58 protein-coding genes and 3 tRNA genes (1 of these 61 cut by a window edge) are annotated in these 56,509 nt (G+C 67.4%); 35 read left to right on the forward strand and 26 right to left on the reverse strand.

Annotation, left to right across the window (positions count from 1 at the left end):
- The first annotated feature begins 997 nt into the window (after positions 1-997).
- From ACIA6A_RS27520 to ACIA6A_RS27535, 4 genes are all read left to right on the forward strand, one after another.
- Positions 998-1,855 (forward strand): MEDS domain-containing protein, encoded by an 858-nt coding sequence (locus ACIA6A_RS27520; protein WP_396100770.1) that lies wholly within the window; start codon positions 998-1,000, stop codon positions 1,853-1,855.
- The gene (locus ACIA6A_RS27525) at positions 1,842-2,246 is read left to right on the forward strand and encodes an ATP-binding protein (RefSeq protein ID WP_396100772.1); all 405 of its coding nucleotides are present in this window, start codon (positions 1,842-1,844) and stop codon (positions 2,244-2,246) included. The genes ACIA6A_RS27520 and ACIA6A_RS27525 overlap by 14 nt, the downstream gene beginning before the upstream one ends.
- 9 nt (positions 2,247-2,255) lie before the next feature.
- Positions 2,256-3,341, forward strand: a complete 1,086-nt coding sequence (locus ACIA6A_RS27530) for a serine hydrolase domain-containing protein (RefSeq protein ID WP_396100773.1) — start codon at positions 2,256-2,258, stop codon at positions 3,339-3,341.
- Between the two features lie 87 nt (positions 3,342-3,428).
- Positions 3,429-4,262: a hypothetical protein gene (locus ACIA6A_RS27535; protein ID WP_396100774.1), complete on the forward strand. Its 834-nt coding sequence runs from the start codon at positions 3,429-3,431 to the stop codon at positions 4,260-4,262.
- A 105-nt stretch (positions 4,263-4,367) separates the two neighbouring features.
- Here ACIA6A_RS27535 and ACIA6A_RS27540 read toward each other — a convergent pair whose 3' ends face one another.
- Positions 4,368-5,702 carry a cryptochrome/photolyase family protein gene (locus ACIA6A_RS27540; RefSeq protein WP_396101146.1) on the reverse strand — a complete coding sequence of 445 codons (1,335 nt, stop codon included), beginning with the start codon at positions 5,700-5,702 and terminating at the stop codon, positions 4,368-4,370.
- A 1-nt stretch (position 5,703) separates the two neighbouring features.
- Positions 5,704-6,609 (reverse strand): phytoene/squalene synthase family protein, encoded by a 906-nt coding sequence (locus tag ACIA6A_RS27545; RefSeq protein ID WP_396100775.1) that lies wholly within the window; start codon positions 6,607-6,609, stop codon positions 5,704-5,706.
- 90 nt (positions 6,610-6,699) lie between these two features.
- Here ACIA6A_RS27545 and ACIA6A_RS27550 point away from each other — a divergent pair, with 90 nt between their 5' ends.
- From ACIA6A_RS27550 to ACIA6A_RS27600, 11 genes are all read left to right on the forward strand, one after another.
- Complete coding sequence (locus ACIA6A_RS27550; RefSeq protein WP_396100777.1) at positions 6,700-7,845, forward strand: polyprenyl synthetase family protein; 1,146 nt, start codon at positions 6,700-6,702, stop codon at positions 7,843-7,845.
- Positions 7,846-7,912: 67 nt separating this feature from the next.
- Positions 7,913-9,424: a phytoene desaturase family protein gene (crtI, locus tag ACIA6A_RS27555; protein ID WP_396100779.1), complete on the forward strand. Its 1,512-nt coding sequence runs from the start codon at positions 7,913-7,915 to the stop codon at positions 9,422-9,424.
- Positions 9,424-9,996, forward strand: a complete 573-nt coding sequence (idi, locus tag ACIA6A_RS27560) for an isopentenyl-diphosphate Delta-isomerase (RefSeq protein WP_396100780.1) — start codon at positions 9,424-9,426, stop codon at positions 9,994-9,996. The genes crtI and idi overlap by 1 nt, the downstream gene beginning before the upstream one ends.
- A complete protein-coding gene (locus tag ACIA6A_RS27565; protein WP_396100781.1) occupies positions 9,986-10,993 on the forward strand; it encodes a MerR family transcriptional regulator in 1,008 nt (335 codons plus the stop codon). The genes idi and ACIA6A_RS27565 overlap by 11 nt, the downstream gene beginning before the upstream one ends.
- Positions 10,994-11,274: 281 nt before the next feature.
- Positions 11,275-11,859, forward strand: a complete 585-nt coding sequence (locus ACIA6A_RS27570; RefSeq protein WP_396100782.1) for a DUF1062 domain-containing protein — start codon at positions 11,275-11,277, stop codon at positions 11,857-11,859.
- Positions 11,860-12,157: 298 nt separating this feature from the next.
- Positions 12,158-12,230, forward strand: a tRNA-Glu gene (locus tag ACIA6A_RS27575).
- Between the two features lie 68 nt (positions 12,231-12,298).
- Positions 12,299-12,375 (forward strand) — tRNA-Asp (locus ACIA6A_RS27580).
- A 31-nt stretch (positions 12,376-12,406) separates the two neighbouring features.
- A tRNA-Phe gene (locus ACIA6A_RS27585) sits at positions 12,407-12,480 on the forward strand.
- Positions 12,481-12,699: 219 nt separating this feature from the next.
- A complete protein-coding gene (locus ACIA6A_RS27590) occupies positions 12,700-13,143 on the forward strand; it encodes a hypothetical protein (protein ID WP_396100783.1) in 444 nt (147 codons plus the stop codon).
- 482 nt (positions 13,144-13,625) lie between these two features.
- A complete protein-coding gene (locus ACIA6A_RS27595) occupies positions 13,626-13,823 on the forward strand; it encodes a helix-turn-helix domain-containing protein (RefSeq protein WP_396100784.1) in 198 nt (65 codons plus the stop codon).
- A gap of 401 nt (positions 13,824-14,224) precedes the next feature.
- On the forward strand, positions 14,225-14,410 hold the full coding sequence (locus tag ACIA6A_RS27600; RefSeq protein ID WP_396100785.1) for a hypothetical protein: 186 nt from the start codon (positions 14,225-14,227) through the stop codon (positions 14,408-14,410).
- 234 nt (positions 14,411-14,644) lie between these two features.
- Here the strand turns inward: ACIA6A_RS27600 and ACIA6A_RS27605 are convergent, their stop codons facing one another.
- Together ACIA6A_RS27605 and ACIA6A_RS27610 are read right to left on the reverse strand one after the other, a co-directional pair.
- Positions 14,645-15,034 (reverse strand): hypothetical protein, encoded by a 390-nt coding sequence (locus tag ACIA6A_RS27605; RefSeq protein WP_396100786.1) that lies wholly within the window; start codon positions 15,032-15,034, stop codon positions 14,645-14,647.
- Between the two features lie 85 nt (positions 15,035-15,119).
- Positions 15,120-17,939 (reverse strand): hypothetical protein, encoded by a 2,820-nt coding sequence (locus tag ACIA6A_RS27610; protein WP_396100787.1) that lies wholly within the window; start codon positions 17,937-17,939, stop codon positions 15,120-15,122.
- Between the two features lie 695 nt (positions 17,940-18,634).
- On the opposite strand from ACIA6A_RS27610, the gene ACIA6A_RS27615 reads away from it, so the two are divergent.
- On the forward strand, positions 18,635-19,435 hold the full coding sequence (locus ACIA6A_RS27615) for a phosphotransferase family protein (protein WP_396100788.1): 801 nt from the start codon (positions 18,635-18,637) through the stop codon (positions 19,433-19,435).
- Here ACIA6A_RS27615 and ACIA6A_RS27620 read toward each other — a convergent pair.
- Positions 19,432-20,829 (reverse strand): hypothetical protein, encoded by a 1,398-nt coding sequence (locus tag ACIA6A_RS27620; RefSeq protein ID WP_396100790.1) that lies wholly within the window; start codon positions 20,827-20,829, stop codon positions 19,432-19,434. The genes ACIA6A_RS27615 and ACIA6A_RS27620 overlap by 4 nt on opposite strands.
- Positions 20,830-21,692: 863 nt before the next feature.
- On the opposite strand from ACIA6A_RS27620, the gene ACIA6A_RS27625 reads away from it, so the two are divergent.
- The 10 genes from ACIA6A_RS27625 to ACIA6A_RS27670 all read left to right on the forward strand — a co-directional run bounded on the left by ACIA6A_RS27625 (position 21,693) and on the right by ACIA6A_RS27670 (position 29,409).
- The gene (locus ACIA6A_RS27625; protein WP_396100791.1) at positions 21,693-22,166 is read left to right on the forward strand and encodes a hypothetical protein; all 474 of its coding nucleotides are present in this window, start codon (positions 21,693-21,695) and stop codon (positions 22,164-22,166) included.
- 116 nt (positions 22,167-22,282) lie between these two features.
- A complete protein-coding gene (locus ACIA6A_RS27630) occupies positions 22,283-23,011 on the forward strand; it encodes a GntR family transcriptional regulator (protein ID WP_396100792.1) in 729 nt (242 codons plus the stop codon).
- Between the two features lie 86 nt (positions 23,012-23,097).
- Positions 23,098-23,541 carry a hypothetical protein gene (locus ACIA6A_RS27635; RefSeq protein WP_396100793.1) on the forward strand — a complete coding sequence of 148 codons (444 nt, stop codon included), beginning with the start codon at positions 23,098-23,100 and terminating at the stop codon, positions 23,539-23,541.
- A 410-nt stretch (positions 23,542-23,951) separates the two neighbouring features.
- Positions 23,952-25,370, forward strand: a complete 1,419-nt coding sequence (locus ACIA6A_RS27640) for an FtsK/SpoIIIE domain-containing protein (protein WP_396100794.1) — start codon at positions 23,952-23,954, stop codon at positions 25,368-25,370.
- Positions 25,367-25,894 carry a DUF2637 domain-containing protein gene (locus ACIA6A_RS27645; protein WP_396100795.1) on the forward strand — a complete coding sequence of 176 codons (528 nt, stop codon included), beginning with the start codon at positions 25,367-25,369 and terminating at the stop codon, positions 25,892-25,894. The genes ACIA6A_RS27640 and ACIA6A_RS27645 overlap by 4 nt, the downstream gene beginning before the upstream one ends.
- Positions 25,891-27,654, forward strand: coding sequence for a replication initiator (locus ACIA6A_RS27650; protein WP_396100796.1), 1,764 nt, complete (start codon positions 25,891-25,893; stop codon positions 27,652-27,654). Before ACIA6A_RS27645 ends, ACIA6A_RS27650 begins: the two co-directional genes overlap by 4 nt.
- A complete protein-coding gene (locus tag ACIA6A_RS27655; protein WP_396100797.1) occupies positions 27,647-27,859 on the forward strand; it encodes a helix-turn-helix domain-containing protein in 213 nt (70 codons plus the stop codon). The genes ACIA6A_RS27650 and ACIA6A_RS27655 overlap by 8 nt, the downstream gene beginning before the upstream one ends.
- A complete protein-coding gene (locus ACIA6A_RS27660) occupies positions 27,832-28,989 on the forward strand; it encodes a tyrosine-type recombinase/integrase (RefSeq protein ID WP_396100798.1) in 1,158 nt (385 codons plus the stop codon). Before ACIA6A_RS27655 ends, ACIA6A_RS27660 begins: the two co-directional genes overlap by 28 nt.
- Before the next feature lie 4 nt (positions 28,990-28,993).
- Entirely contained in the window at positions 28,994-29,197 is a 204-nt protein-coding gene (locus ACIA6A_RS27665; RefSeq protein ID WP_396100799.1) for a type II toxin-antitoxin system HicA family toxin, read from the forward strand.
- Positions 29,194-29,409 (forward strand): type II toxin-antitoxin system HicB family antitoxin, encoded by a 216-nt coding sequence (locus ACIA6A_RS27670; RefSeq protein WP_396100800.1) that lies wholly within the window; start codon positions 29,194-29,196, stop codon positions 29,407-29,409. Before ACIA6A_RS27665 ends, ACIA6A_RS27670 begins: the two co-directional genes overlap by 4 nt.
- Positions 29,410-29,912: 503 nt before the next feature.
- On the opposite strand, the gene ACIA6A_RS27675 is transcribed toward ACIA6A_RS27670, so the two are convergent.
- Entirely contained in the window at positions 29,913-30,206 is a 294-nt protein-coding gene (locus ACIA6A_RS27675; protein WP_396100801.1) for a hypothetical protein, read from the reverse strand.
- A gap of 140 nt (positions 30,207-30,346) precedes the next feature.
- Between ACIA6A_RS27675 and ACIA6A_RS27680 the strand changes: the two genes are divergently transcribed.
- Positions 30,347-30,742: an ATP-binding protein gene (locus ACIA6A_RS27680; protein WP_396100802.1), complete on the forward strand. Its 396-nt coding sequence runs from the start codon at positions 30,347-30,349 to the stop codon at positions 30,740-30,742.
- A 32-nt stretch (positions 30,743-30,774) separates the two neighbouring features.
- A complete protein-coding gene (locus ACIA6A_RS27685) occupies positions 30,775-31,077 on the forward strand; it encodes an STAS domain-containing protein (protein ID WP_396100803.1) in 303 nt (100 codons plus the stop codon).
- A gap of 7 nt (positions 31,078-31,084) precedes the next feature.
- Here ACIA6A_RS27685 and ACIA6A_RS27690 read toward each other — a convergent pair whose 3' ends face one another.
- Both ACIA6A_RS27690 and ACIA6A_RS27695 read right to left on the reverse strand, forming a co-directional pair.
- Entirely contained in the window at positions 31,085-31,477 is a 393-nt protein-coding gene (locus ACIA6A_RS27690) for a hypothetical protein (RefSeq protein WP_396100805.1), read from the reverse strand.
- Positions 31,478-31,515: 38 nt separating this feature from the next.
- The gene (locus ACIA6A_RS27695; protein WP_396101148.1) at positions 31,516-31,866 is read right to left on the reverse strand and encodes a hotdog fold thioesterase; all 351 of its coding nucleotides are present in this window, start codon (positions 31,864-31,866) and stop codon (positions 31,516-31,518) included.
- A gap of 148 nt (positions 31,867-32,014) precedes the next feature.
- Here ACIA6A_RS27695 and ACIA6A_RS27700 point away from each other — a divergent pair, with 148 nt between their 5' ends.
- Positions 32,015-32,263 (forward strand): hypothetical protein, encoded by a 249-nt coding sequence (locus ACIA6A_RS27700; protein WP_396100807.1) that lies wholly within the window; start codon positions 32,015-32,017, stop codon positions 32,261-32,263.
- Positions 32,264-32,292: 29 nt separating this feature from the next.
- Here the strand turns inward: ACIA6A_RS27700 and ACIA6A_RS27705 are convergent, their stop codons facing one another.
- From ACIA6A_RS27705 to ACIA6A_RS27730, 6 genes are all read right to left on the reverse strand, one after another.
- Positions 32,293-33,588 (reverse strand): PrsW family intramembrane metalloprotease, encoded by a 1,296-nt coding sequence (locus tag ACIA6A_RS27705; RefSeq protein WP_396100808.1) that lies wholly within the window; start codon positions 33,586-33,588, stop codon positions 32,293-32,295.
- A complete protein-coding gene (locus tag ACIA6A_RS27710) occupies positions 33,585-34,154 on the reverse strand; it encodes a hypothetical protein (RefSeq protein WP_396100809.1) in 570 nt (189 codons plus the stop codon). The genes ACIA6A_RS27705 and ACIA6A_RS27710 overlap by 4 nt, the downstream gene beginning before the upstream one ends.
- Before the next feature lie 57 nt (positions 34,155-34,211).
- A complete protein-coding gene (locus tag ACIA6A_RS27715) occupies positions 34,212-34,730 on the reverse strand; it encodes an RNA 2'-phosphotransferase (RefSeq protein WP_396101149.1) in 519 nt (172 codons plus the stop codon).
- 14 nt (positions 34,731-34,744) lie between these two features.
- On the reverse strand, positions 34,745-35,524 hold the full coding sequence (locus ACIA6A_RS27720; RefSeq protein ID WP_396100810.1) for a class I SAM-dependent methyltransferase: 780 nt from the start codon (positions 35,522-35,524) through the stop codon (positions 34,745-34,747).
- Between the two features lie 125 nt (positions 35,525-35,649).
- On the reverse strand, positions 35,650-35,859 hold the full coding sequence (locus ACIA6A_RS27725; protein WP_067494190.1) for a BldC family transcriptional regulator: 210 nt from the start codon (positions 35,857-35,859) through the stop codon (positions 35,650-35,652).
- Between the two features lie 302 nt (positions 35,860-36,161).
- Positions 36,162-37,001, reverse strand: coding sequence for a hypothetical protein (locus ACIA6A_RS27730; RefSeq protein ID WP_396100811.1), 840 nt, complete (start codon positions 36,999-37,001; stop codon positions 36,162-36,164).
- 162 nt (positions 37,002-37,163) lie between these two features.
- Between ACIA6A_RS27730 and ACIA6A_RS27735 the strand changes: the two genes are divergently transcribed.
- Together ACIA6A_RS27735 and ACIA6A_RS27740 are read left to right on the forward strand one after the other, a co-directional pair.
- On the forward strand, positions 37,164-38,246 hold the full coding sequence (locus ACIA6A_RS27735; protein ID WP_396100812.1) for a Glu/Leu/Phe/Val dehydrogenase: 1,083 nt from the start codon (positions 37,164-37,166) through the stop codon (positions 38,244-38,246).
- Between the two features lie 179 nt (positions 38,247-38,425).
- Entirely contained in the window at positions 38,426-38,647 is a 222-nt protein-coding gene (locus ACIA6A_RS27740; RefSeq protein WP_396100813.1) for a DUF3073 domain-containing protein, read from the forward strand.
- 321 nt (positions 38,648-38,968) lie between these two features.
- On the opposite strand, the gene amcA is transcribed toward ACIA6A_RS27740, so the two are convergent.
- The 5 genes from amcA to ACIA6A_RS27765 form a co-directional block, all read right to left on the reverse strand.
- Positions 38,969-39,196: a multiple cyclophane-containing RiPP AmcA gene (gene amcA, locus ACIA6A_RS27745; protein ID WP_396100814.1), complete on the reverse strand. Its 228-nt coding sequence runs from the start codon at positions 39,194-39,196 to the stop codon at positions 38,969-38,971.
- Positions 39,150-40,268: a cyclophane-forming radical SAM peptide maturase AmcB gene (gene amcB, locus ACIA6A_RS27750; protein ID WP_396101150.1), complete on the reverse strand. Its 1,119-nt coding sequence runs from the start codon at positions 40,266-40,268 to the stop codon at positions 39,150-39,152. The genes amcA and amcB overlap by 47 nt, the downstream gene beginning before the upstream one ends.
- A gap of 228 nt (positions 40,269-40,496) precedes the next feature.
- Entirely contained in the window at positions 40,497-41,642 is a 1,146-nt protein-coding gene (purM, locus tag ACIA6A_RS27755; protein WP_396100815.1) for a phosphoribosylformylglycinamidine cyclo-ligase, read from the reverse strand.
- Between the two features lie 127 nt (positions 41,643-41,769).
- Positions 41,770-43,380, reverse strand: coding sequence for an amidophosphoribosyltransferase (gene purF, locus ACIA6A_RS27760; RefSeq protein WP_396100816.1), 1,611 nt, complete (start codon positions 43,378-43,380; stop codon positions 41,770-41,772).
- 78 nt (positions 43,381-43,458) lie between these two features.
- The gene (locus tag ACIA6A_RS27765) at positions 43,459-43,821 is read right to left on the reverse strand and encodes a sterol carrier family protein (RefSeq protein ID WP_396100817.1); all 363 of its coding nucleotides are present in this window, start codon (positions 43,819-43,821) and stop codon (positions 43,459-43,461) included.
- Between the two features lie 267 nt (positions 43,822-44,088).
- On the opposite strand from ACIA6A_RS27765, the gene ACIA6A_RS27770 reads away from it, so the two are divergent.
- Complete coding sequence (locus ACIA6A_RS27770; protein ID WP_396100818.1) at positions 44,089-46,119, forward strand: hypothetical protein; 2,031 nt, start codon at positions 44,089-44,091, stop codon at positions 46,117-46,119.
- Positions 46,120-46,341: 222 nt separating this feature from the next.
- Here the strand turns inward: ACIA6A_RS27770 and purL are convergent, their stop codons facing one another.
- The 3 genes from purL to purS are packed head-to-tail and all read right to left on the reverse strand — an operon-like array spanning position 46,342 to position 49,807.
- Positions 46,342-48,837, reverse strand: a complete 2,496-nt coding sequence (purL, locus tag ACIA6A_RS27775) for a phosphoribosylformylglycinamidine synthase subunit PurL (RefSeq protein WP_396100819.1) — start codon at positions 48,835-48,837, stop codon at positions 46,342-46,344.
- Positions 48,834-49,544 (reverse strand): phosphoribosylformylglycinamidine synthase subunit PurQ, encoded by a 711-nt coding sequence (gene purQ, locus ACIA6A_RS27780; RefSeq protein WP_396100820.1) that lies wholly within the window; start codon positions 49,542-49,544, stop codon positions 48,834-48,836. The genes purL and purQ overlap by 4 nt, the downstream gene beginning before the upstream one ends.
- Positions 49,541-49,807, reverse strand: a complete 267-nt coding sequence (purS, locus tag ACIA6A_RS27785; protein WP_396100821.1) for a phosphoribosylformylglycinamidine synthase subunit PurS — start codon at positions 49,805-49,807, stop codon at positions 49,541-49,543. Before purS ends, purQ begins: the two co-directional genes overlap by 4 nt.
- 321 nt (positions 49,808-50,128) lie before the next feature.
- On the opposite strand from purS, the gene ACIA6A_RS27790 reads away from it, so the two are divergent.
- Positions 50,129-50,812, forward strand: coding sequence for a S1 family peptidase (locus tag ACIA6A_RS27790; RefSeq protein ID WP_396100822.1), 684 nt, complete (start codon positions 50,129-50,131; stop codon positions 50,810-50,812).
- A 57-nt stretch (positions 50,813-50,869) separates the two neighbouring features.
- Here ACIA6A_RS27790 and purB read toward each other — a convergent pair whose 3' ends face one another.
- From purB to ACIA6A_RS27805, 3 genes are read right to left on the reverse strand one after another with little or no spacing between them, the layout of a single operon-like run.
- Positions 50,870-52,291: an adenylosuccinate lyase gene (gene purB, locus ACIA6A_RS27795; protein ID WP_396100823.1), complete on the reverse strand. Its 1,422-nt coding sequence runs from the start codon at positions 52,289-52,291 to the stop codon at positions 50,870-50,872.
- Entirely contained in the window at positions 52,288-53,508 is a 1,221-nt protein-coding gene (locus tag ACIA6A_RS27800) for an MFS transporter (protein ID WP_396100824.1), read from the reverse strand. The genes purB and ACIA6A_RS27800 overlap by 4 nt, the downstream gene beginning before the upstream one ends.
- Positions 53,505-54,035, reverse strand: coding sequence for an ArsR/SmtB family transcription factor (locus ACIA6A_RS27805; RefSeq protein ID WP_396100825.1), 531 nt, complete (start codon positions 54,033-54,035; stop codon positions 53,505-53,507). The genes ACIA6A_RS27800 and ACIA6A_RS27805 overlap by 4 nt, the downstream gene beginning before the upstream one ends.
- A 131-nt stretch (positions 54,036-54,166) precedes the next feature.
- On the opposite strand from ACIA6A_RS27805, the gene ACIA6A_RS27810 reads away from it, so the two are divergent.
- Complete coding sequence (locus tag ACIA6A_RS27810) at positions 54,167-54,619, forward strand: SCP2 sterol-binding domain-containing protein (protein WP_396100826.1); 453 nt, start codon at positions 54,167-54,169, stop codon at positions 54,617-54,619.
- Positions 54,620-54,656: 37 nt separating this feature from the next.
- Here ACIA6A_RS27810 and purD read toward each other — a convergent pair whose 3' ends face one another.
- Positions 54,657-55,898 (reverse strand): phosphoribosylamine--glycine ligase, encoded by a 1,242-nt coding sequence (gene purD / locus ACIA6A_RS27815; protein ID WP_396100827.1) that lies wholly within the window; start codon positions 55,896-55,898, stop codon positions 54,657-54,659.
- A 226-nt stretch (positions 55,899-56,124) separates the two neighbouring features.
- Here purD and ACIA6A_RS27820 point away from each other — a divergent pair, with 226 nt between their 5' ends.
- Positions 56,125-56,509: the beginning of an adenylosuccinate synthase gene (locus ACIA6A_RS27820; protein WP_396100828.1), read on the forward strand. Its footprint extends 908 nt past the window's final position; only the first 385 of its 1,293 coding nucleotides appear in the window; the start codon lies at positions 56,125-56,127; its stop codon lies off the right edge, out of view.

Genomic DNA, 56,509 nt, shown 5'->3' on the forward strand with positions numbered 1-56,509 from the left:
ACGCCGCCAGCGTTCGTCCTGAGCCAGGATCAAACTCTCCAATAAAATCCATGGAAAATCATCCTGGCAACAATACAAATTGTTGCCAAAGGAAACCAAACCAATCCGAAGACCAGCCTGGCTAAAACCAATTGGCACTGGCTTATCTAGCACCCTGTTGAGTTCTCAAAGAACAACCACACACCACCAAACTTACCGCCTCACTCGGCGGCCCGTCCGCGGGGCACTCGTTCAAATTTACTAGGTCTTCCAGGCCCTGTCAACCGGTATCTCCCGGTTCGTGCCGTTCGTACCTAGCGCACCCTTCGTTCCGGGCCCGGGGCGGCGCTGCACAGGGCAGCATCGCTACGATCCCGAAGTACGAAGGATTTAGCAGGACGGCCGGAAGCTGATCTCCCTGTTCCCGGTTACCCGTTCCCAGTTCGCTTCGCTTGCCTCGCCCGTTTCCCTGCTGGCTCGCAAAACATTACCCGGTGGTTTCCTGCGCTCCAAATCGGCCCCCCGTGTCGCGCGCCACAGGTTTCTGACCTGCAGAAACACTGATTTCAGGCTCGCAGGCCACCGCGCACCGTCCCGAATACAGGTACAGAGCGCTACGACTCCGCACGCCAGAGGGAGCCAGCAGGCCCAGTATCTCCGTCGCACCGGCCAGATCGGCGGCGCACGCCCGTGGTTGAGGGAAGACCCAGAACTGGACGGCAAGTATCTACGTAGGAGAGCGGGTCGTGCGTGCGAGCGGGGGTGCAGGGGATCTCGGGTCGACTCGAACGAGGAGAGCCGGCTCGGCTTGCAGAGCGGTTGGGCGAGGCAAGCGCCAGCCATGAACGCAATGCAGGACCAGAAGCGACCGCCAGCGCCGGCCGAGGAGGAGAGGAAAAGCCCAAGCCCAAGCCATGATGGGGGTGGGGACGGCACTCGGCTGGGGAGTTGGCTGGGGCTTCGTGCTTGCTTGAGGGGACGGACGGGTATTGATCAGGTTTCTTGACTGGGAGGACACATGGTCGCCGTGACACCGGTGGATCGGCTGGCGCCGGGGGACCATGCCTGCCTGACGTATTCGGATACTGAGGAGCGGCTCGACATCCTGGCCGCGTTTGTGGCTGCTGCTCGGTCGCGGGGTGACCGGGTGATCTGTTACACCGACGTCGCTGATGTTGATGATCTGCGGGCTGAGCTGCTGGGCCGTGGCGGTGCGGATGGGTCCGCGCCGACGATTCTGCCTATGGAGCGGTTGTGGGGCGGCAGTGTGGGGCCTGATGCCGAGACGATGGTGGAGCTGGTCGAGCGGGAGGTCCGTGCCGCTCTGCGTGACGGGCACAACGGGCTGAGCGTCACCATCGACATGTGCTGGGCTTCGCGGCCTCAGGCCAATGCTGAGCAGCTACTTGTCTTCGAGTCGGAGATCGGGCGCCTGTTCGAGGGCGGCCGTCTGACCGCTGTCTGCGAATACGACCGGGAGACCTTCGACCCGGTGACCCTGGGGTACGCGGCTCGGGTGCATCCGCGGACCGTGACGGCCACGGTCTATCACGAGGATCCGGTGCTCCGGATCTGCCGTCAGCATGTTCCTCCGGGAGTACGGGTCGCCGGCGAGCTCGACTACACCCGTGCGGAGGCGCTGAGCGACGCCCTGGCCGAGGCCGTCCGCCTCGATCGGGACATCCACCTGAATCTCAACCAGCTGGGTTTCATCGACGCCGGGGCTGCCGCGGTGATCCTGCGGACTGCCGCCGGGTTGCCTGATCAGCGGCGGATGGTGGTGGTCTGCCCGGAGCCGATCGAGCGGACGTTGATGATCGCCGGTGCCCGGGAGGTTCCGTCCTTGCGGATGCTGGTTCGTCATGGCGAACAGTGAGGTGACCGGGCAGAGCACCGGGATCGTCGACCTGGCTTTCGTGGGCGGTGACCTGTATTCGCTGCGTAGCACGGTCGCGGCTCATGTCACGGGGGCCGCTGACGACCGTACGGCGGAAAGTGTGGTGTTGGTCGTCCATGAGCTGTGCAGCAATGCGGTCCGGCATGGCGGTGGTGGGGGACGGCTGCGGATCTGGCTGGCCGGCGGCGCTCTGTATTGCGAGGTGAGCGACAGTGGACCGGGTCTGGCAGAGCCGGACCGTGCCGGGCGGACGCTGCCGGCACCGTCGTTGCCGGGTGGGCGCGGCCTGTGGATCGCGCGGCAGATGTCGGATCTGACCATCACCACGGGTGACACCGGCACGACGATCACGGCGGTTGTCGCACTGTAGAACTGGGACGTGACAGTGAGCGGCCGGGTGTCCCCCGGATACGAGCGGGTCAGGGATGCGTTCGACGCGCATCCGAGCGGCGGGTCGGCGTTGTGCGTGCTGCGGCACGGTGAGGTGGTCGTCGATCTGCGGGAGGGCTGGCGCGACGCCGCCCACTCCCGGCGGTGGGACGCGGAGACCCTGGTCAACGTCTATTCGGTCGGCAAGCCGTTGATCGCTCTGGCGGTGCTGCTGCTGGTGGAGCGCGGTCTGATCGCATTGGACGATCCGTTCGCACGGCACTGGCCGCGTTTCAGGACCGAGGTTTCGGTACGCCAGGTGCTGACGCATACCGCCGGCCTGGTGACTTTCCCCGTTGCACGCGACGCGGCGGCATGGGGCGACTGGGACCTGTTGTGCGCGGATCTGGCCGGGGCCGACCCCGAGTGGCCGCCGGGCACGGTCGCCGCCGAGCACGCGTTGACGTACGGGCATCTGCTCGGTGAACTTGTGCGACGTGTCACCGGGCGCGAGCCGGCCGAGTTCGTCGCCGCGGAGATCGCCGGGCCCTGGCGGCTCGACCTCGGTTTCGGGCTCGGGCCGGCGGCGTTGGATCGGTGCGCGGAGCTGGAGTTCGACCGTCCGGACCGCCCGGAGCTGATGCGTGGTGAGCCGGGTTCGGTGCGGGCCCGCGCGGTGGCCAATCCGCCCGGTGCTCGCGACCTGGCCGTGGTCAACAGCACCGGATGGCGTACGGCTGTGGTGCCCGCCGTCAATCTGCATGCGACCGCCGAGGCTGTGGCGCGGATGTATGCGGGCCTGCTCGCGGGTGGTGAGCTCGGGGGGCGTCGGCTGCTCGGGCCGGCCCTGGTCGAGGAGATGATGTCGGCGCAGTTCACCGGCATGGACCACTTCATCGGCGGCGAGACGACGTGGGGTCTCGGGGTGCAGCGCGACACCGACGGGACCTGGGGAATGGGGGGTCTGGGCGGCAATGCGGGCTGGGCGGATCCGGCCCGTGGACATGCCGTCGGATACGTGACCCGGGTGCTCGGCGATTTCACCCGCGTCGATGCGTTCGACGCCGCAATCTCCTCGGTGCGACTTCTCAGCTGACCCGCGCCCCGACCGATTCTGAACCCCCGCGGAAGAGGAACACCTAGAGGGGCGGTGGTCATGAGGGGGCGATGGCAGGCAGGGCTGGTGTCTGCCATCCTCATGGCCGCCGCCTTGGCGTTGCCCGGGGCTTCGTCCGCGGGAAGCGCCGGTCTCACCGCGGCGCCGGCACGCACCCGGGCGATGTGGCTGTGGGGTGATCAGCCCGCGTCCGAGGTCGTGGACTGGGCGGCCCGCAACAGGGTCTCGGAGATCTTCGTGCATGTCTCCCCCGCGGTGCTCACCAACGGTGACCTGGGGCGGATGCAGGAGATGAAGGAGCGGGCCGATCCGCTCAAGATCAAACTACGGGCGCTCGGCGGGGACCCGGCCTGGACCACCGATCACGCCGCGGCTCTCGCGTGGCAGCGCACGGTGGTGTCGACCGGACTCTTCTCGGGCATCCATCTCGACGTCGAGCCGTACCTCACCGACGGCTGGACGACGGACCTGGACGCAACGGTCACGTCCTATCTCCAGTTGCTGGAGAAGATGCGCGGCGCCAGCACTCTCGCTCTCGAGGCCGACGTCCCGTTCTGGCTCGGTGAGCACACGACCGGGCGCAAGAACGTTGCCGACGAGGTGCTGAAGCGGGTCAACGCGGTCACGATCATGAGTTACCGCGACACCGGGACCGGGCCGAACTCGATGCTGTCGATCAGTCAGGACTGGCTGGCCCGCGGTAAGGCGGCCGGCAAGCGGGTGCGACTGGGCGCGGAGACGGAGCGACTCGCCGACTGTCCGCATTGCACGTTTGCGGAGGAGGGCGCGACCCGCCTGCGTGACGAGCTCGCGAAGGTGGATGCGGCGACCCGCAAGACGGCGGCCTTCGCTGGGATCGCCGTGCACCGATACGGCACGTGGCGAGCCCTTCCGGCCTGACTTTCCCGAGCCGGACAAGGTTTTCGCAGGTCCTACCGGCCATCAACGGACGAACGCAACAGGCCGGTAGGACCCACTTTCCATCCGGCGAACCGGACGGAAACCTCATGGCCTCAGCCAGACCGCTTCGTCGCGATGCGATTCCAGCGGTCCCGGATAGTCGAGGCCTGACCGCACCGTATCCGCCAGGCGCCAGGGTTGGTGGACAGCCTTGCCCTGGATCGACGACAACTCCGGTACGTAGCGACGAACGTACTCGCCGTTGGGGTCGAAACGCTCCGCCTGACGGATCGGATTGAACCGGCGGTAGGGCTTCGTGTCGTTGCCGGTGCCCGCGACCCACTGCCAGTTGCCGGAGTTGTTCGCGACGTCGCCGTCGTTCAGCCAGCGGAAGAACCACTGCACGCCGTGGCGCCAGTCGATGCCGAGGTGTTTCGTCAGGAACGCGGCGGTGATCAGCCGGGCACGGTTGTGCATGTAGCCCTCGGCTCGCAGCTGCCGCATGCCGGCGTCCACCACCGGCACCCCGGTGAGACCGTCCTGCCAGTGCTTGAGCGCATCCGGGTCGTCGCGCCACTCGAGGTCGCCGGACTTGCGATAGGCCTCCGTCGAGATCTTCGGGAACGCGGACACGACCTGGTAGTAGAAGTCACGCCAGCAGAGCTGACGGACGAAAGCAGCCGGTCCGGGACCGTCCATCGCCCGCGCCGCATTCGCCACGACCAGCGGGGAGACACAACCGAAGCGGAGGTACGCGCTGAGCCGCGACGTTCCGTCGGCGGGCAGGTCATCGTGCAGGTCGTCGTAGGGCCCGACGTGTCCCAGCCAGGTCTTGAGCCGTCGGCGCCCCTCGGTCTCCCCGCCGTCGAGCGCGTCCGGCGATTCACCCTCGGGCAGGGCGGGCAGTTGTCCGACAGTGACGCCGGGCGGCAGGGTGATCGCCCGAGGGGTTGCCACCTCGTCGCGCCACTTGGCGGCATCCCAGGCCCGGTAGTAGGGGGAGAACACCTTGTAGGTGCCGCCGCCCCCGCCCGGGCGCACGTCACCGGGCGGCACGACGGCCGTGCCCGGGAAGAGACGCAACGAGATGCGCTGGGCATCACACTCCTCGCGGAGGCGCTGCTCGCGGCGACGGGCGTAGGCGCTGATGTCCTCGGTGAGGGCTATCCCGTCCGCCTCCACCTCGCCGGCGAGCCGCAGGGTCTCGGTGACCGGATCGCCCGTACGGATGACGAGGTCTCCGCCGCGCGAGCGCAAGCTCTCCCGCAGGTCGGCGAGGCACTGATGCAGGAAGCGGGCCCGGTTGGGCGAGAGTTTTCCCAGGTGTGGGTCGAGCACGAACAACGGCACGACCGACTCGGCGTTGGCGCACGCCGTCGCCAGCGCGGGATTGTCATGAACCCGCAGGTCACGCGTGAACAACACGATCGCGGTGCGCATGTCAGCCACGCACCAGCTCGGTCACCGGCGTCCCCGGCCTCGTCAGCAGGGAACGGGCCGCCACCCTAACCCGGGTCTGATGGGGAACCGTGGCGCGGCGCCGGAAGACGTCGTAGTCGGCGGCGACGACCTCGTCGAGGATCCCGGCGTAGAGCTGATAGGCCGTCCGCATGCAGGCCTGAGAACCGGGCAGCAGCAACGGGATGCCGGGCGCGGCAGCCGCGTAGTGCTGGTCGGCCCGCGCCACCTCGGCCTTGATCAGCTCTTTGATCGCCGGGGTCGAGCGGCCGGCGGCCCGGGCGGCCAGCAGGTCCGCGCGGGTCACCCCGAACTCGGCCAGGTGCTCGTCGGGCAGGTAGGTGCGGCCGCGGTCGAGATCCTCACCGACGTCACGGATGAAGTTGGTGAGCTGGAAGGCGATGCCGAGCTGGCGCGCGGGTTCACGGGCCGCGGCGGGATCGCTCGACCCGAGGATCGGCAGCATCATCGTGCCGATGACAGCGGCCGAACCCTCCATGTATTCGAGCAGGTCGTCGTAGGTGGCGTAGGACGTCACGGTGAGGTCCATCGCCATGCTGTGCAGGAACGAGTCGAAATCGCCGACGCTGAGACCGAAGACGGCGATCGTGTGCAGCACGGCGGGCAGCAGGGGGTCGTCACCGCGCTCGCCCCGCAGTCCGGCGACGAACCGGTCGGACCACTCGGTCAGGCGCGCGGCGCGCTCCTCGGCCGGCAGGTCCTCGGTGCGGTCGACGATCTCGTCGGCGTAGCGGGTGAATCCGTAGAGCGCGTGCACGTGCCGGCGCTTCCAGGCAGGCAGCAGACGGGTGGCCAGGTAGTAGGTGCGGCCGTGGGCTCGGTGCAGCTGCCGACACCGCTCGTAGGCGGCCTCAAGATCGGTCTCCACCTCAACCCCTCTCAATAATGCGATCTTGCCGACTCAAATAAATCGACTCACGAATCGACGCAACACGCAGCCTACGGTAATCTCCTCCACGTGGCCAACGACATGCTCGAGGGAAGATCCCGCTCCGGGGTCCCTCATCAGACGCGCCCGGCGGACGGGCTGGTGACCGCCGTCGAGGGGACGCTGGCCGACTTCCTGACCTGCCAGATCGCCGCCCTGGACGAGGTCGATCCGGCCCTCGGCGGGTTCGCTCGCACCACCCGCGACATCGTGCTGGCCGGCGGCAAACGACTCAGGCCGGCGTTCGCCTACTGGGGCTGGCGCGGCGTCGTCGGTTCCCGGGAGCCGGTCGGGCCGGTTCTGCCCGCCCTCGGCGCCCTCGAGCTCATGCATACGTTCGCGCTGGTGCACGACGACGTGATGGACCAGTCGGCGACCCGTCGCGGGCTCCCGACGGCGCACCGGCTGTTCGCGGCCCAGCACACCGGCGAGGGCCGGATCGGCGACGCGGACCACTTCGGTTCGACCTCGGCGATCCTCGTCGGCGACCTCTGCCTCGTCTGGGCCGACCAGCTCCTGGCCCAGACCGCACTGACCACCACGACCCTGTTCGCCGTCCGGAGCCGTTACGACCGGATGCGGATCGAGGCCGTCGCGGGGCAGTATCTCGACGTCCTGGGCGAGAGCCAGCCCGCGGAGTGGTCGCTCGAACGCGCGCTGCTGGTGGCGCGTCACAAGACGGCCAGTTACACGGTCCAGCGGCCTCTGCAGTTCGGGCTCGCGCTCGCCGGCACAGCGCACGACGAGTCGGACGCCATCGACGACGCCTACCACCGGTACGGCATCGCTGTCGGTGAGGCCTTCCAGCTCTGCGACGACCTGCTGGGGGTGTTCGGCGACCCCACGATCACCGGCAAGCCGGCCAGCGACGACCTGCGGACCGGGAAACCCACCGCCCTGCTGATGCTCGCGCGCCAGCTCGCGACCCCTACCCAGCGCGCCGAACTGGACATGGACCCCGCACTCGCGTCCGAGGACCCGGCCGCGCTCTCCCCCGCCCGGATCGCCCGTCTCGCCGAGGTGATCGCCGAGACCGGCGCTGTCGCCCAGGTCGAGTCCCTGATCATGCAGCGGGTCGAGCAGGGGCTCGCCGCACTCGCCGACGCACCCATCCATGACGAGGCCCGGGCGGCACTGACCGACCTGGCTGTCAGCACCACCCATCGGCCGTCATGATGAGAAAAAACGACCCATCGCCGCCGGCGACCCCCTGCCGGCACGGCATACCTCTGGAGCTGGTGACGTGCGAAAAGTAACCGGACCGACCGACCATGTCGTCGTGGTCGGCGCCGGGCTGGGCGGCCTCGCCTGTGCCCTGCACCTCGCCGGCGCCGGGCGGCAGGTGACCGTCGTCGAGCGGGAACAGGTCCCGGGCGGACGGGCCGGGCGGCTCTCCGTCGACGGCTACGAGTTCGACACCGGGCCGACCGTGCTGACCATGCCCGAGCTCATCGCCGAGCCGCTCGCGGCCGTCGGTGAGAACCTCTCGGACTGGCTCGAGCTGACCCCGGTCGACCCCGCCTACCGGGCCTACTACCCCGACGGTTCCACACTGGACGTGCTGACCGACACCGTGCGCATGGCGGCCGAGATCTCGCGGGTGTGCGGGCCCCGGGAGGCCGACGGCTACCTGCGCTTCGTCGAGTTCGCCCGGCGGCTGTGGAACCTCGAGCGCGACAACTTCATCGATCGCAATCTCGACACCCCGCTCGACCTGATCAATCTCAACCTGGTGAAGCTGCTGGGCATGGGAGCGTTCCGGCGCCTCCAGCCGAAGATCAACCAGTACTTCCGGGACCCCCGTACCCAGCGGATCTTCTCCTTCCAGGCCATGTATGCCGGGCTGGCGCCGCACGACGCTCTCGCGATCTACGCGGTGATCGCCTATCTCGACTCCGTCGCGGGCGTGTTCTTCCCGAAGGGCGGCATGCACGCCGTCCCGAAGGCACTGGCCGGCGCCGCGGAGAAGCACGGTGTGCAGTTCCGCTACGGCACGACCGTGACCAGCGTCGAGACGACCAACGGCCGGGCGACCGCGGTGATCACCGATTCGGGGGAGCGCATCGCGGCGGATGTCGTCGTGCTCAATCCGGACCTCCCGGTGGCCTACCGTGACCTGCTGCCCGAGTCGCGACGCCCACGGAAGCTGACCTACTCGCCGTCGTGCGTGGTGCTGCACATCGGCTCGGACCGCTCGTATTCCAAGATCGCGCACCACAACATCCACTTCGGGTCCCAGTGGAAGGGCACGTTCCAGGAGGTCATCCACCAGGGCCTGCTGATGAGCGACCCGTCCCTGCTGGTCACCAACCCGAGCCGCAGCGACCCGTCAGTGGCGCCGGAAGGCAAGCAGAGCTACTACGTCCTGGCGCCGACGCCCAACCTGGAAGCCGCGGACCTCGACTGGAACGGCGCTCTCGGCCGGCGGTACGCCGACGAGCTGCTGGGTGTGCTGGAGCAGCGCGGCTACATCGGCTTCCGGGACGGGATCGAGGTGGAGCGCATCATCACTCCGGCCGACTGGGCAGACCAGGGCATGGCAGCCGGCACCCCGTTCGCGTCGTCGCACACGTTCACCCAGACCGGCCCGTTCCGGCCCAGCAATCTGCACCCGACCCTGCCCAACGTCGTGTTCACCGGCTCAGGGACACAACCGGGCGTCGGCGTACCCATGGTGTTGATCTCCGGGAAGCTGGCGGCGACCCGCGTCACCGGGCCCACCGGCGGGGCCGGCATCCTGGTGGGGAAGGCCTGATGGGCGGGCGCGAGAAACACCTCGTCGAGCTCGTCGACCAGGACGGACTCGCGGTGGGCCAGACGACCGTCGACGAGGCGCATCAGGCCCCCGGGCAACTGCACCGGGCCTTCTCGGTGTTCCTGCGCGACCCCTCCGGCCGGGTGCTGCTGCAGCAGAGGGCAGCGGCCAAGACCCGGTTCCCGTTGCGGTGGGCCAACACCTGCTGCGGGCACCCTCTGCCCGGTGAGTCCCCCGAGGTCGCCGCTCAGCGCCGGCTCGAGGAGGAGATCGGCATCCGCGGCGTACAGTTGTCCGGCCTGGGCGTGTATTCCTATTACGCGGAGGATCCGTCGACCGGGCGCGTGGAATACGAGTACGACCATGTCCTGCTCGGACACGTGCCCGCCGCGCCGCCCCTGCTCCCGGACCCCGACGAGGTAGCCGACGTGCGCTGGACCTCCGTCGCGGACCTCACGACCGCGATAGCCCAGGACCCGCGGGCCCACGCTCCCTGGCTCGCCGGGGTCACCGAACGCCTCCAGCACTTTCTCTCCTCGACCGACACGCCGGAGTGGTCAGGTGGCCGATGAGGCCCTGACGGCCGGAGCGGTGGCGCGCCGACTGGGAGTTGCCGTCACCACGCTCAGAACCTGGCACCAGCGCTACGGCTTGGGCCCGAGCCACCACGTGCCCGGTCAGCACCGCAGGTACACCACCGAGGACCTCGACCGCCTTCAGGTGATGCGGCGGCTGACGGCACAAGGAGTGGCGCCCGCGGAAGCAGCGGCGTGGGCCCGGCGCGCTCCCATGCCGTTCGACGACCCGCTGCCCCGGGCGCTGTCCGAGATCCTTCCGCTCCCGGACGCCAAGGTGGGCGAGGACGACCCGCGTCCCACCATCGACATGGTCTGGATGGACGCCAACGACCCCCTGACCGCCGCGGTCCGGGACGGCGGCGGCCACGCCATCCGTACCGGACGGGCCGGACCCGCCGCCCGGGGCGTCGCCCGGGCCGCCATGCGTCTCGACGCCCCGGCACTGCGCGACATCCTGGAGATGACCGTGACCAGCCGCGGCGTCATCGCGACGTGGGACGAGGTGATCACGCCGGTCCTGATCGGTGTCGGCGAACGTTACGAGGCGACCAACCGCTACATCGAGGTCGAGCATCTGCTGTCCCGGACCGTCACCGAGGTCCTCGGGTCGGTGAGCCGGCCCACGATCCACCAGATCCCCCGGGTCATGCTGGCCGCCGCCGACGAGGAACACCACACCCTCCCCCTCGAGGCACTGGCAGCGGCCCTGGCCGAGGGGGGAGTGCCGAGCCGGATGCTGGGGGCCCGGGTACCCCCACGAGCTCTTGCCGATGCGGTCGCCCGTACCGGGCCCTCCGCGGTTGTCCTGTGGTCCCAGCTGCCCCAGACCGGCGATGTGTCCCAATGGGACACGTTGCTCGCCGGCAGACACGGCCTGCTCCTCGCCGCGGCAGCCGGTCCCGGCTGGCCCCATACGGGCCTCCCCGACGGCGTCCGGCGCCTCGGCAGCCTGGCCGAGGGAGTCCGGCTGGTCACCGCGGCCGCCACCTGAAAATCCGTTGCCCGCGGCCCGCTTCCCGAAGAAGATGATGGGCATGGGTCAGTAGGTAGACACGCACGCACGGATTGACGACGGGTCGAGTCACTCCCCGTCCTCTCCGGCGTGCCGTTCGAAGCCCGCACCGCGTGAGCCGTGCGGGCTTCCATCACGCGCGACGAGATAGCCGGCGTCGCGCCCGTCGGCGTGCTCCCTTCCGGACGCCGACCGTCTGCCATCGGACCCGGGAGGCGATTCGCGGTGCCTCCCCCGCCAATCCTGGATCAGCCCTGCCCATGAACAGTTACGGGAAAGCGCTGTGGGTGGTCAAAGAACTCGGCCTGCCCACCATCATCAAAGCCTGCGTGACCTGCAGAACCACCCGGCACCACCACCCCACCGGAAAATTCCGGATCAACGCGAACGGCAAACTCCTCGACGTCTGGATGCTGATCAGCTGCGACCACTGCGACCGTACGTCCAAGATCCCCGTCCACGAACGCATCAACGTGAAGGACCTCGATCACGAACGACTGCTGACGTTCGAGAACAACAGCCCGGCCCTGGTGCGTGATCTGACCATGGACGCGGCCCTGATGAGCAGAGCCGCCCACCGGCTCGACTGGACCGGCACGTGGGAGCTGGAAACCGACATGCCGTTCCACGACATCAGGTCCCAGGGCCGGGCGCCGCTCGAGGTCCTCGTCAGATTCGAGCTCCCGGTCCCCGTACGGGTCGAGAGACTGCTCATGGCCGGTTTCCGCCTCAGCCGCTCCGCGGTGCGGGACCTGGTCGGATCCGGGCGCATCCGCCTGCCCCGGCCCCTCGACGCGAAGGCGCACGAGGACTTCACCCTCTTCGTCACCAGCGACGGGTCGTGATCGACCGCCCTCAGATCCCGGCCCGGGATCTGAGGGCACTTCGCGTGACCTGCGCAAATACGGGTGGCGGCGGTTTTGTCCGGGCCTGGCGAGAAGAAGAAAACGTGTCGGGCACCACACCTGGCCCGCTCCAAGCCGGCGGGCAGACCTGTTTTCCCTGCTCAGAGGCCTCTCATGAGGCATCCGGATACCGGTTTGGATGACGGGCCCCGCATCACGTATGCTTTCCAAGCCTCAAGCGGGGCCCGGTTGGGGCCGACGCCGCAGGATTTGCAGAATGTGCAATGATAGCGGAGTTGCCCTCATCGTCTAGTGGCCTAGGACGCCGCCCTTTCAAGGCGGTAGCACGGGTTCGAATCCCGTTGGGGGTACGGACCGGACACGGTCAGAGCATGTGTAAAGTACGACCAGTTCGGCAAGCAAGGCAAGGTTTTAGCAAGGTCCTGTGGAGCAGTTGGAGTGCTCGCCGCCCTGTCAAGGCGGAGGTCGCGGGTTCAAGTCCCGTCAGGACCGCCATAAGCCAGTCGCAAGCATCATCTGCGGCAGGGGCCAGGTAGCTCAGTTGGTACGAGCGTCCGACTGAAAATCGGAAGGTCGGCGGTTCGACCCCGCCCCTGGCCACTCAAGCCTCTCGCCGGGCTTTGAGCATCGCCCACCAGCGGAAACGCCGGTGGGCGTTTTGCTGTCCGGGCCCAGATGCACGCGATAGTGCTACCCGCTGGTGACCCTCGATTTCCCTTGATCACCGTCGCGTGGGGCACGCCCGGTGCACGCCGTCCGGGACCTCTGCGCCTCCACGGACGGGTGATGCTCCTGGGGCTGGTTGACTAACCTGCCCGCATGAAAGCGCCGGCAATGAGTGCCCTCGCGGCCTGGGTCGCCCTGGTGATCGGACTCGTCAACCTCTGGTACAGCGTGGGCCGGGCCTACTTCCGCGAGAGGAAGGCGAGTCCCGCTGCCCAACTCGATCTGCTCGACTTCCAGACCAAGACGGGCTGGACGACCGACGTCCGCATCGTGATCACCAGCCACGGGCCGGCGGTGAAGCAGAAGGTCGACGTCCAAGCCTTCGACGGAGACGGCATGTCCCTTGAACTGACCGACCCCGACGTCAGCGCCCTGTGGCCGAGGATGCCTTTTAACCGCCTTCACAACGGCCAGTCGCCGTACCTGACGCTGAGCCGTGGCATCGAGACCCGAGACCCGTCAGCGCGCTCATTCGATGGCACGACGGGCGCACCCGACAGCAGACCCGCTCAGTCGACCTGTCGTACCGCCGCGTGACTTAGCTCCCAAAGCCATCCCGTCCGCCGTCGACCCACACACCGTGGAGCGGGGCTGCCCCAGGGCGTCCAGGTGGCGCGCCCAACCGGACGAACGACCTGGACGCCCTGGGGCAGGTCTGCTCGGCTCCGCCTGGGGCGACGGTGGGCGGGATGGCTTTCCCCATCCCAGAAGCCAGAGAGCCCCCGCCGGAGGCTGTGAATGAATCTGAGCGTCTCGCCCGAGGTACGGCCGGCGTGCCGGCCGATGCCGGCCGGAGGCCGCCAGCAGGCCGAGCGCGTCCGGCCGCGCCGCGCTTGCGCGGCGCCTTGATTCAGAAGAGACAAATTCGGCAATGCAGCCATGGAACAACCTGTCCCGTCACGGCTGATGCTTGACAGTCGCGTCCCACCTGATTGCTTGACATAATCACTTTTCGGTTTCTTGGTCTCGTGTAGTTGCGGTAGCTCGAGGTTGGGGGGCCGGGACTGGCACGGGTGGGGATGTCGATCGTTGAGCAGCGGTATCAGGCATTGATGGCGGTCCTGGCCGGCGACAGCGTGACTGAGGTGGCGGCGAAGGCCGGGGTGTCGCGGCAGAGCGTGCGTACCTGGCTGCGTCGCTATGGCGATGAGGGACTGGCCGGGTTGCAGGACCGTTCGCATCGTCCGGACGGGTGTGCTCATCAAGCATCACCGTAGGTCGAGGCGTTGGTATGTGAGCTGCGGCGGCAACATCCGAAGTGGGGTGCCCGCCGGATCGCATTCGGGCTCACCCGGCATAGCTGTCCTGAGGGTGAGGTGCCGTCGCGGATGACGGTCTATCGGATCCTGATCCGTCACGGGTTGATGAGTCCGGCCCGGCGGCGGCGGGGCCGTAAGGACTATGTGCGCTGGCAACGGGACCGTGATCGCCGCGGTGTTACGTCAAGCGATCGGCCGGGCGGTCTGTCTCGCCTTCGCCCAGGCTCTGACCGAGTTCGGGGTCGCTGACCTCGGCCGATATTAGCCGGCTACGGGGCGTCCGCCCCGCCGGACCGCCACCACAACCCACCAGCGGGCAGGTACAGGTCCAGCGCCGGGCGTCGAACTCCGGGGTGGTCATGGTCGTCGGCCAGAAAGTCGCTCTCGGCTGGGCCCACGCGGGCAAAACCGTCACGATTGAGGTCACCGACACCGACCTGACCATCCACACCGACACCGGACCACAAACCGTCCGACGCACCACCGACCAGAACCTCCGTAGCATCAAAGCCCACCGACCCCGCAAGGTCAGCAACAAAACCTAGACCAACCGTCAAGCAACACCTGGGACGCAAACGTCAAGCATCAGCTGGGACTAGCCACGCTACGGGAACTAAACGTCTTGACACGGTCGATGCTTGACATTTGCGTCCAAGCTATTTGCTTGCCATGATCTCCGTTCGCCCTATTGATGACACGTTGTCCCCTACGGATAGGGGCCTGAACTATCCACGGCGCCGACCATTTTGATCTTGGTAGGAGCAAATAAAAAGAAGCAGCTATTTGATATTCGGAACTATTATCTCGCAAGTGTAGATCCAGATAAAAATAACTGATCCAACAATAAAGACAACAATATAGGTTTCATACCAGCGAAAGAAGTTGTTTAAGCGTGGCCGGTGTCGAAATCCGCGGAAGACGATCTGATCTGTAAGGTCACATTCCTCGTGGCGATAGTCCAGCCAATTCAACAAACCTACAACTACCAACAGAACCGTGCATAGCGCAACAAAGGTAAGTAGCCATACTATTGCCAAAGTCGCCGACTTCGCCGCCGCCGGCGCAATTTCCCACTTTCGGTATCCAACAAACAGTGACAATCCGGCACCCACCAGAACTGTCGCTAGCGTTTGATAAATAGCCAAAAATTTGTAGACGTTATCGTTCACCGTGTGCAATTGTTGCAGAATGAATTTATATCGCTCAAGCTGCACTGCCTCGCGTCGAACGCTCGGACGCATGCGCACAGGACCATTACGTTGCGCGGATCGTCCCGAAGGCATCTTCCACCTCAAATCTCTCGCACCGTGCACCTTGAGGCCTATTTATCACCAAGGCCCGAGCCCGCCCACCAATATCGCCACTCTTAGTTCGCAATTCGAACTCGGCTTCGCCGGTTGCTCCGTAGCCACGCGTATGGGCATTATTCAAGACTTCGGCAATCGGCACGCCCCATGCTTTTGAGATAGCCTTGAAGATATACCGCGGCGTAGACATCACAGCCCATTTCGAATAGAAATACCAATGCTGCCCTTCCATCCATTGGAATAAAATAGTGGAATCAGGGTCGCTCGAGTAGTCGAATCTCGGCTGAATGGGAACATAAGATTCGATGTATTGCTCCGTGAGTAGGACATTGTTCGGAAGCTCGATTTCTTGCCCGTTCCAGTAACTGACAATTTTGCATTTCCCATCATCTTGCCCGAACACCATAGCGGCTGTCGAGTCGGCCAGCACAATCTGATCCAGATTCGACGCCCATTCCTCCATGTTTGCGAGGGCAAGCGAGCCAATCTGCAAGGTCCCACAACTCAAATGGTCGGCCGGATCGTTGAAGTACCGTGCAACGGAGGCCGCAGGAAGTGATCCCAAACTTTTTTCGTTGCAGAGCGCAATTAGTTCACGTTGAGTCCCGATCCATCGAGCAAGATCCGTGTGATTTGCGTATGGGTATGCCTCGGATCGATCTGCGCGGATCGGCTCGCCAGTCATCACACCGACAAGACCCCTTAAGTTGTTCGCCTCGAACCCGCCAACATACACGGAAGCACCTGAATAACGGACGTAATAGTTGTGCATTAAATCCGTTGATACATCCATCGGATCAGCGTCCACCATTGCACGTCCGATTGTCTCGCCGGAGGAGTCCAGAATGGGTTGGGCATACGTAGCGAAAAGGCTTCGGGTACGCTCTCGAGATGAACCCATTCGGTGGACTTGCTCGAATTCAGATGGGTGGAGACGGTCGTAGAGTTCTGTGTTGGAAAGAAACTTCCAATCATTAGCTCTGACCACACGCACAGGACTAGCGTCAGCAGGCCCCTGAACCGCAATGTCGACATCAGCCAGAGCACATAACCGCGCAATTCTTAGACGTAATACTTCGGACACAGTAAGTGTTTTTTCTAAGTCTCCAAGTTCGTAGTCCCAAAGGATGCCTTCTTCAACATCTAGTGGATTCTTTTTTAGCTTTGCCGAAATAACGGTGCCACCAAAACGCAGCTGTTCGTCCAGCTCCGCATTTCGCAGTACAGGCCTTGCTTGGAGGCCTTTGCGGAACTCAAGAACATAAGTTTGGTCTGGGGGATCAAAATACTTTAGGCTTCGAACAGTTACATCTTCGGCTGCCATGAACACAGCATAGAATCCGATACCAAAACGACCGGTCGATCGATAACCTTTAGCCAGCAGACCTGGATACTGGGCAACCATGTCTCCTGACTGCCAGAACGACCGACCGAAGTCGGTGAGTGCAGCAACTAATGTCCCAGAGTCCATGCCAATACCTTGGTCACGCACCTCCAAAGTAAAAGATTCTCCCTCAGCATCATCTTGCTGCAGAATGACATTAACGACCGCGTCGCTACCGCCATGCATGATTTGCCGTGCGCGAGTTGCATCAGCTGCGTTCGCAATTAACTCACGGAGAGGTGCAATATTTTCAGATCCGTACAGGGCTCTGCCACCCAAGGTCGCTACTAAACTTGGCACGTTCGAAACACGGAGACTGGCATCAATTGGCTCCCACTCGTCAGTAGGAACGTATTTCGCAAATCGAGCCGGCGAGTCAGCCCCTGCGACCGATCTGGCGGCGAAACGTGTTCGGCCAATGTCTGCACATAAAGCATCGACACGACGCAGTTCATTGTCAATCATTTTGATGGTTTCATATGCGAGCCACCATGCGCCGGCTTGTTCGCTCGTGAAGTGATCTGTGGAAGTATACTCAAGTCGATCACCAACGCGCCTTGGCCTCATTAATCGTTGCTGAAAGTCCCAATGTTCCCGCGAAGGGCCGACTGGATTGCGGAACGCATGCAGAAAAGTCGGTGCTCGGCGACTGTCTATATGTGCAGCATCGGCAAGCCGCAAGATGCAGGCAATCTTTAGGGGATCAACTTGCCACTCTGCAGGGTAATCAGCTAGCGAGCCTCTGATCTGTCCAAACTTGATCGGAAGTTGATCTGCGTCCCACCAATGACTATGCGCAATGCTTCCAATGAGTGGGCCATAGGCTTGTCTGAGCTGCGCATCTTGAAGGAGATAAAATCCTTGGCGATTCGGGAGCTGGAAAAGTTCACCTATGAGGCGTTCTGCACGCTTGGCATGACGCGATCTTAAAATAGCGACTAAAGCTTCCTCTTGAGCTTGTTCCTTAAGGGCATCGTCTATCTTTTCTTCCTCCTTTTCAAGCCTAGAAATAATTGTTAAGTAAGTATCCTCAAATGAGGGATCCTTTCTCAGTTCATCAATTCCTCCCGGATAGGCCACCAGACCCATTCCAATATCATGCATTAAAAAGCTCCCACCGAGGACAAATGACTCAGCAGGATTTAGTTCCACATCATCACCGCAAATAATCGACGCAACATCCCAAAGCGCGTCGATATGATTAATCGAATGGTCGGTGAACATCGGCATAGACTGGGAGATTTCGCCAGCTAGCGGCTCGACTGTCTCACGGAATTGCAAGTACGCATGCCGCAAGGCGGCCCTTTCGCGGCTTACTAAGTCGTTTTCACATTCGGCAAGTGTTCGCTGCCATAACCGTGTGCGTTCAAATGATTGCAGCATCCACACTCCATCAGGCACTCTACGAGTCAATCGTCTGATCCACTATATAACACAAAGGACGGTCTGAACGATCTACATATAAAACCTGCCGTTATTGACACTCTTCGATTAAATTACCTGATCACGGGAGGAATCTGGTGGTAGTAGGAGGCACTTGAGACATCGCACCCTCACATCGGTTGAACAGCACTCGTTCCGTGTCTCGGTCAGTGGCTACGTGCGTCTTCGGTCTTGATGCTAAGCGGCTCGTTACCGCTTAGCATCAAGAGGCGAGGCGTCCAGACCTATGTGTCGCGGCAGCAAGTTGATCCTCATGGCAACCACCATGGAAGATTGGAGGAGTGATCGCTAGCCCTAACGCCGAGTGGTGGACCACGTCTGACGTCGCCGCGTACCTTGGCGTTCAGGTAGCAACTGTAAGCGGGTACCGGAACCGGGGCCAGATGCCGGAGCCTGACATGAAGTTAGGGCGGACTCAGGCTTGGAGACCGTCTACGATCATCGAGTGGCAAGCTCGACGGCCTCGGCCGGGCGTCGGTGGCCGGCCTGCTGGTGGGGATGGGTCGCCTTAAGGTGTGACCATGCGTCGCTCTTCGGGTCGTCCGCCTGCACCGCCGTTGACTGCCCAGCGCGCCGCCGGCCTCCTCGCTGAGGCTTGTGAGGCTGTCGGTCTAGATCCGGGCGGCGCTCGGACCATGCGGCTCGGGGAGAACGCGCTCTTCCATCTTCCGGCGGCATCGGCTATCGTGCGGATCGCTCGCACGATGGAGTATTGGTCTGACGCAGTTAACGAGGTCAACGTCGCTCGCTGGCTTGGTGAGCTAGGCTTTCCGGCTGCCAGCGTGCTCGACCTGGCGCAACCGGTCGAGGTGGCTGGCCACCCGGTGACGTTCTGGCGTTTCATCGACGGACGCGACGGCGGCCGGAACGATATCGGCTCGCTGGGCGGCGTACTTAGAACCCTGCATGCGCTACCACGGCCGGCGTCCTTCGAGCTGCCTGACGAGAACATCCTGGGAAGAGTCGAGTCTCGGATCTCGACAGCGCCGATCTCGTCCGACGACCGCCGGTTTCTGCTTACGCTGTTCCAGGAGCTGAAAGACAGCCTCGACGCACTCGTTTTCCCGCTGGCTGCTGCACCGACTCATGGGGACGCGCACTCGGAGAACATCATGATCCGCGACGGCGAAGTAGTTCTGATCGACTTCGAGCGGTTCGCCTGGGGACAGCCTGAGTGGGATCTGGCCATGACTGCGACCGAGTACCGGTCAGCCGGCTGGTGGAGTGCCGAGGAGTATCAGGCGTTCGTTGACGCCTATGGCTACGACGTCACGTCCTGGACGGAAGGCTTCGAGGTCCTGCGGCGGGTGCACGAGCTCAAGATGACGACTTGGTTGATGCAGAACATCAACGAATCCTCGGAGGTCGCCGAGGAGTACCAGGTTCGGATGCGCACCATCCGGGATGGGATCTCGGCAGCCTGGCGGCCGTTCTAAGCGCGGAAGTGCGTCATCAGTGTCGGGGCTTTGGCTTGCAGGGTCTCGGTGAACTCGCGGACGCTGGGGTGGCCTAGGTACTTGCCGGCGGTTAGCGACTTGCCGAAGTCGGCGAGGTAGCGGAGTTGGCGGCTGGATTGCAGCGATCCCGCGAGGTCTACTGCTCGCGCGGCCATTGACACTGCTTCGTCGAGGTTGCCCGCCGCCAGGGCGCCATCGGCGTGCACGATGCTGATGAACGACTGCGTGCGTGCAGGGGTGAGTAGCCGGTCGACGGCCTGGGCGGCGAACAGTTGCGTCTTGGCGGCGTGGCCGAGGTCGCGGAAGCAGTGCGCTGTCTCGCCGGCCAGTTCCAGGGCGTCGAAGTAGTAGATCCAAGGTGGATCTTCTGCTCCTTGCCTGTTGGCGAACTCCCGCTCAGCCCGGTTCAGGGCTGTGGCACAGCCGGCGGCGTCGCCGAGGCTCGCCAGGGCGCGGGCTTCCATCGTGAGCAACATCGAGCTGACTGTCCTGGACGTCCTGCCGAGAGCGGCGTTCTGGGCGGCGCGGGCGTAGTGGACTGCTTCGTTGAAGTTGCCCAGGTAGTTCGCCTGGTGACTCAGGTTCGACAGGATCTGGCTGCCCATGAGCGGGTCGCCGGCATCGCGGGCCAGGCGCAGACCTTGGGTGAAGTAGCGCTGCGCGGCACCATGATGGCCTGCGTCGTACGCACTCCATCCGAGCACCTCCGCCGCGTCGGCCGCCGCCGCGAAGATGTCACGCTGGGCTGGCGTCGGTCTGCCGCGAGCACTCTTCAGAGCGGGGATGATCTCCGATCGCCAATAGGACAGGTGCATGTGCCGGGTATGCCCACCGCCGTACTGGAATTCGAGGGCGGTAAGGCTGCGGACGGTGGCCCGGATACGGTCCGCCCGCCCGTCGCTACCGCTTTCGAGATCCGGAGAGTCCTGCCAACTCGGCGTGGAGAATAGGTAGCCCGTAATGATGCTTGGCGCGGTAGCCGGGTCCCAAGGCGTCGAGAGCACGGCACTGTCGTCGCCGAGGTCAGCGGCGGTCATGCCGTCCAGGAGGTCGATCGCTCGCGAGGGTTCCGAGGGGTAGAGCGTGGCGTCCTGTACGAGGTCGAGACCGCTCCCCGTGGCCGCTGAGCCGAACCCAATTTCGTCGTAAGTGACTACTCGGCCGAGCTTGGCGCCCAGGGCGGCAGCGATGCAGCGGATCGTGTCGTCCTGTGGCTGGCTCCCGTCGAGCCAGCGTTTCACTGACGTGTGGTCCGGCGCGATGTTCACGCCGGCCCGGGTTGCTTCCGCCCTGACCCTGGCCGCAAGCCCTTTGTTCGTAACGGCGGCCTGCGTCATCGCGGCCTCCAGGAGCCGGTTCGGCACCTTCTTCACGGACACCCTTCCTCGCCACCTCCCGTAGCAGTAGCCGGCCGTCGCGGTGTGCGCCCTCTGGTGCACACGTGCACCCCCTGGTGCGCCCTCCCAAATGGAGTGAGGTGGCGCGAACCTTAAGTGGTACAGGCGATCGTACTCAAGGTGATCGAAACATCGCTCTCCCTAAATACAAAGTCAGCTTGCACAGTACACCTCGGGGCGCCCAGGGCGGCGCCCCCAACGGAGGGAGTTGGCCGGTCATGTTTCACGCCATCCCACCCACGGTTCATGTCCGCGACGGAGCGGCAGCATGAGTGCCGACCGAGTGCCGGCCACGTCTCCGGCCGACGGTTCAGCGGAGGGCCCTCGCCTCGGGGTGAGTTCGGGTGGGTGCACGTCGTGCGAGGGGCGGGGTTGGCGGCTGGCCGCGCCTCGGGGCTCGGCAAGGACTACTGAAGGCACGGTCCGTCTCGTTCGTCGAGTCTGCCCCGACTGCGCGCCGCTCACGACCAAGCCGCGGTAGGACGTCATAGCCTTGGACAGCCATGCGCTCCCCACTCCTACTGGGAGGACATGGTGAAGAAACGCCATAGGACCCTTTCGCCTCGGCAGCGTCGGTTCAGCGCACGGACCCGCAAGAGTCACGGTCAGAGCGGCCTGTGCGGTGGCTACCGAGTGCTCATCGGCTATCTGCCGGATGGTGAGGGCGGCTACATCACCTACGTAGCGGCCGATTTCCTTCCTCCGGTTGATCCCGACCTCGCCGTCCGGGATCTGCTGGCATCGATAGATCTTCCGTCCCGTATGCCCTGGACCTCGGTCCGCTGGCGGGATTCCGGCATGGCTGCACCTGGGCTGCGGTCGAAGTTGAGAGGTGTGCGGTGAACATTCAGATCGAGATCGACGGCAACGCGATCCACACGGCGGACGACCTGGTCGGAGGCAAGGTCTCCATCACAGTCATCGACTCGGACGACATTGACCCTGACGCGGACCTGGTCGAGCTTCATTCCGAGGACAGCAGCGGCGCGACATGCACGGTGCGGTTGTCCAGGTGTACGGCCCAGGTTCTTGCGCTCCTGCTCGGCAAGGTCGTCGACAGCGACCTTGGATTCCGACCCGCGTCGGTCGAGGAACTCGATCCGCGTAACGGGCACTCCCTCTCCCGGGACGCGCTACTGAAGGCGTTGCTGCCTCTCCCTCGCGAGGCAGAGATCGACGTCCAGATCGGGGCGGACTACCTCGCGATCACTGGACTCGGGCCAGGTCGCGGACCTGAGTCTGACTGGTTCGCCCTTCAGTGCAACCCGAACGATCTCACCAGCTTCAGGACCATCTCACCCGAAGGCGAGTAGAGATCGCGTGGCCGGGTTAGATGCCAGAAGGGATGCCTCGGCTTCCGACTGCGCAGGGCGTTGTTTAGGGTGTTGACAAGTCAAGTGGTCGTCCAACTGAGCAGACGGGAGGGGACGTGGCCATCAACGTTCGCCCACCGAAGTACGCGGTCATCGTCAACGCCGTCCAGCAGCGCATAGAGAACGGCACCTACCCGCCGGGCACGGGCATCCCCAGCGAAACCCAGCTCGTCGCCGAGTTCGAAGCGTCGCGGCCCATCGTTGTTCGGGCGCTCGGGATTCTCCAGCAGGACGGCTGGATCGAGTCCCAGCAGGGCAAGGGCCGGTTCGTCATCGGCCGGCCCACCGCTACTCCCCCGCGCCTCGACAGCCGGGCCACTGAGCTACTCAATCAGGGCGAATCAGCGAGTGTCAGCCTGCTGCGCGCCGGCACGATCATGGCACCTAACCGTGCCGCTTCCGCGTTGGAGCTGAATGCGGAGACACCGGTCATCGCGCGGCGGCGCCTGGTCATGGCTGAGATCGGGCCGGTGGAGTTGAACTCGCTCTACCTGCCGGTCGAGCTGGCCGCCGGTACGGATCTCCATAAGCCGGAGCCCATGACCGACGGCGTTCTTCAGCACCTGACTGATCGCAAGGGCCTCGAATTTGACCACGCGACCGAACGGATCTCGGCACGGCTCCCCACTGCGGAGGAAGCTGACCTCCTCGCCATCGGCAAGGACGATGCGGTGCTGACATTGCTGGTCACTGTGTTCGATCCGGCTGGCCGGCCGCAGCTTGCTGTCGATGCGGTAATCCCCGCCAACCGCCAGGAGATCGAAGCCTCGTTCCCGCTCCGCTGAGCTGTGCATAGATGGCCTTGACGAACGCTGCACGCGAGCTACACTCGCAATCATCTAACAAGTCAAGTTGTTAGGTTGCTAACTGAGTGGAGGCTTTGGTGATCCCCAGCTCGATCAAGATCCCGGTCCCGTGGGAGTACGTCGCGCCGCACGGTGCCCTGTGCCTCGGCGTTGAGCGGGCCACGGACTTCGACAAGCGTGGGCAGGACGACGACCAGCTCCGCGACAAGGACACAGGGCAGCGCGTGTGGCTCGTCAAGGTTCTCGACCTCGACCCGGAAGCCGGCAAGTTCGGCGCATCCAAGGAGTTAAAGGTCAAGGTCATCGCTGACCACCAGCCAATGCCGCCCACATCGGCGGTTCCCGGCTATCCACCGCTGGTGGAGTTCACCGACGTGACGCTCACGCCGTACGTGGATTCGCAGCGCTGTAAGGGCAACAGCCCGAAGTGCCGGGCGCGGCAGGCGTGGTCGATCCGTGCCGCCGCCATGACCGAACCGCAGAAGCTGGCCAAGCCGAAGGCGGCTTGAGCTGCTGGAACGCGTTGGGGGGCGGGATTCCTCCGGCAAGAGACTTCCCCGCCCCCGGCGCTCACCCCGCAACCTCGAACAGGAAGGGGCTGAGATGCCCACGGTAAACGATGCTGCCCGCATCACCACCTCCAGCCGCGCGGTATGGCGTACCTGCGGCGGCTGCGGCCTGGCTTCCCCGCTACCGCCCGGCGCCGACAAGTGCCCAGGCTGCGACCGACTTACCAGCCCGGACTCCCCGCCGTCGCTGGACGGCTGGGACCTCGCCAACCGCTACGCCGTGACCATGGGACGAATCCAGGCGTGGGCAGGTATGCCCTACGTGAACGACGCCGACCGTCTCGCCAACATCCGCAAGTTCCTCGCCGAGCTCGAAGCCTTCCACGCCCACAGCGGAAGGCGGCCGAAGGATGCCGCTGATCAACGTCATCCGGGGCGAGGCCATCCCCACCGCGCCCTTCACCGTACGAACGCCGGTGATGCGGCTGCCGATCTGGCTGCTCGTGCTGTGGCAGGCGGCCAAAGCGCTGTTCTGGCTGGCCGTGGCCTACGTCCGGTTCTGGTACGTGACCCTGCCGGCCACCTTGCTGACCTGGCTGTACGCCCAGTTCAGTTGGCAGGGACCGGTCTCGTTGACCGGCGGCACGGCAGTCGTCGGGGCAGCGTGGTGGTTCGGGCATCGGCCGTCCTGCCAGCGATTCGGCTGGTGGCCGGTCCTCGCGAAGTGGCGCCGATTCCTGTACCGCCGGCGGTGGAACGCGGCCATGGTCACCGCGAAACTCTCCGTCTCCTACGACGGACACACCATCATCCCGGTCCTCAAACGGGTCCGGTGCCGGGCCGGGTCCGACGTTGTGCTTGTGCGGATGGTGACCGGGCAGATCCCCGACGACTTCGCCAAAGCCTCCGAACGACTCGCGCAGACATTCGGGGTCCGACAGGTCAAAGCCATGGCCGGCACCACCTTCGGCACCGTGGTCCTGGTCCTGCTGCGCGGCGACACTCTCCACAAGACGGTCGCGCCGATGGCCGTCACCGGCACTCCCGACTTCACCGCACTCACTCTCGGCGTCCAGGAAGACGGGGCGCCATACGAGCTACGACTGTTCGGCACGCAGATCCTCATCGTCGGGGCGACCGGCTCCGGCAAGGGCTCGGTCATCTGGTCCCTCGTCCGATCACTGGCCGGCGGCGCAGGAACCGGACTCGTACAGCTCTGGGGACTGGATCCCAAGGGCGGCATGGAACTGGGCATCGGCTGGCCCATGTTCACCCGGTTCGCATCTCAGGACTTCACTGAAATGGCGGAGATGCTCGAACAGGCCGCCAAGATGGCTCAGGATCGTGCCTCCCGGCTGGCCGGCGAAACCCGGCAACACACCCCCACCTTGGACGACCCGCTGATCGTCCTGTTCATCGACGAACTGGCAAACCTGACCGCCTACCTCACCGAACGCCAACTCAAGGACCGGATCAAAGCTGCGCTCGGCATCGTCCTGACCCAAGGCCGGGCGGTCGGCGTCCACGTGGTCGCCGCGATCCAGGACCCGCGCAAGGAAGTCCTCCCGGCACGCGGGCTGTTCCCGACCCGGATCGGACTACGCCTGTCCGAACCCGGTGAGGTCGACATGGTCCTCGGCGACGGCATGCGTGACCGCGGTGCCCTGTGCGACCGCATCCCGCAAACCCAACCCGGCATCGGCTACGTCGCACTGGAAGGCGACCCGACACCCATGCGGGTCCGGTTCTCCTACCTCGACGACGACAACATCCGCGACATGGCCCACCTCTACGGTCGCCACCGCGTCATCGAAGGGGAGGAAGCATGACCGAGCGCACCGACCGCCTCGAATCCGTCGCCCTGGTCCTCATCCTCGTCACCGTCGCGGTCGCATCCGGGTGGGCCTCGTTCACCCACGTCCACGACTGGACCATGCGCCACGCCCCCACCGGCACACCGGACGCATTCGGCTGGGTCAACGCCGTCATCAGCGAACTCGTCCCCGTCGCCGCGTTCCTCGTCATCCGCCGACGCCGCCGGGCCGGATCCTCGATCGGGTACCCCCTCACCCTGCTGATCGCTGCCGCCGCCCTGTCACTCGCCGCGCAACTCGCCGTCGCACAACCGAGCCCGTCCGGCTGGCTGCTCTCCGCCGTACCAGCGCTGGCATTCATGGGCCTAGTCAAGCTCGTGCTGACCATGCCAACTGCCGCCACCGCACTTCCGATCGACGCCACCGACGACGCTCCGGCCGCCGACCACCCGGCCGTCACCGCACAGGTCGTGAAGCCGGCTACGGCGGTGGTCCCGGTCCCGGCTGGGGCGTTCACCCGGATGGAGGTCACGCGATGACCGCACCTGTCGACACCGCCCCTCGGCCCGGATCACGGGCCGCGCGCCTGGCTCTACCTCGTGCCGTGGACGCGCTCAAGCAACTGGCCACCGATCACGGCGTTTGTATCCGCCCGATCGCGTTACGCCGCACCGATCTGACCACCGGACAGACCGAACTCATCGACCTGCCCTGCGGCGCCACCCTCGAAGCCAAATGCCCACCCTGCGCCAAACGCGCCCGCCGGCTACGGCAAGTCCAGATCCGCGAGGGCTGGCACCGCACAGACGAACCCCTGCCCCCGCCGGCCGCCGCGACCGACAATCAGAAAGCACTGATCAGCCTGCGGGCGCACTTCGAGTACTACCGGGCCGCCGCTGAACGCGACGCCGAATGGGATCAGGTCGGCGACCTCGATGAAGCGATCGCCGAGGTGGAGGAAGCCATCGCGGCCGAAGGACTTCGAGGCCGAATCGCCCCTCCGCACAACAGCGAGGACGACGACCAGACCGACGACCGACCCCGCCGGGTCCGATCCACCAAGCGCCGCCAGGACGTCCCGGAGCTGCCTCGGCAGAAAGTTCAGCCGCGCACGGTCGGCCGGACCTACACCGGCACGGACGGAAGGGTTCATCAGCCGTCGATGTGGCTGACGCTGACCCTCGACACCTACGGCCCGGTCCACTCCATCCCCGCCGGACGACCGTGTGCCTGCCGCCGCCGGCATACCGACGACGACCCGGTCTTGGGGACGCCGGTCAACCCCAAAACGTACGACTACCGGCGGGCGGCCTGGGACGCCGTGCACTTCCCCCGGCTGCTCGACCGGTACTGGCAGAACCTACGCCGCGCGGTCGGCTGGAACGTCCAATACGCAGGCTGCGTCGAGCCACAACGCCGCCTCGCCCCGCACGCGCACTTCGCCATCCGGGGCACCGTCGCGCGGGCCATGCTCGAAAGGGTCGCCGCCGCCACCTACCACCAGGTGTGGTGGCCGGCCGCCGACACCATCCGCTACACCCCCGACCGCCGGCCGATCTGGGACAGCGAACGAGAAACCTGGGTCGACCCGGACACCCGCGAGCCGCTGCCGCCGTGGGCTGAGGCCCTGGACCAGGTCGACGACGACCCCGATGCCGAACCCGCCCACGTGGCCAGGTTCGGGCCGCAGGTCAAGGCCAAAGGCGTCGACCAAGGCGCGCAAGACGTCGACCGGACGATCGGCTACATCACCAAATACGTCACCAAAAGCGCGGCGGACTGCCACACCACCACCAGCGACCTCCAACGCGAACACCTCGACCGGTTCTGGGCAGAGCTGCGCGTCACGCCATGCTCGGACCGGTGCTCCAACTGGCTGCTCTACGGCGTCCAGCCCAAGAAGGCCCATGGCCGGCTCTACGCCGGGCACTGCAAGGGCCGGGTCCACCAGAAGACAACCCTCGGCATCGGCGGCCGACGCGTGCTCGTCTCCCGCGACTGGTCCGGCAAGACCCTGGCCGACCACCGCGCCGACGCGCACGCATGGGTCAAAGCACTGCTCGGCGTCAGCGACGACACCGCGACCGCGCCGCCGACCAACCCGGACGCGGCAAAACCGTCACCGTTCGCGTGGGAGATGGCCCGACCCGGCGACCCTGACCTACCCCCGCTCGAACACCGGCTCCTACGGATGGTCAGCCAACGCATCCAACGCAGAGGACAACTCGACGCGGCCCGAAGACGTGTCTCGGCAACAGAACTGACCACAACCGACCGAGAGGAGAACCGCTGTGCATGACGAGCTATTGACGGTCGCGGAGCTGGCCCTGGTCCTCAAGGTGGAAGTGCGCTTCGTGCGCCGCCTGGTCGCCGAGCGGCGTATCCCGTTCACCAAGGTCGGTAAGTACGTGCGGTTCTACCGCCACGACGTCGACGCGTTCATCGCCGGAGGCCGGGTGGAGCCGATCATCGTGTCGTGGAGCGGTGGAAGGGCGGTGGCGTGATGAGCAAACGTCGCTTCGGCAAGGTTCGCAAGCTTCCCTCCGGCCGCTGGCAGGCATCCTTCATCAACCCGGCCGGGGTGAGGCAGAACGCCCCACACACGTTCAAGACGAGAACCGACGCGAGTCGCTGGCTCACGTTGGTAGAGGCGGACATCTCCCGTGGAACGTGGCTCGACGAGCGGGCGGCGTCGGAAACGTTCGGCAACTTCGCTCGGGCGGTGCTGCGCGACAGCCCGACAATCGGGGTGCGGTGGCGGGAGACCTGCGAACGGAACATGCGCCTGCACCTCGCTCCCCTGCTCGACATGCCGCTCCGCGCAGTCTCGCCCACCCAGGTTCGGGAGTGGCATGCGGCGGCGCTGCGCGGCAAAGGCGGCAAGACGTCGATCTCTCAGTCGTACCGGTTCCTGCGCATGGTCATGAACGTCGCGGTCCGGGAGGGGCTCATTGCTCGCAACCCGTGCCAGATTCCTAGCGCCGGTGTCGTACGTGCGGCGGAACGGCCGGTCGCCACCCCCGCGCAGATCCTGGAGCTGGTGGAGGCGATCACGCCTCGATACCGAACCGCGGTATTGATCGCAGCTTGGTGCGGGCTGCGACGCGGTGAGATAGCCGGCCTTCGGGTGGCGGACGTCGACCTGGTCGAGCACACCATCACGGTTCGCAAGAACCGGGTGGAGCCGTTGCACGACCGTCAGAGGGCCCACGACAAGGACCCGAAGACTGAGGCGGGCAAGCGGACCATCACTATCCCGCCGCACGTAATACCTGTGGTGCGGCTTCACCTGGACGAGTACGCGGGCAAAGATCGCCTGTTCATCAGCCGGGACGGATCTCCCCTGCGCGGAAACACCCTGTATCAGGCGTTCGTGCGCGCACGTCGTCGGTCCGAACTTAACAAGTTAACTTTCCACGACCTGCGGCACACCGGACAGACGTTGGCCGCACAGACAGGCGCCACCTTGGCCGACTTGATGAAGCGGCTCGGGCACTCGTCGATGGTGGCGGCGCGGCGTTATCTCCACGCCGTGGATGGTCGGGACAGGGAGATCGCAAACGCGCTGTCCGCGCTCGCGGCGCATGGTGACGCTGCCCGTCTTCCACATTCGATCACCGTGACGGGAGCGTGATGGTATGCCGTTGAAGGTGCGGCAGATCATTCGGCTGATCGAAGCGGACGGGTGGGAGTGGGTCACCACGCGCGGCAGTCACCGGCAGTACAAGCATCCGACGAAACCGGGCCGGGTCACCATCGCCGGCAAGCCAAGCAAGGACTTGCCGCCGGGCCTGGAGCGAAGCATCCTGAGACAAGCTGGTCTGACAGGGGGCACTCAGTGAGCGCATACGCAGTGATTATCGAACGCGCTGAGGACGGCGGCTTCGGTGCCTGGTCTCCGGACCTCCCCGGCTGCGTCGCACTCGGCGACTCCCGCGAGGATGCGTTGGCCGAGATGCGAGAGGCCATCGCCTTCCACCTGGACGGTCTACGGGAGGCCGGTGAACCCGTGCCGGCACCCACGGCGGAAGCGGTGGATTTGTTCGCGGCATGAGGCACGGCGCGCCTGAGGTGCACGTTGAGTGCATGTGGGCCGTGATCACCCACTCTGAGCTGCACAGATAACCCTGACTGAAAATCGGAAGGTCGGCGGTTCGACCCCGCCCCTGGCCACTCAAGCCTCTCGCCGGGCTTTGAGCATCGCCCACCAGCGGAAACGCCGGTGGGCGTTTTGCTTTCCGGAGATAGCCCGCCCACCGTGCGCCACCTTCCGATCGTGGTATTTGCTCACGTCGTAGCTCCACGCCTTGGCGCCGGACGGCTGGGTTGGTGAGTCTTCCCAGATCGCGAGCTGCTGGCAATGGCGGGCACATGGCCAGCGGGAATCGGGCCAGCCGTTGTGGCTTGGACCGAACCGCCGCCGGCGGCCGCGGTAACGCGCGAGCACGAGTTCTGCTAGGACGTCGCACCTACGGTCACCGGGGTGATTGCCGTCTTCCAGCCGGCACCGATTCCCGTCCCATAGCTTCCCGGCGCGCCCTGCGGAATCAACACACCCTAGGCGGAACAGCCGGCGCCGACTCCCTCAAGACCTTCCTGCCGGATGATCACTGAGATGACCCGGACCGGGAAGTTGTTGGGGTTGTGGACGATGCCCTTCGCTCCGACCGTTTCGCCGGGCAGCAGCGGGGCCGTGACGCCGATGTTGTCGACGGTCAGGTTCTGGAGCTGGGTCGCCGCGACGTCGGCGTCACCGGAACCGTAGAGGGTGACCGCTGCCCAGGCGGCGGTGCCGGCGACCGCGACACCGAGGGTGGCGCCGAGGACGGCCCACTCTGCAACCTTGCGCACTACCTGCACTCGGCGCGCAGATGTCGGCGGCCATCGAAAGGTCTAATCCGAACGAGGCGTCGGCCGGGCCGGAGCATGATCATGTACTCGGACGGGCACTAGTGGGTATGGCCATTCTGAGTGCGCAGGTTCCTCCGCCGATGACCGAGCTGCAGCGGTGGGTGCTGGAGAGCGCCGCGCAGCTGAAGACGTTGCGGGCTTCGCTGCATGTGGTCATTGCCGGTGGGGTGCTGCCGGCCGAGACGCCGCTGGACGAGGTTCCCGAGAAGATGGTGCTGGTGGCGACCGAGCTTGCCACCAATGCTCTGCGGCACGGGTTGCCGCCGACCACCGTCCGGCTGGGGCGGGCCGGGGACCGGTTCGTGCTGGATGTGACCGATCATGCTCCGCAGGTGGTTCCGGAGTACAGCGAGGACCGGGAGCTGGGGCTCGGCGGGCTGGGGTTGCAGCTGGCCAAGCAGTTCTCGCTCGATCTCGGCTGGTATGCCGATGGTGACACCAAGCATGTGTGGGCGGAGTTCCCGGCTCCTCGCTGATCTACGATCGCCTGACTACGGAAGAGGTGCCCTTGACCGAGCCGAGTTTCCAGATTGCCCGGGAGGCCGGCGTTGTCAGGCTGGCCGGCGAGTTTGACATCAACTCCCGGGACGAGCTTCGAGATGCCCTGGTCGCTGCCGTGCGGGAGAGCCCGGACGGCTCTCTTGCGGTGGACTTCTCTGCCACCGAGTTCATGGACAGTGAGGCTCTTGGCGCGCTGATCGAGGGGTTCAACGCCGGGCAGCGGGCCGGGGTGAAGCTGGCGATCGTCGACGCGCGTGGTCTGGTGCGGCGGGTGCTCGACGTCTCCGGGCTGCTGGAGCTGTTCGACTGAGACGCGGTCAGGCGGCCCGGTGGCGCAGCGTGGCCACGGTTGAGCCGGCCAGCGCGAGCAGACAGTCGGGCAGTTGGCCGTCGGCGATGGCCGCGCCGAACAGTGCTTCGCCGGTGGGCACGTCGCCGTTCGCGTAGGCGCTCACGAAGCGGGCCACCCAGCGTTTGTCGTAGCGGGCGTCGTCGATCCCGGGGAATTCCAGGGTCCACGCACCGTTCCGGGGGATGTTCTGCCCGACCATCGTCGCGGCGAGGCACCAGGCGACGTCGTAGGCCCCCACGACCCCCGAGCGGTCGACGACCGCGTCGAAGGTGCCGAACACCGCGTCGCTGTCGCCGCTGAGTGCGCAGTCCAACACCTGCGCCGCGTCGTCGAATGCGTGCTGTGGTACTTCGGTCACGTCAAGAAAGGTACGCGGATCGGTCAAGAACCTGGTTCCTAAGCTCCTCGAAGCAGGCAGGTGATCCGGGCCGTGCAGACCCGGGCGCCGTCCTCGTCCGTGACGACGATCTCGTACGTGACAGCGGTGCGGCCGCGGTGCACCGGGGTGGCCACGCCGGTGATGACCCCGGAGCGTACGGCCTTGTGGTGGGTGGCGTTGATGTCGACGCCGACGGCGAACGGCCGGTCCACGCTCTGCCCGTGCAGCACCGCGCCGACCGAGCCGAGGGTCTCGGCGAGCACGCAGGAGGCGCCGCCGTGCAGCAGGCCGTAGGGCTGGGTGTTGCCGGCCACCGGCATGGTCGCGACCACCCGTTCGGCGCTCGCCTCGGTGATCTCGATGCCCATGCGCTCGCCGAGCGCGCCGCCGTTGATGGAGAGGCCGGTAGTCACGTCGGGCAATGTTACCGGCGAGTTCGGGTGTTTGTCGCGAGTGTGGCAATGGGCACCTAGGTTGGTGGAGCACGATCCCCCGTCGAGCAAGGAGACAGACCACATGAGCGACCCTCAGGAGATCGTCCAGACCCGTGGGGACGACCGCGTCGACCTCCTCGCGACCGACACCAACGGTGACGGCAAGCCGGACGTCTGGGTTTCCGACACCGACGGCGACGGCAAGGCCGACCTGTTCCAGTTCGACACGGACGGCGACGGCAAGGTCGACATCACGATGGTCGACCTCGATGAGGACGGCACCCCGGATCTGATCGTGGACGGCGACGGCGGCCACCCGCCGACGGTCTGAGCCGGCCGACGGTCTGAGCCATTCGGGGGTCAGCCGCCACCGAGGCTGCTGACCACCGCCCAGAGGACAGCGACGGCGAGGGCCGTGGAGAAGACCGCGGAAGCGGTACGCCGCCACGGCCCTTTGCCTTCGGGAACGACGCCTTCCGGGTGCCCCAGGCGCTGAAGGGCCCGGCGTTGCCCGCGCACGTCGTAGCTCCAGGGGCTGAGGTCGGTGGTGCCCCGGCTCAGTTCGACCGCGAGCCGGGCCTGGGAGTGCTGGAGCCGGCGCACCGCGGCCCACGCCCGCCAGCCGGCCCGGGCCCGGGCGTGTGATCGGGCGCTGGCCCGCCGCGCGCCGGTCCGGAGCGCGTCCAGCTCGGCCGGTGTGATCAGTTCCGTGTCGTCCAGCGTGGCCAGCTGGGCGGTGTAATAGTCGGCTTCCCGGTCGTGGGCGGCCCGGACCAGCATCCAGATCAGGATCAGCGGCGGCAGGCCTTTGAGGATCAGGACCGCGAGGAGGGCGACCGCGCCGTTGCCGAGGCCGTCGCGCAGCAGGGGCGAGTTCCACAGCACGTGCGAGGCCCAGGCGCCGAGGACGGCCAGGGCCGCGGCGCCGATGCGGGTCCGGAGCCGGCGGTCCCCGCGGACGACGAGGTATCCGATGCCGGCTCCGGCGAGCGCCCCGAACAGGGTGTGGCTCCAGACCCCGGAGAGGAGTCCGCGCAGCAGGAACGTGGTGATGACCGGCTCGATGTCGTCGCCGCGGCCGGCCAGCGCGACCGCGCCCATCGCGTACACGATGTCCTCGACGATCTGGAATCCGAGGCCGACCATCGCGCCGTACACGACGCCGTCGAGCACGCTGTTGATCTGGTCCCGGGCGATCAGCACGATGGCGACCACGCCGAGCACCTTGGCCAGTTCCTCGACGGTCGGCCCGGCGAGCGCGGCACCCCAGTCGGCGGCCAGGTGCGGCGAGCCGACCTTGGCGATGATGTCGTCGAGGGCGGCGCTTCCGGTGATCGACACGGAGGTGGCCACGAGACCGCCCCAGGCGAACGCGATCGCCATCAGGGACGGCGGCTCCCGTTCCAGGAAGTCGAGTTCCGAGACCACGAACCAGAACGGGACGGCGAGCAGGGCGAAGAGCAGCGTCGCGGTGGTCAGTGCGATCGGATACGTGCCGGCATAGCGCACGGTTATGAACGACATCCGTACGCCACCCACGGCCACCACCGCGAGCACCACCCAGAACGCGGGGGTGCGCAGGAGCCCGAGGCCGCGTCCGCCCCCGGGTTGCACAGGTGCGGTCCGCTCACTGCGCATCCGGGGCTCTGCGGTCATTCGGTGCGCTCACGGGCGTACCGAAGGGTTCGGGTGCTGGTGTCGATGACCCGCAGCGTGTGACCGAGATCGAGATCCGCTCCGCTGACGGTGACCTCGATGGTGTGGCCGTCCGCGATGAAGACGGCATACCGGCCACCGCGGCCGGGACCGCTGTAACCGCCCTGGCGTCCTTCCAGCCCGTCGACCGCGGTGATCGTCAGTTCGGAGCCGGTGACCTGGTAACCGGAGGTGCCGGTGATCCGTTGACGTAACCGGGTCGCCGCGTCCTGCAGTGTGCCGTCGAACTGCCGGACGGTGATGAGATAGCGGACCGGGCCGAGCCGGAACAGCACCGATCCGTTGTCCTGCGCGGGACGGGTCTCGGTGACGTCGATGCGCGCGCCGGGCGGAGGGACCACGGTTACCCCACCCCCGATGGTGTACGGGCGATCGTCGCGCACCGGCCGTTCGGAGGGCAGCGCGTGGTTGAGGGCGGGCAGTCCGATGGCGAGCCCGCTGAGCGCACCGACCACGCCACACGCACCGAGGAGATTCATCAGCTGACGCCGAGTAACCTTCCTCATCCCCCATACGCTAACCGCCAGTGGCCGCGTACTCCCGGTCGAGGACTTTTTGTCTCTTTACTCCGAATGTTCACGAACATCGGAAGGCGGCACGAACGAGGTCAGCCAGACGCCGTTCGCGCTGCGGTGGAACACGCACCCGGCCGCCACCATCGCGGCCGTGTCGATCACGAGAACGACCACCTCGGCGGATCTCCGGCGACCGACGGCGGTCGCGGTCCGGACATCGGGCGACAGGTGTACGTGATGCCGGCTCCCCGGCCGCAGCCCGTCCCGGAGGATCGACGCGAGGTTCCGGCGGGGCGTGCCGTGGAACAGCGCCGCGGGCGGATCGGCGGGGAGCAGCCCGAGATCGACCTCGACCCGGCGGGAGTGCCCCTGGCTCGCCCGGATCCGCTCGACGCCGTCCGGTCCGGTGGTCACGGCGAAGCGGGCCTTGTCGTTGCCCGCGACCACCGCGTCGAGCTCCGCCCGGGTGATCCCGAGCGCGGTCAGCAGCTCCGGCACCGGCACCCAGCCGTGGGCGTCGAGCGTGAGGCCGGCGGCCTCGGGACGGTGACGCAGCAGCATGGCCATCCGCCTGCTGACGTTCACCTGTTCCGGAGCTCCATCACCGCGAGGTAGTACGGCTTGTCCTCGATGTCGACCGACGTGAGTCGCCACGGGGTGCCCACCAGCAGCTGTTCGAGCTCGTCCACCGAGCAGACGAGGTAGTCGAACCAGTCGGTGCTCTGCAACCTGTACCGCAGTCGCAGCCGCAGTTGACCGCCGAGCCGGCCGCGCTCGCGGTTACGCCGGTGGTAGCCGACGTGCACCGGATCGGTGGTGCCGTAGGGGTCGGTGCCGTGCGCGATGAGCCGGGCCCCCGGCCGGGCCAGGGTGGCGAGCGCGGCGAGGAACACCGGCGCACGCTCCGGCCCCTCGAGCAGTCCGAGGTTGTTGCCGAGCATGGCGAACGTGTCGTACCGGGTCTCGGCGCGGGCGTACTCGTCGACCGTGGCCAGCACGGTGTCCCGCAGACCACGCTTGCGGGCGACCTCGATCGCACCCGGTGAGATGTCGAGGCCGGTCACCGCCATGCCCCGGCGTTGCAGCTCGAGTGCGGTGCGCCCGGCGCCGCAGCCGATGTCGAGCGTGGCGCCGCGGCACAGGCGCAGCGCACGATGATCGTGCGCGGGCCATTCGTCCGGTTCGGCCAGGTAGTGGTCCGCCGGTGCGCCGTTGATCAGCCCGTCGTCCCGTTCGATGATCTCGATGACCGGGCGGGGCATGCGGCCGCCGGCGAGGGGGCGGGGCCCGATCCCGGTGCGTACCGCGTAGGCGTCCCGGACCATTTCCCCGAAGACGTCACCGATGACTGGTTGATCCATTGTCACTACTCTTGAGGTCCGGCGACGTCGGAGCAACTCACGATTTTTTGCTCCGGAAACGATTAAAGGGGCGATCGCCTTCCCCGGCGTTCGCCCCTTACCTCGGTCCGTCGGTCCGACTGGGTTCAGTCGCCCTGACGCTGCGAGGGGATCTGCCCCTGCAGCAGGGCGCGAACCTCCGACTCCCGGTAGCGACGGTGCCCGCCCAGGGTGCGAATTGCGCTGAGCTTGCCCGCCTTGGCCCACCGGGTGACGGTCTTCGGGTCGACACGGAACATCGACGCCACCTCGGCCGGCGTTAGTAGCGGCTCAGGATCGTGCGTACGCGATGCCATCGGTCACTCCTCCACAGGTACCTAAAGACATCGGCCGGGGTCCCGCCGGCCGGTGTGTGTTTCATGGTCCGGCTAGTCCCCGATGTCCGACATGGGCCGAACGGCCGAACGTCCCTAGATAGACGGTTGAAGCATGCCCGATTTATACGAGTTTTCTACGCCAGAAAGTGTCTTGTTTGGACCGAAAATCACGCTTCGGGGGTCACTCATTACGAAGAGTATTCGCGATGGGAGCGCTTCCAGAGGCAGCGATCCCTGCCCTATCGTCCCGTTTTCGCTGGTCAAAGCTATACGAATGTGAGTCAGTTACAGCGCTCGAGCAGCTGCACCGCGCGCCACCGGGCGACGATCTTCTCGTACGCCTCGGTGGCGTCGTCCGCGTCACCCCGCGACAGCGCCGACAAACCCGCCGCGACCAGGCCGGGAGAGTCGTCGTCGCGCAGCTCGTCGTCGCCGAGCAGACCGGTCAGCCCGCCGTAGTCCAGCTCGACGATCGAGCGCGGGTGGAACTCCTCGAGCCAGCGGGTGCCCTCCTCCACCGCCTCGGTGATCGGCGCGTCCCCCAGCGACTTGCGCAGCACCGAGACCGCCCGGTGAGCGCGCCGGCGGGCCTTCGAGATCTCCGTGCGGTAACGCAGCGTGCGCTTGCCGGTGGAGAGTTCGATCTCCCGCTCCTCCAGGTCGACGAACACGAACCAGCGCAGCGGCACACCCCAGGTGGCGACCTGCTCGTGCACCCGCGGCACCCCGTGCTCCAGCACCTTGGCCCCGCTGCGCCAGTCGTCGACGATCGCCTTCGCCTGCCCGGCCAGCACCGGCGGCACAAAAGCGTCCGCCAGCACGCTCGGCACGCCGTCCCGGGCGTTCAGCGCGGCCTCGGCGACCCGCAGCCGCAGGTTCCAGGGACAGACCAGCAGGGTGTCACCCCACTCCAGCACGTACGCCTCGTCGGGCAGATCCGGCAGGCGGGTCCACCCGGCACCGAGCGCCTCGAGCACCGCGGTGCGCTGCCAGACCGGGCCCTCCACAGGCCCCAGAGCACGGCCCTCGCGTGCGTAGCGCCGCCAGAAAACCTGGCGCTCCCGGTCGAAGGCGGTCAGTGGCTCGTAAACCCGCAGGTACGACGCGAACAGTGACGGCACGGCGCGATCCTTTCACGAAATCGCCGCCGATTGACTTCCCCAGCGGCGCCAATCGGCCTTCACCCTGCGGCACTAGGCTCTTCGTGAGGTCCGGCATACCCCGCTGGACCCAGGTCGAGAGCCTCACAAGGGCCACCCCACACACCTCGGGAGAGAACAGTCATGGGCGTGTTCGTAAGCAACGACGGCGTGGACGCCGCCGGGCACGAGCAGGTCGTCTTCTGCCAGGACCGGCACACCGGCCTGAAGGCGATCATCGGTATCTACTCGACGGCCCTCGGGCCCGCGCTGGGCGGGACGCGGTTCTACCCGTACGAGAGCGAGGAGGCCGCTGTCACCGACGCGCTCAACCTCTCGCGCGGGATGGCGTACAAAAATGCCCTGGCCGGGCTGGACCTGGGCGGTGGCAAGGCGGTCATCTGGGGCGACCCGGCGCTGGACAAGACCGAGGCGCTGCTGCGGGCGTACGGGCGCTTCGTGGAGTCGCTGAACGGGCGCTATTACACCGCGTGCGACGTCGGCACGTACGTCCCCGACATGGACGTCATCGCCCGCGAGACGCGCTACGTAACCGGGCGCAGCGTGGAGCACGGCGGCGCCGGCGACTCCTCGGTGCTCACCGCCTGGGGCGTCTTCCAGGGTATGCGCGCCGCGGCCCAGCACACCTGGGGCAGCCCGACGCTGTCCGGCCGCCGGGTCGGGATCGCCGGTCTCGGCAAGGTCGGCAAGTACCTCGCGGGTCACCTGATCGAGGACGGCGCCGCGGTGGTCGCCACCGACGTCAACCCGGCCGCGCTGGACTGGGCCCGCACCACCCACCCGCAGATCGATCTCGTCGCGGACACCCGGGCGCTCATCACCAGCGACATCGACGTGTACGCCCCGTGCGCCCTGGGCGGCGCGCTTGACGACGACACCGTGCCGGTGCTCCGCGCCAAGATCGTGGCGGGCGGTGCCAACAACCAGCTGGCCCATCCCGGCATCGAGAAGCTGCTGGAGGACCGCGGCATCCTGTACACGCCGGACTACCTGCTGAACGCCGGGGGCGTGATCCAGGTGGCCGACGAGATCGAGGGCTTCAACTTCGAACGCGCCAAGCTGCGCGCCACGAAGATTTTCGACACCACGACGCAGATCCTGCGCCTCGCCGACGACGAGGGCGTGCCCCCCGCGGTCGCCGCCGATCGCCTCGCGGAACGCCGGATGGCCGAAGTGGGACGGCTCCGCAGTATCTACCTGGGTTGAGGCTTTTGTACGCCGTCGTGCGTCCGGTCCGAGACGAGCCGCGACGCGCGATGGTGGTACACGTAACCCGAGGTGCCGAAGGCGGCATCGTCCATGTACCGTAAGACCCACGAGAGATGCCTGACGTCATCGGGGCCCGCCTTCGGGCTGCCCCGAATTCTGTGCGAGGGGGTCGAGCCATGGGGCGCGGCCGTGCTAAGGCCAAGCAGACAAAGGTGGCCCGGGAGTTGAAGTATCACTCCCCGAACACCGACCTCACCGCCTTGCAGCGCGAACTGGCTGGTGCTGGTGGTAAGTCTGATCACCGCTTCGACGACGAGAGCGACGAGCTTGTCGACGATGACGATGATGACGACGACGCGGACGACGAACAGGACCGCTGGTCGCCTTCGAGGCATTGACCCGCGTGACCCGTATTGCGTAGAGCACGCGGTTCTCCGCGTGCTCCCGTATGTTGCGGTCGTCCCGGAATGACCATGATGCCCACGCGGCTTGCCCACGTGGGTGTCGTGGCCTGCCCGTAGGCGGATCCACTCCCCCGCTCCGGACGCCATCCCGCGACGCCCTTCCGTTTGCCCGGAAGGCCGCTGCCGGTGGACGTCCGTTGCTTTGTGGACCCCTTCGGGCCGGGACCCCGTACGGGTCGCGATCCTGTTCGCCATCGCCGCGGTGGGTGCTCCGTGGGCGGCCTCAGCCACCCACGCGATGAATGCTGCCCAGACTCAGCGGGGGCGGTTGTTCCAGTTGTAGAACGTCGGGATGTTCTCGAAGTGGTTCCAGGCGCAGACCGCCGAGCCGTCCGCCGGGGTCTCCGCACGCCGCTTGCGGGCCTCCTCGGCCTCTTCGAGCAGCGTCGCCAGTCCCTCGCTGGTCTCGCGCACCCGGGCCGTCACCGGGTCGATGTCAGACAACCGTGGGCTGGTGGTCTCGGGCCTGGTGGTCTCGGGCATGGTCCAGCACTCCCTCGAGTAGGCGAATCTTGCTGTTGCGGCAGTGGTCCGTCGTGGTGATGTCGAACCGCCCTTGCTCGAAGTAGCGGTTGGCCGCGTGGGCGCCGCCGCAGAAGCCGAAATAGGGGCACTGGGCCCGGCACGCCTCGACCCCGTCCAGGAACTCACGGATCCACGGGGTCCCGACCGCCCCGGCCAGGATCTCCCCCAGCGGGGTCGTCAGCACGTTACCGCTGCTGAAGTCGCCGTAACGGGGGTCGGAGAAGCCGGCCAGCTCAGGTGAGAGCAAGACCACAGCGCCGTCGTGGGCCACGGTGGGGATCGGATCCAGGCGACGGGGCAGGAGGTCGTCCGCCGTGCCGTCCAGCACCGCCGCCGCGTACCGCAGGGACCATTCGATCTCGCGGAGGTGGATCCGGGGATCGCTCCGCCAGGCGCTGACCAGCTCGGCCCAGAACGCGGTGACGTCGCGCTCGGGGTGATCGTTGGCCCGGGTGTTGACGCCCTCGAGTTCCTCGACGTTGATGCCGAGCACGTCGCAGCCCAGCTCGAGGAAGTATGCGTAGAGCTCGGTGGCCAGCCCCGGGAACGGGCGGCCGACCACGCAGAGTGCCGAGAACGGGATGTCGTGCCGGCGCAGCGCCTCGACCCCGCGCAGGATCCGCGCATAAGCCGGCTTGTCACCACGGGTGACCCGCTCGCTGTTGCGGGCCTCGGGGCCGTCGACGCTCACGCTGACCCGGATGCCGTGCTCGACGAAGAACTCGCACCACGCGTCGTCGATCAGCGTCGCGTTGGTCTGCACGTGGTGCTCGACATCGCTCGCGAACGGCGCGAGCAGGGCCGCGAAGTGCTCCCGGCCGGCGGCGAGCGGCTCGCCGCCGTGCCACACCACCGAGAACCGGCCGGTGGCGGACCAGGTGTTCACGGACGCGGCGACCGCCTCGGCCACCGCCACCGGCATCTTCTGATCGAGCTTCCGCAACGGTAGGTAACAGTAAGAGCAGTCAAGATTGCACAGCGTGGTCGGCTGCATGACGACATAGGTCGGCACCGTGGCGATGCCGCGCATGCCGCTCCAGGGCTTCCCCATGGTCACCTCCCCGTAGTCGTCGGTGAGGCCAGGCTAAGTGCCGACGTCCACCCCGGTCTGCCCCGGCCCCGTCCACCGGTAGGGAAAATCACCAATGACCATCGATAGACATGAATCATTTCACAGCCGGTGCCGCAACGACACCGGCCCGCCCGGCCACAGCCCCGAGGGACCGGACCGGACGGGCCGGTGGAAGCGAACTGGCGATCAGCCGCGGGTGTACTGGCCCACCATCTGGACCTGGCCGCTGCCCTCGATGACCTCGCCGACCTGCCACGCCTCGACACCACGACCGGTGAGATAGGCCATCGCACGGTCGGCGTCGTCGGACGCCACCACGGCGAACATGCCCACGCCCATGTTGAACGTGGCTTCCATCTCGCTGTCCTCGATGCGGCCCTTCGCCTGGATCAGGTCGAAGATCGGCTGCGGGCGCCACGAGGAACGGTCCACCACGGCATCCAGGTGCTCCGGGAGGACCCGGTTGAGGTTGCCGGGGATCCCGCCGCCGGTGACGTGGCAGAACGCGTGCACCTCGGTCTCCTCGATCAGGCCCAGGCAGTCCTTGGCGTAGATCTTGGTGGGGGTCAGCAGCTCCTCACCGAGGGTCCGCTGTCCGCCGAAGTCGTCGACCACGGTCTCCAGGCGCATCCGGCCCACGCCCAGCAGGACGTGGCGCACCAGCGAGAAGCCGTTGGAGTGCAGCCCGGAGGAGCGCATCGCGATCACCGCGTCGCCGAGCTCCACCTTGTGGGCGCCGAGGATCTCGCTCTCCTCGACCACACCGACGCCGGTCGCGGACACGTCGTACTCGTCCGGGCGCATCACACCGGGGTGCTCGGCCGTCTCGCCGCCCAGCAGCGCGCAGCCCGCGTACCGGCAGCCGTCCGCGATGCCGGCGCCGATCTCGGCGACCTTGTCCGGCACGACCTCGCCGCAGGCGATGTAGTCGAGCAGGAAGAGCGGCTCGGCACCACAGGCGACCAGGTCGTCGACGACCATGGCGACCAGGTCGATGCCGATCGTGTCGTGGATGTTGAGCTGCTGGGCGATGACCAGCTTGGTGCCGACGCCGTCGGTGGACGACGCGAGGACCGGGCTCTTGTACTTCTGCGCGTTCAGCTTGAACAGGCCGGCGAAACCACCCAGATCACCCATGACCTCGGGGCGGACGGTCCGCTTGACCTTCGACTTGAGCAGCTCGACGGCCCGGTCGCCGGCTTCGATGGAGACGCCCGCAGCCGCGTACGTCGCCGTGCGCTTGCGGCCGGAGCTGCCCGCCTGCCACGGCTGGCGGTCGGCGCCTTCGGCACCGTTGGATCCGGCACTGTTGCGCTCGGACACGTGCGTCACGGTTCTCCCCTTTTGGTGATGGTGCTGCAGGCGGCTGCGCCGCTCATGTGAAACGTCGCGGTCGAGCCTAAGGCCGGTGGCCTGCTGACACTACGGCTGGCCACCGGTTAGGTACGTATGGTTGGCGTTACGGGCGGTGCAGGGCGTCGACGCCGCCCGGGCTGCCCACCAGCGGCTGGGCATCGCTGCGCTCACCCTCGGTGTACTGCTCGTCCTCGTAGCTCTTCTCGAGGCCGGCCACCGCGGCGCTGGTCCGGGCCGGCGTGGCGTCGGGCATCGCGGCCCGCTTGCCGACGCTCTCCAGCAGGTGCTTGCCGATCAGGTGCCCGGCCGGCAGCTCGATCGGGTACTGCCCGTCGAAACAGGCCATGCAGAGCCGCGTCTTGGGCTGCTCGGTCGCCTGGACGAGACCGTCCAGCGAGACGTACCCCAGGCTGTCGGCGCCGATCGAGCGCCGGATGCCGTCGATCTCGAGGCCGTTGGCGATCAGCTCGGCCCGGGTGGCGAAGTCGATGCCGTAGAAACACGGCCACTTCACCGGCGGGGACGAGATGCGTACGTGCACCTCGAGCGCCCCGGCCTCGCGAAGCATCCGGATCTGGGCGCGCTGGGTGTTGCCGCGCACGATCGAGTCGTCGATCACCACGATGCGCTTGCCCCGGACGACCTCGCGCAACGGGTTGAGCTTGAGCCTGATGCCCAGCTGGCGGAGCGTCTGCGAGGGCTGGATGAAGGTCCGGCCGACGTAGGCGTTCTTCATGAACCCGGCGCTGTACGGAATACCCGCCGCCTCGGCGTAACCGATCGCGGCCGGGATGCCCGACTCCGGGACGCCGATGACCAGGTCGGCCTCGACCGGGAACTCCTTGGCCAGCGTGCGGCCGACCTCGACCCGCGCGGCGTAGATGTTGCGGCCGGCGATCGTGGTGTCGGGGCGGGCCAGGTAGACGTACTCGAAGAGACAGCCCTTGGGCTCCGGCGTCGCGAAACGGCTCGAGCGCAGGCCGTGCTCGTCGATCGCGAGGATCTCGCCGGGCTCCACCTCACGGACGAAGCTGGCACCCACGATGTCGAGCGCGGCGGTCTCGCTCGCCACGGCCCAGCCGCGTTCCATCCGGCCGAGCACCAGGGGGCGGACCCCCTGGGCGTCGCGAGCGGCGTACAGAGTGCCCTCGTCCATGAAGACGAAGCTGAACGCGCCCCGCAGCCGCGGGAGCACCTCCATGGCCGCGGCCTCGACCGAGAGGTCGGGACGGCTGGCCAGCAGCGTGGTCACCATCGCGGTGTCGGAGGTGGCGTCACCCGGGTCGAGACCACGCTCGGCGATCTCCCGCGTCAGGTCCGCGGTGTTGACCAGGTTGCCGTTGTGCGCCAGCGCGATCGTCGTGCCGGCCGTGGTGGCCCGGATCGTCGGCTGGGCGTTCTCCCAGTTGCTGCCACCGGTGGTGGAGTAACGGGTGTGACCGATCGCGAGGTGGCCACGAAGGCTCGCCAGCGTCGGCTCGTCGAAGACCTGGGAGACCAGGCCGATGTCCTTGTACACCACGATGCCGGAGCCGTCACTGACAGCGATGCCGGCAGCTTCCTGGCCGCGGTGCTGCAATGCGAAGAGACCGAAGTAGGTGAGTTTTGCGACCTCTTCCTCCGGAGCCCAGACGCCGAAGACGCCGCAGGCATCCTGGGGTCCGCGGTCCTGGGGGTCGAGATCGTCGGTCAACAGGCCGTCGCCTCGGGGCACTCGCTTGCTCCCTCATGCTGATCTGCTCGAACGTGCACGTCTGGTCCGACCACCCAGTGTACGCGAGCCGACGGGGTATCAGCCCTGGTGCACAGGGAGGTACGGAGTGAGATCGGTGCGTATACCGCTGGCCCGAATCCGCCCCGAATCGACCGCATCGCCCCAGCTCAGGCGCCCCGTAGCCACGAGTAACCAGGTCATCGGATCGGTCTCCACCACATTGGGCGGAGTTCCCCGGGTGTGACGGGGACCCTCGACACACTGAATCGCACCGAAAGGTGGAATCCGGACCTCCACCGATCGGCCGGGAACCGTTCGCGCCAACTCGGCCAGCAGCGCTCGCACAGCGTCACGGAGGTCCGCGCGATCGGGTTCATCACCTCGATCCAGCGCGTCCAACGCGTGGTTCACCGACTCGGATTTATTGTGCGCAGGAGACACGTCGGGACAATACGACCCGGCATTCGGACACAACCCGGCGGCCCTGGGTCGCGCGGATGAGCCTCGACAGGGCATAGTGGCCGACGGTGTGTACTCAGCGCGGGATCAATGGGCTTTGAGAAGACAGCCCGCGGACCGTGCGACCGGAAGGCGGTGGACGTGACAACGCACCTACGAGCCCGGGCAGTCCAGGCCGGTGCGTTCCTGGCTCTGGTGGGTGGCGCGATTTTCGCCGCCCCGATGACAGCGCTTGCGGATGCTCCACAAGTGTCTATCAGCAGCCTGTCGTCAGGAGACATCCCCTCCGGTGGATCCACGACGCTGAAGTTCAAGGTCACCAACAAGAACAGCCCCACCGACACGGAGGCCGCCGACCCGTCGGTGACCGTCGTCGTCAATAGTGACGGTCTGTCGTGCAGTGGTGACTGTAACTTCAACGACACAGTCCTGCCAGGTCAGACTTCGCGGGAATACACCGCGACCCTGACCGCGGGAACGGTCGACGCAGGCGATACCAAGAACGCCCAGATCCAGATCGAAGCGACCATCGGCGGCGATAAGGGCAACGCCAGCCGGGGCATCAGCGTCCGCGGCCCGGACAAGCCCCGCTCGGTCCGCCAGGTCAGCGGCAAGGTCAAGGATCAGGAAGGCAAGTCGGTCTCCGGCGCCGCCGTGGCCCTGCGCGACAGCCAGGGCAACATCTTCAACACGACGTCGGGCAGCAACGGCTCGTACTCCATCCGCTCCACCGACAGCCAGCCGATCGCGGTCGGCACACTCGCGGTGGGCGCGATCAAGGACGGTTACGAGAAGGTCACCGCGTCGGCCAACGGCGGGGCTGACAAGTCGATCAACGTGCCGCTGGTGCTGAAGCTGATCGCCACGTCCTCCTCCCCGACCCCCTCGGCCTCACCGTCGGTCAGCGCGTCGCCGACCGAGGAGGCTTCCGAGGAAGCCACCGAGGAAGAGACCGAAGAGGCCACCGAGGAAGCGCTGCCGCAGCCCAGCAACGCGGCATCCAACTCGGACAGCGGCTCCGGCTCGATGCTCTTCATCATCCTCGGCGTCCTGCTCGTCGCCGCCGGCATCGGCGCCATCGTGCTGGTCATGATGCGCCGCAAGAGCGCCGGCAACGACGACGACCCGGACGACCCGAACGGCAACGGACCGTCCCCCACCCCCACCCCGGCGGGTGCCGGCCGGTACGCCGGCATGGACGAGACCCGGCTCTCGGCTCCGGTCGGTGGCGGGCGCTCCGACGCGACGATGATCGCTCCGCGCTCCGGTGCACCGTCCATGGCCGACGCCCCGACGATGATCCAGCGCGGTCCGGTCGCGGCCCCGCCGGCCGACGACGAGTTCCCGGACCCGTACGGCGCACCCCTGCCGCAGAACGGCGCTTACAACGCGCCCGGCGGATGGGGCACGGCCGACGCGGACGCCGCGGGCGGTTACGGCGGTGCCCCGGCACCGGCCCAGAGCAACGGATACGACGGGTACGCCGACCAGGGCGCCGAGGGTTACGACGGATACGCCGACCAGCACGACGGCTACCCGGCGGCCGCCGCCCAGCCGGCCCGTTACGACGAGCCCACCGGCATGTACGTGCCGGAGCCCGGAGCCTTCGACGAGCCCACCGGCTATGCCGGAGCCGACCAGGCCGGCTACGGCGCGGCCCAGCCGGGCTACGACGACGGTTACGGCCGGCCGGACGCCTACCAGGGCGGTGGCGGCTACGACGGTGCTCAGGGCGACCAGGGCGCTTACGGCGGCGGCTCCTACGGCCAGGGCGGCGGCGCTTACGGCGGAGCCCCGCAGCAGGGCACGTACGGCGGCAACGCACCGCAGAGCGGCGCGGCCTACGGCGGTGGCGCACCCCAGGGTGGTGGCGCGGCCTACGGCGGTGGCGCACCCCAGGGTGGCGGCTACGGCGGCGGTTACGGCGACCAGGACGGCTACGCCGACCAGGGTGGCTACGACCAGCGCGGCGGGGCAGCCTACGGCGGCGGCGAGCAGAGCGGCGCTTACGGCGCGGCTCCGCAGCAGGGCACCTACGGTGGCGGCGGCGCGGCCTACGGCGGTGGCGCACCCCAGGGTGGCGGCGGCCCGGCTTACGGCGGTGGCGCACCTCAGGGTGGCGGCTACGGCGGCGGTTACGGCGACCAGGACGGCTACGCCGACCAGGGTGGCTACGACCAGCGCGGCGGCGCGGCCTACGGCGGCGAGCAGGGCGGCCGGCGTGGAGCTCCGCGCCAGCAGCCCCCGGACGGCCGCCGCGGCGCCGACTGGGAAGAGTAGACAGCTCGAAGAAAATGGCCGGTTCCCCCTCGGGGAGCCGGCCATTTCTCATTCGAACCCGAAGAGACCAGGTCCTGATCGTGAGGTCCTGCCCCGGCCCGGCGCTGAGGCTGACGACGGTGAGGCCTCGGCGGTGGAGGGCATCCCGGGATGCTGCCGCCGAAGAACGGAGGCGTCACGGCGGTTTCGCCGTGACGCCTCCGGAACCGCTCGGTGTATCTGTCAGCTCTCGGCCGGGATCTCGGCGACCTCGGCCGCCGGGCCCGTCCCCGACGTCGCCGGTGTTGCCGCGGCCGGTTCGGCGCCGAGCTCGGCCGGGCTGCCGAACAGGTTGCGCATGGTCGAGCTGAACGCCTCGCGCAGCTCGTCCAGGCCGATCGAGAACTGGTCCTGGATCTCCAGCACCGGCTCCGGCGAGGTCACGCCGATCGAGGTGCAGGACACGCCGTGCTCGGCGGCCAGGGCCACGAACGCCTTGTCGTGACCGCGCGGGACGACGACCACGGCCCGGCCCGTCGACTCGCTGAAGAGCCAGACGAACGGGGTCGTCGCGGTGTCCTGCTCCGGGAGCGTGATGCGGGCACCGACGTTGCGGCGCAGGCAGGACTCCACCAGGACCTGGGAGAGACCGCCGTCGGACAGGTCGTGGGCCGCGACGACGTGCTCGCGTTCCGCGGCCTGTGCCATGAGCTTGCCGAGCCGTACCTCGTGGTCGAGGTCCACCTTGGGCGGACGGCCACCGAGGTGCTCGTGGGTGACCCACGCCCACTCCGAGCCGGACAGCTCGCAGTCGGTGTCGCCGAGCAGGAAGAGCAGGTCGCCCTCGTCGCTCGGCGGCGGCGGGAAGCCCATCGGCACCCGGCCGGCGACGTCCTGGAGGATGCCCAGCACGCCGATCACCGGGGTGGGGTGGATCGCCGCGGCGCCGGTCTGGTTGTAGAAGCTGACGTTGCCGCCGGTGACCGGGATGTTCAGCTGCTGGCAGCCGTCGGCGATGCCGCGCACGGCCTCGGCGAACTGCCACATGACGGCCGGGTCCTCGGGGGAACCGAAGTTGAGGCAGTCGCTGACCGCGATCGGCTCGGCTCCGGTGATCGCGACGTTCCGGTAGGACTCGGCGAGGGCCAGCCTGGCGCCCTCGTACGGGTCGAGCCGGGCCATGCGGCCGTTGCCGTCGACGGAGAGCGCGACGCCGAGGCCGGTCTCCTCGTCGATCCGCAGCACGCCGGCGTCCTCGGGCTGGGCGAGCACGGTGTTGCCGAGGACGTAGCGGTCGTACTGCTCGGTGACCCACGACTTGTCGCACAGGTTCGGCGACGCGATCATCCGCAGCACGGTCTCGCGCAGCTCCTCCGGCTTGGTCGGCCGGGGCAGCGTCTCGGCCCGGTCGGCCTGCAGCAGGATCAGGTCGGCGGGCTCGCGGATCGGCCGGGCGTAGACCGGGCCGTCGTCGGCGAGCGAGCCGGGCGGCACGTCGACGACGACGTGGTCGTTCCAGCTGATCACGAGCCGGCCGGGTTCGCCCTCGGTCCCGCTCGGGGTGACCTCGCCGATGGCGGTGGCCCAGACGCCCCACTTCTCGGCGACGGTGAGCACCTGGTCGAGCTTCTCGGGCGTGACGATCAGGAGCATGCGCTCCTGCGACTCGCTGGCGAGGATCTCGGTGGGCGACATCGAGGCCTCGCGCAGCGGCACCCGCTCCAGCCAGACCCGCATGCCGGTGCCGGCCGCCGCCGCGGTCTCGGTGAGCGCGCAGGTCAGGCCGGCGCCGCCGAGGTCCTGGATACCGGCCACGAGGCCGGCGTCGTACAGCTCGAGGCAGCTCTCGATCAGCAGCTTCTCCATGAAGGGGTCGCCGACCTGCACCGACGGGCGGCGCTGCTCGGCGCCTTCGTCGAACGTGGCCGAGGCCAGCACGGAGACACCGCCGATGCCGTCGCGGCCGGTGCGCGCACCGAGCAGCACGACGATGTTGCCGATGCCGGCGGCTTCCTTGTGCTGCAGCCGCTCGACCGGCAGCACGCCGATGCTCAGCGCGTTGACCAGCGGGTTGCCCTGGTAGCACGGGTCGAAGACGATCTCGCCGCCGATGTTGGGCAGGCCGAGACAGTTGCCGTACCCGCCGATGCCGGCCACCACGCCGGGCAGCACCCGCTTGGTGTCGGGGTGGTCCGCGGCACCGAAGCGCAGCGGGTCCATGACCGCGATCGGCCGGGCGCCCATGGCGAGGATGTCGCGCACGATGCCGCCGACGCCGGTCGCCGCGCCCTGGTAGGGCTCGACGTAGCTGGGGTGGTTGTGCGACTCGACCTTGAACGTGACCGCGATGTCGTCGGAGATCTGCACCACGCCGGCGTTCTCACCGATGCCGGCGAGCATGCGGGTGTTCTTCGGGGCCTTCTCGCCGAACTGGCGCAGGTGCACCTTGCTCGACTTGTAGGAGCAGTGCTCGCTCCACATGATCGAGTACATCGCGAGCTCGGAGGCCGTCGGGCGGCGCCCGAGGATCTGCCGGATGCGGTCGTACTCGTCGTCCTTGAGGCCCAGCTCGGCGTGCGGCTGCAGGTCGTCCGGCGTCTCGGTCGCGCGGTCGACGGTGTCGATCGCGCCGAACTCGCTGACCAGCACGTCGGTGGCGGCGAACGCCGAGGCGGACAGCTTGGCCGGCTGGTCGGTGGCGCCGGTGCCGCCGGTCGCGGTGTCGGACTGGGTGGTCATCGGGTCGCTCCCCCTGTGAGCTGACCGCCCGCGGTCCCGGCCAGGTGCCGCAGGGCGGAGGTGAAGAAGCCGAGGCCGTCGAGCGACGGGCCGGTCAGCGCCTCCACCGCGTGTTCCGGGTGCGGCATGATGCCGACCACGTTGCCGGCCGCGTTGGTGATGGCGGCGATGTCCCGCTGCGAGCCGTTCGGGTTGCCCCGGGTGTACCGGGCGACGACCCGGCCCTCGGCCTCGAGCTCGTCGAGCGTGCGCGGGTCGGCGACGAAGCAGCCCTCACCGTTCTTCACCGGGATGAGGATCTCCTCGCCCTCGGTGAAGGTGTTGGTCCAGGCGGTGCCGGTCGTGCCGATCCGCAGGTGCTGGTCGCGGTTGCGGAAGTGCAGGTGCTGGTTGCGGGTGAGCGCCCCCGGCAGCAGGTGGGCCTCGCAGAGGATCTGGAAGCCGTTGCAGATGCCGAGGACGGGCAGACCGCCACGGGCGGCGTCGATGATGGTCTCCATCACCGGCGCGAACCGGGCGATCGCGCCGCAGCGCAGGGCGTCTCCGTACGAGAAGCCGCCGGGCAGCACCACGGCGTCGACGCCGTGGATGTCGGCGTCTCCGTGCCAGAGACGAACAGCCTCGCCGCCGGCGATGCGCACCGCACGAGCGGCATCACCGTCGTCGAGGGATCCGGGGAAGGTGACGACACCGATCCGCATGGTCACGCGCTCACTTGGGACGAGTCACCGGCCGGCTCGTCGACCCGGATCGAGAAGTCCTCGATGACCGGGTTGGCGAGCAGCTTGTCGGCGATCTCACGAGCGGTGTCCAGGTCGGGTTCACCGTCGAACTCGATCTCGATCCGGCGTCCGATGCGTACGGAGGAGATGTCACTCACGCCGAGCCGGGGCAGCGCATTTGCCACCGCCTGGCCCTGCGGATCGAGGATCTCCGGCTTGAGCATGACGTCGACGACGACGCGAGCCACGGGCACTCCTGACTGAAGGTTCGCAGTTGGGTGGCCCTCGAAGGGGCGAGCGGGCAAAGCCTACCTTGTGCGACGACCGATCGGCCTATCGGCCGGTGTCGGCAGGCTGACGCAAAGCGCGTTGAGCAGGGCATCTCGACCGTGATCTCGGCCACCGGCCCCCGCGCGGCACGCCGGGGTGATCACACTCGGCCACCTCTCGTCATCACACGGTGATAGGTATCAATTGGGTGGTTGTCGACCGCCACACCCGGCCCTAGGGTTACTTCGAAAGAGATCGATGTATCCCCCCGCATCGACCGACCCCGGAAGGAGCCCGGCGTGCGCATCCGCATCGTCGTCGCCTCACTCGCCGCCGCCCTCACCGGCGCGATGGCGGTCCCGTCCGCAGCCCTGGCGGCGGACGCCGGCCCCGACAAGATCATCGGTGGCAGCACCGTCACCTCGGCGCCCTGGGCCGCGGCGGTCTTCAGCAACGGCAGCTTCACCTGCTCCGGCACGATCATCTCGGCCAACTACGTGCTCACCGCCCGGCACTGCATCAGCGGCACCATGTCGGTCCGGGTGGGCAGCGTCAGCCGCTCGTCGGGCGGCGTCACACGCACGGTGAGCTCCACCAGCACCCAGAACGACCTCGCCCTGATGCGCCTGAGCAGCGCGGTCTCCACGACCTACATGCCGCTGTCGAGCGCCTACCCGCCGGTCGGCTCGACGAACTCCATCTACGGCTGGGGCATGACCTGTTACAGCGGCTGCGACGCGTCCCCCACGCTCAAGACCGCCACGGTCCAGGTCACGTCGACCAACCAGACCGACGCGTACGGCGGCCGCGCGATCGGCAGCTACGAGATCAGCGGCAACGCCTGGCGGGGTGACTCCGGCGGCCCGCAGACCTACAACGGCGCCCAGGTCGGTGTCGCCTCGACGGCCAACGGCACGACCAGCCAGTACTACGGCAGCGTCGCCTACAACCGCAGCTGGATCACCAGCGTCGCGGGCGTCTGACGTATCGAACGGATGCGGCCCGGCCCGTGAGGGGGCCGGGCCGCATCTTCGTGTTTCTCAGAGGATCGGCGCCGGGGAGTACTTGGCGGCGTCGGGGTGGGCGGCGACGATCTCGGCGACCCGGGCGGCGACGGCCTGGACCTGGGCCGGGGCCGCGCCGACGAACGCGGCGCGGTCGGCCACGAGGGTGTCGATCTCGGCGCGGGACAAGCCCAGGCGGGTGTCGGCGGCGAGCCGGTCGAAGAGGTCGTTCTCGGCGATGCCCTTCTCGCGCATCGCCAGGGCGACACCGACCGCGTGCTCCTTGATGGCCTCGTGGGCGACCTCCCGGCCGACGCCCTTGCGGACGGCCGCGACCAGGATCTTCGTGGTGGCGAGGAACGGCAGGAAGCGGTCGAGCTCACGGGAGATGACCGCCGGGTACGCGCCGAACTCGTCGAGCACCGTGAGGAACGTCTGGAAGAGGCCGTCGGTGGCGAAGAACGCATCGGGCAGGGCCACCCGGCGGACCACCGAACAGGAGACGTCGCCCTCGTTCCACTGGTCACCGGCCAGCTCGCCGACCATCGAGAGGTAGCCACGGACGATCACCGCGAGGCCGTTGACCCGCTCCGAGGACCGGGTGTTCATCTTGTGCGGCATCGCGGACGAACCGACCTGGCCCGGCTTGAAGCCCTCGGTGGCCAGCTCCTGGCCGACCATCAGGCGGATCGTGGTGGCCAGCGACGAGGGTGCCGCGGTGACCTGGGCCAGCGCGGAGACCACGTCGAAGTCCAGTGAGCGCGGGTAGACCTGCCCGACGCTGGTCAGGACGCGCTCGAAGCCGAGGTGGTCGGCGACCTTGCGCTCGAGCTCGGCGAGCTTGCCGGCGTCGCCGTCGAGCAGGTCGAGCTGGTCGGCCGCGGTGCCGACCGGGCCCTTGATGCCGCGTAGCGGGTAGCGGCGGATCAGGTCGTCGATCCGGTCGTACGCGATGAGCAGCTCCTCGGCCGCGCTTGCGAACCGTTTGCCCAGCGTGGTGGCCTGCGCGGCGACGTTGTGCGAGCGGCCGGTCAGCACGAGGTCGCTGTATTCGACGGCCCGCTCGGTCAGCCGGGCCAGGGTGGTCACGATGCGGCCGCGGATCAGCTCGAGCGACGCCCGGATCTGCAGCTGCTCGACGTTCTCGGTGAGGTCGCGCGAGGTCATGCCCTTGTGGATGTGCTCATGCCCGGCGAGGGCGCTGAACTCCTCGATCCGCGCCTTCACGTCGTGGCGGGTGACCCGCTCGCGCTGCGCGATGCTCGCCAGGTCGACGTCGTCGACGACCCGCTCGTAGGCCTCGACCACGCCGTCGGGCAGGGCGATGCCGAGGTCGCGCTGGGCGCGCAGGACCGCGAGCCACAGCCGGCGCTCCATCCGGATCTTCTCCTCGGGCGACCAGAGGTCGACGAGGTCGGCGGAGGCGTATCGGCTGGCAAGGACGTTCGGGATGCTCACGCCGTCGATTCTTTCACGGGCTCGTGGCGCAGGGTCCGCACGTCCCGGCTGCTCAGCATCGCCAGCACGGCCAGAGCGATGAGCACGGCAGCACCGATCAGCGTGGGCCGCAGACCCACCGCCGCCGCGATCGGCCCGCTCAGGACCAGGCCGATCGGGATCGCGAGGAAGGACCCCACCATGTCGTACGAATACACGCGCGCGAGTTTGTCGGCCGGCACATGCTCCTGCATCGTGGTCTCCCACGCGACGCCGAACTGCTCGATCGTGAGGCCGGCCAGGAACATCGCCGCGATCAGCAGCCCCAGGTGCGGGGCGACGCCGAGGGCGAGCACCGGGAGGACCTCGAAAGCGGTGCACAGCACGCCGAGGAACAACAGTCTGCGTACCTTCACCCGCATGGCGACGATCGCGCCGAGCACCATGCCGGCGGTCTGCGCCGCGAGCACGAAACCCCAGGCCCGGCGCCCGACCGTGTCGTCCGCGACCACCGGGCCGAGCACGTTGACCCCACCGCCGAGGCAGGCGTTGATGACGGAGAAGCCCGCGACCACGACCCAGAGCCAGGTCCGGGAGCTGAAGGCGGACCAGCCCTCCCGCAGGTCGCCGATGATGCCGGACCGTTCCGTGGAGGGCACCGCGGGCACCCGGAGCAGGGCGAAGAAGGCGCCGGCGAGCAGGAACGCCGCCGCGTCGATGGCGATGCCCCAGCCCGGGCCGATGGCCGCCACGATGATGCCGCCGATCGGTGCGCCGACGATGTAGGCCCCGTTGAACGTCAGGCGGTTCAGCGCGTTGGCCTGCTGACGGACGTCGGCCGGGACGAGTTGCGGCAGGATCGCCGACGATGCGGGCAGGGCCAGCGCCGCCACCGCCCCGTTGACCGCGGACAGGGCGATCAACAGCGGCACTGTGGCCGTACCCGTCAGCACGAAGGCCGCCACCGCGGCCTGGGTGACCGCTGCCGCGATGCTCGAGCCCACCATCAGCAGATTTTTCGGTACGCGGTCAGCGAATGCCCCGCCGAACAGCAGGAAGACGACGTTGGCCAGCATCCGGGCCCCGACGACCAGGCCGAGGTCGCTCGGGGAGCCGGTGAGATCGAGCACCGCGAACGCGAGAGCGACCGGGGCGACGGCATTGCCCAGGGCGTTGACCGTACGGCCGGCGAGCATGAAGCGGAACCGGACGTGTCGCAGCGGTGCGAGGGCGCTCACGAGTCACCCATCCGGAACAGCGCGAGCGTGGTGCTGGTGCGGACGGTCCCTGGGGTGCGCGCGGCCTGCGCCGCCGCGTGCAGTTCCTTGCTCGCCTGGGCGACGAGGTCACGCACCCGCAGGTAGACCTCGGGGTCGACCCACAGCTCGCCGTCGGTCATGTGGGAGACGTTCGACCAGTCGGCCTCCGCGGTGCGCCGGACGAGCTCGTTGGCGGCGGCCACGAACAGGGCTCGCTTGGTGTCGGGGTTGAGGGGGCTGTAGTTCCCCGGGTCACGAGTGGTGTCGTAGCGGTAGCGCTTGGCGATGCCACCCCGGATCCGCTCCTCGCCGTCCTGCACGATCAGCCCGCCGGAGAGCAGGTTGCGCAGGTGGTAGCTGGCGTTGGCGTGGGTCAGGCCGAGCTCACGGGCGATCTCGGCAGCGGTCATCGAGGCGCCGGTGAGCAGCGACATCATCCGCAGCCGCACGGGGTGGGCCATCGCGCGCAGCGACGCCTGACGACCCGGCTCATCTCCCAAAGACATGTTGGGGAGTGTAGAGCGAGACGGGGCTCACTGTCCAACAGTCATTGGGGGGTTGAGACACTGCGTTCCGACGCGCTTCTCGCTAGGGTTACTCGTGAGTAGGTCTGGCGCTCATCCCGAAAGGTCCACCGATGACTGATTTCAGCCCCGAGTCCCTTGCCACGATCGGCCCCAAGGAATTCGCCGCACTCGTGAAGTCCACCCCGGACTCGAAGATCTCCGAAGTCATGTCCTCCGACACCCGCGGCAAGATCCTGGACGAGGTCTTCGGCCGGATGCCCACGCTGTTCCGCGCGGACCGGGCCGGCAGCACGCAGGCGGTCATCCACTGGAACATCACGGGTGGCCCGGGCGGCACCACCGACACCTACGAGACGGTGATCGAGAACGGTGCCTGCACGGTGACCAACCAGCCGGTCCGCGAGCCCAAGCTGGCCATGACGATGGACCCGCTGGTCTTCCTGAAGGTCGTCTCGGGCGACGGCAACCCGATGATGATGTTCATGACCGGCAAGATCAAGGCCAAGGGTGACCTCGGACTCGCCGCCCAGGTCGCCAAGCTGTTCGACATCCCCAAGGGCTGAGGTGTCGCCGGCCCCGGCACCCCGGGGCCGGCATCCCTCAGAGTTTGATGCGGCCCTCGATCGCGGCCAGCGCGATGTCGGTGCGGTGGTGGGAACCCTCGAGCGTCACGCCGTCGAGCAGGTCGTAGGCCGCGGTGCGGGCCGCCGCCAGATCCGGGCCGGTGGCGGTCACGCTCAGGACCCGGCCACCGGCGGAGACAAGGGCACCGTCGGCCCGGCGGGCGGTGCCGGCGTGAATCACGCCCGGGACCTCGCCACCCTCGATGACGTCACCCGTGCGGGGCGTCCCCGGATAGTTGTGGCTCGCCACCACGACGGTGACCGCCGAGCCGTCGTGCCAGCGCAGCGGCGGGAGATCGGCCAGGGTGCCGGTCGCCGACGCGTTCAGCAGCGCACCGAGCGGCGAAGCCAGCAGCGCCAGGACGACCTGGGTCTCCGGGTCGCCGAACCGGGCGTTGAACTCGATGACCCGCGGGCCGTCACCGGTCAGGGCCAGCCCGACGTAGAGCAGGCCGGAGAACGGGGTGCCCCGTTTGCGCATCTCGGCGAGCGTCGGCTCGACCGTCTCGGCCATGACCCGCTCGACCAGGTCGGCCGGGGCCCACTCCAGCGGCGCGTAGGCACCCATGCCGCCCGTGTTCGGACCCTCGTCGCCGTCGAGCGCCCGCTTGAAGTCCTGAGCCGGCATCAGCGGCACCGCGGCGGTGCCGTCGGTGACCACGAAGAGCGAGACCTCGGGGCCATCGAGAAACTCCTCGATCACCACCCGGCCGCAGTCGGCGGCGTGCTGGGCCGCCACCGGCAGCGAGTCGGTGACCACGACTCCCTTGCCGGCCGCGAGCCCGTCGTTCTTCACCACATAGGGCGGGGCGAACGCGGTGAGGGCGGCCGAGACCTCCTCGGCGGTGGTGCACGTGAACGACCGCGCGGTCGGCACGCCGGCGGCGGCCATGACGTCCTTGGCGAACGTCTTGGAGCCCTCGAGCTCGGCCGCCGCGGCGCTGGGACCGAAGACCGCGATGCCGGCGGCCCGGACGGCGTCGGCGACGCCCGCGACCAGCGGCGCCTCCGGCCCGATCACGACCAGGTCGGCGGCGACCTCGACGGCCAGCGCGGCAACCGCGGCTGGATCCGTGGCCTTGACGTCACGCAGCGTCGCGACAGCGGCGATGCCAGGGTTGCCGGGAGCGGCGACGAGCTGCTCCACCGAGGGGTCAGCGGCGAGGCCGACCGCGAGGGCATGCTCACGGCCACCGGATCCGATCAGAAGTACGCGCACTCCGCAGATCCTACGGGCCGCCGGTGATCGCCCTCGCGGTTGTCCACATGGTCCACAGTGCACGCGGCGCAACAGGAACATGACACCCTGTGGATAACTCCGCCTGCCTGTGGATAACCAGTCCGACCTGTGGACAACCCCCGGGCGGTGAGCTGCGGTGTCGCGTAAACTTCGGCAGTACCCGGGCCTCTCCGCGTACGACGTGTTTCAACGGAAGGCGTCAGAAGTGCCGGTGATCGTGTTGGTCGGCGCCCAGTGGGGCGACGAGGGCAAGGGCAAGGCGACGGACCTGCTGGGCGACCGGCTGGACTACGTGGTGAAGTTCAACGGTGGCAACAACGCCGGTCACACCGTGGTGATCAAGAATGAGAAGTACGCCCTGCACCTGCTCCCCAGCGGCATCCTCACTCCCGGCGTCACGCCGGTCATCGGCAACGGGGTCGTCGTCGACCTCGCCGTCCTGTTCCAGGAGATCGACGGGCTCGAGGCCCGCGGCATCGACACCTCCAAACTGCGGGTCAGCGCGAACGCGCACGTCATCGCGTCGTACAACCGCTCCCTCGACAAGGTCAGCGAGCGGTTCCTCGGCGCCCGCCGGATCGGCACCACCG

It is taken from the genome of Actinoplanes sp. NPDC051494, assembly GCF_044454705.1.
Taxonomy (GTDB): Bacteria; Actinomycetota; Actinomycetes; order Mycobacteriales; family Micromonosporaceae; genus Actinoplanes.

Bases quoted from the DNA above. Each gene is read 5' to 3' on its own strand.
- ACIA6A_RS27710 (WP_396100809.1), bottom strand. From the start codon at position 34,154: ATGAGGAAGGTTACTCGGCGTCAGCTGATGAATCTCCTCGGTGCGTGT.
- ACIA6A_RS27640 (WP_396100794.1), top strand. From the start codon at position 23,952: ATGCCGCTGATCAACGTCATCCGGGGCGAGGCCATCCCCACCGCGCCC.
- ACIA6A_RS27695 (WP_396101148.1), bottom strand. From the start codon at position 31,866: ATGGGCATCGAGATCACCGAGGCGAGCGCCGAACGGGTGGTCGCGACC.
- ACIA6A_RS27725 (WP_067494190.1), bottom strand. From the start codon at position 35,859: ATGGCATCGCGTACGCACGATCCTGAGCCGCTACTAACGCCGGCCGAG.
- idi (WP_396100780.1), top strand. From the start codon at position 9,424: ATGGGCGGGCGCGAGAAACACCTCGTCGAGCTCGTCGACCAGGACGGA.
- ACIA6A_RS27700 (WP_396100807.1), top strand. From the start codon at position 32,015: ATGAGCGACCCTCAGGAGATCGTCCAGACCCGTGGGGACGACCGCGTC.
- ACIA6A_RS27715 (WP_396101149.1), bottom strand. From the start codon at position 34,730: ATGGCCATGCTGCTGCGTCACCGTCCCGAGGCCGCCGGCCTCACGCTC.
- ACIA6A_RS27805 (WP_396100825.1), bottom strand. From the start codon at position 54,035: ATGTCTTTGGGAGATGAGCCGGGTCGTCAGGCGTCGCTGCGCGCGATG.
- ACIA6A_RS27595 (WP_396100784.1), top strand. From the start codon at position 13,626: ATGTCGATCGTTGAGCAGCGGTATCAGGCATTGATGGCGGTCCTGGCC.
- ACIA6A_RS27665 (WP_396100799.1), top strand. From the start codon at position 28,994: ATGCCGTTGAAGGTGCGGCAGATCATTCGGCTGATCGAAGCGGACGGG.
- ACIA6A_RS27590 (WP_396100783.1), top strand. From the start codon at position 12,700: ATGAAAGCGCCGGCAATGAGTGCCCTCGCGGCCTGGGTCGCCCTGGTG.
- purL (WP_396100819.1), bottom strand. From the start codon at position 48,837: ATGACCACCCAGTCCGACACCGCGACCGGCGGCACCGGCGCCACCGAC.
- ACIA6A_RS27570 (WP_396100782.1), top strand. From the start codon at position 11,275: ATGAACAGTTACGGGAAAGCGCTGTGGGTGGTCAAAGAACTCGGCCTG.
- ACIA6A_RS27680 (WP_396100802.1), top strand. From the start codon at position 30,347: ATGACCGAGCTGCAGCGGTGGGTGCTGGAGAGCGCCGCGCAGCTGAAG.
- amcA (WP_396100814.1), bottom strand. From the start codon at position 39,196: ATGCCCGAGACCACCAGGCCCGAGACCACCAGCCCACGGTTGTCTGAC.
- ACIA6A_RS27810 (WP_396100826.1), top strand. From the start codon at position 54,167: ATGACTGATTTCAGCCCCGAGTCCCTTGCCACGATCGGCCCCAAGGAA.
- amcB (WP_396101150.1), bottom strand. From the start codon at position 40,268: ATGCGCGGCATCGCCACGGTGCCGACCTATGTCGTCATGCAGCCGACC.
- ACIA6A_RS27520 (WP_396100770.1), top strand. From the start codon at position 998: ATGGTCGCCGTGACACCGGTGGATCGGCTGGCGCCGGGGGACCATGCC.
- ACIA6A_RS27540 (WP_396101146.1), bottom strand. From the start codon at position 5,702: ATGCGCACCGCGATCGTGTTGTTCACGCGTGACCTGCGGGTTCATGAC.
- ACIA6A_RS27610 (WP_396100787.1), bottom strand. From the start codon at position 17,939: ATGCTGCAATCATTTGAACGCACACGGTTATGGCAGCGAACACTTGCC.
- ACIA6A_RS27705 (WP_396100808.1), bottom strand. From the start codon at position 33,588: ATGACCGCAGAGCCCCGGATGCGCAGTGAGCGGACCGCACCTGTGCAA.
- ACIA6A_RS27600 (WP_396100785.1), top strand. From the start codon at position 14,225: ATGGTCGTCGGCCAGAAAGTCGCTCTCGGCTGGGCCCACGCGGGCAAA.
- ACIA6A_RS27720 (WP_396100810.1), bottom strand. From the start codon at position 35,524: ATGGATCAACCAGTCATCGGTGACGTCTTCGGGGAAATGGTCCGGGAC.
- ACIA6A_RS27645 (WP_396100795.1), top strand. From the start codon at position 25,367: ATGACCGAGCGCACCGACCGCCTCGAATCCGTCGCCCTGGTCCTCATC.
- ACIA6A_RS27735 (WP_396100812.1), top strand. From the start codon at position 37,164: ATGGGCGTGTTCGTAAGCAACGACGGCGTGGACGCCGCCGGGCACGAG.
- ACIA6A_RS27615 (WP_396100788.1), top strand. From the start codon at position 18,635: ATGCGGCTCGGGGAGAACGCGCTCTTCCATCTTCCGGCGGCATCGGCT.
- ACIA6A_RS27650 (WP_396100796.1), top strand. From the start codon at position 25,891: ATGACCGCACCTGTCGACACCGCCCCTCGGCCCGGATCACGGGCCGCG.
- ACIA6A_RS27525 (WP_396100772.1), top strand. From the start codon at position 1,842: ATGGCGAACAGTGAGGTGACCGGGCAGAGCACCGGGATCGTCGACCTG.
- ACIA6A_RS27740 (WP_396100813.1), top strand. From the start codon at position 38,426: ATGGGGCGCGGCCGTGCTAAGGCCAAGCAGACAAAGGTGGCCCGGGAG.